This window comes from Microbispora sp. CL1-1, from assembly GCF_012034195.1.
Classification (GTDB): Bacteria; Actinomycetota; Actinomycetes; order Streptosporangiales; family Streptosporangiaceae; genus Microbispora.
In genome coordinates, this window is sequence record NZ_JAATEK010000006.1 from 52,570 (window position 1) to 106,934 (window position 54,365).

The window sequence follows — 54,365 nt, forward strand, 5'->3', positions numbered from 1 at the left end:
ATCATCCGCTGCACCTCGACCACCCGGCCCCCGCAGCCGGCCGAGGGCTGGCACATCTACGAGACCGACACCCAGCGCCTGAAGATTTACCAGGGCGGGCAGTGGGTCGACGACATCGGGGCCGGTCAGGACCTCGTCGCTGTCAAAAGCTCCGACCAGTCCTTCTCCAGCACTTCAGACTCCGGAATCTCCGACCTGTCTGTGCCGGTCGCGGCGAACAGCCAGTACGTGCTGGAGTGCTTCTTGGGCGCCACCTGCGCCAACAGCGGGTCGTTCCTGGACTTCGACTTCGTCATCCCGTCCAACGCGAACGTCTACTTGGTGACGAATCACTCCGCGAGCGATGAGGGCCCAGTCAACAAGGCTGCGAGGCAGACCGGTGCGATCGCCATGTCGGCCTGGGTCCAGTCCAGCGGGTCCGTGGTTCAGATCCGCGGGTTTCTCCAAGTCGGGGCGAATTCGGGCAACTTCTCGGTGAACGTCCGTACGAACACTTCGGGGCAGACCATCACGATCAAGGCGTTGTCCGCGATCCGCCTGCGCAAGGTCATCTGACCGCCGCTCCGCGGAGCGTGCCGCCCACAACACAACTGAAGAGGCCCCGATGCGCCGTTTCCTGCCGCTCGCCGACCACCCGTTCGAGCTGCTGTTCGGCGTCATCGCCCTGCTCGGGGGTGTGGCGCTGGTCGCCGCGGGGGCGGCCCCGGCCAGCATCAACGCCACCCTGCCCGTGCTCGTGGTCAAGGCGTGGGGGCTCGTCCAGGCAGGCGCGGGGGCGCTCATCGTCTCCGGGATCATCACCCGGTATTGGCGCCCGGCCCTGCTGCTGGTCGGGCTGCGCCTGGAACGGGCCGGGCTGTGGCCCCTCGCCGCGGCGTGCGCCGTGTACGGGGTGGTCGCGGTCGTCCACGCTGGGCCGAGAGCCATGTACCCGGGGGGTGTCCTGATGGTGATCGCCGCGGCGTGTGTGGCCCGCGCCCGAGCTGTCTCCCGGCTGGAGGCGACGATCCGTAAATACGTGGGGGGGTCGGGTGGCGAGTGAGTGGCTGACGCCGGCGGTTGTGGCGTTGCTCGCGGGCGGGGTGGGGTCCGCGGTGACGACTGTCGTGCGGGCGCGTGTGGACTGGCGCAGGTCCCGGCTTGAGGAGGAGCGTGCCCCGGTCGAGTTGGAGAGCGTCTTCATTGGCGGCGCCGAGAAGGCCGTGCAGGCGCTGCAGGTGGCGTTGGACCGGGCGGAGTCCACGATCAGCCGGTTGGAGCGGTCGCTGTCGGAGCGTGACGAGAAGCTGCAGGAACGCGACCGGAAGATCGCCGAACTGGAGCAGGACCTGACGAACACTCTGGCCCGTCTCGCGAGGTTGCAGGAGCGGTGCGAGCAGTTAACGGCCAGGCTCGCCGACCTACGAGCCGACGACAGACCAATGTAGGGGGACCGTTGAAGGACATCCGAGCCGCGAAGCACGGCGGCACACAGAACAGCGTGACCCGCATCGTCATCCACGGCACCGTGTCCCCCTGCCAGCGGGGCGGCGCCGTCAACGTGGCCCATTACTTCCAGACCCCCGGTGCCGGGGGTTCCGCCCACTACGTGGTGGACCCCGGCGAGGTCGTCCGCTGCCTGGCTGAGACCACAGTCGCGTATCACGCCCCCCCGAACACCGGGACGATCGGTGTGGAGCTGTGCGACCCGCAGAAGGGTGCCGCCTCCCGGTGGGGAGACGACGACCATGAGGCGATGCTGCGCCTCGCCGCGGACCTCGTACGGCGCATCGCCCAACGCTGGGACGTGCCCCTGCGCCGCCTCACGGTGGCGGACGTCAAGGCCGGCAAGCGCGGCATCTGCGGCCACGTGGACGTGAGCAAGGCGTTCCACCAGTCCGACCACACCGACCCCGGGGACGCCTTCCCGTGGGGGCACTTCATGGCCCTGGTGTGCGGCGAAACCCCTAAGGCCGCCAAGCCCGCCCCGACACCCGCGAAGAGCGAACCGGAGGAGACCATGCCCGAGATCGTGTCCCTGGGCCTCGAAGACCACATCGTCGTGCCCGCGGGGGTGGACTACCAGCCGTGGTGGACCGCCGAGTGGAAGGACACCGCCGGGTGGCATCCCGCCGGCGGGCAGTCGATCGCGCCCACCGTGGATGTGTGGGCGGACCTGACCGCGCACGTCACTCTGACGGGGCTGGTGCCGGGGGAGGCGGTCCGTGTGGGGCTGACCCGGCACCTCGCGGACGGCACGGTGGTGGACATCGCCTGGCCGAACGGGCAGCTCTCGGTGGTGCATGCGGACGCTGACGGCCGGGCCGAGGTCGACCTGAACGGGCACGTCAAGCTGTCCGCAACGACCCGGGGCCGGGTCACGGTCCGGCACGACTCGGTGAACGAGGTCACGCTGGACCAGTCGAGCCTGTTCAAGGGCATCCTGCACCGCTACCAGTGACCGGAGCCGATCCGGCCAGGGGCGCCTTCGGGTGCCCTTTCTCATGTCCCCCTGACCGAGGAACCAACGTGAAACGACTCGCTCTGATCGCCGCCGCCCTGCTGGCCGGCGTGCTCGGCTTCGCCGGGGTGGCGAACGCCGCCAACGAGCTGGAAATCACCCGCGTCAACTACAACGCGATGGGCGCCGACACCCTCGCCAACAGGTGGCAGGAAGCCATCTACCTGGAGAACCCCGCCACCACGGGCGACCCGCTGGACATCTCTGGGTGGACCGTCCACGACACGTACAAGAACGCCGAAGGCCAGTGGGGCAACGCCTACACCTTCCCCGCGGGTACCAAGGTCGCGCCGGGGGCGCTGGTCATCGTCACCCCGTCGAACGGCGTCGACAAGACCGCCCAGAACGCGACGCAGGTCTACTACATGGACTTCAAGCGGGGCTACAACGGCCACTTCCTGAACAACGGCGGCGACACCGTCTACGTCGACAACGCGAGCGGGGCGAACGTCACCTCGTTCACGTACGACTTCGACAACGGCTACTACGTCCGCTGACCCCTGGTCTTCCCGCCACCGGAGCGGGTGTCCCTCAAGGAGAAACCCATGCCCACCACCCGCGCGAAGTTCCGCTGCGTCTCCGTCGAGACCTTCCACGCCAACGACCCCGACGGGCAGCGCAACTACCGCTTCAGCGCCGAGTACGACACGACCATCCCCGAAGACCAGCGGTACGCGAAGTACACGCCCATGGGCAACCTGTCGATCACCGTCACCAACCCGAACGTCAGCTTCGAGCCCGGCCAGTCGTACTACCTCGACTTCACCCCGGTCGACGCGGCCTGACCCCTGAGCCTCCCGCCACCGGGGCGGGACCGTCCCCCAAGGAGGGGCACCATATGAAGATCTTCAATCGCGAACCGGCGGTCTGGGTGTACGCGGTGAACAGCCTCGTCGCCCTGCTCGTGGCGTTCGGCCTCAACCTGTCGCAGGAGCAGACCGGCGCCATCACCACGATCGCGACCGGCGTCCTGGCCGCTGTCGTGGCGGTGCTGACGCGGCCGTTCGTCGTGTCCGCCCTGACCGGCGCCGTCGGCACGGTCCTGACGGCCGTCGCCGCGTTCGGGCTGGAGCTGTCGTCCGACCAGATCGGCGCGTTCGTCACCGCACTGGGTGTGGTGCTGTCGCTGGTCCTGCGGATGAACGTCACACCGGCGGCGGACCCGGCGCCGGGCCGGGTGTGAGACGGGGCTCCTGTCATCCAACGGTAGGACCCTGCGTCTTTCCCCGGTGGCGCGGGAATGCGGGTTCGAGTCCCGCCAGGAGCCACCTCAACGTGACGAGCGCCCGTCCTTCCCCCGAGCGGGGAGGGGCGGGCGCTCCTTTGTCGTTTCTGTCGGTGCCGCCGCCTATGCTCCCCACCGAGGGTCCTGCTCGGTCCCACCGGAAGCGTCGTCTCCCGTCGCGCGAGGCGGTGAGGCGGCGCTTTCCTCATGCCCCCAATCGCGGCGCCGGCGTTGCGCGCGGGCCACGCGGACGAGCAGGTCGTACATGCGGTAGTCGGCGCTCAACGTCATACCCGCCATGGTGGCTCCCCACGGTGGGGGCACGCCACCCGGTCACAGCAGAACGCCCCACTCCCTGACGGGGGTGGGACGCTCTCGTCGTGTCTGGGGTCAGAAGGCCGGCGACTCGAGTAGGTCCTTCGTCCAGTACGGCTCGAGGTTCACGAACAGGGTGAGCCAGTCGGCGTCGTACGGCCAGCGCGCCACGGCGCCATCCTCGACGAGATGAAGCAAGGTCCGGGACGGCGGACTCGAACCGATCTCGAGCGGGACCGACCATGGGTCAAGGGTCACCGGGAGCATGACCGGCTTCATCCCAGCCCGAGAGCACGGGGCGAGGAGCGAGACGCCAGAGGCCCGCTCCACACGTATCGGCTCATGCCAGGAGAGCGTGCCGTCGTCGTCGGCCTGGTTCTGCTCGAGGTCGACAGCCGCGCGGAACGGCCCGTACAGCTCAGACAGCCGTGATGCGTTGCGCTCGCGGTCCGCATCACGGCCAGGCCCGCCATCGAGGCTGGGCCCGCCGACGCGAATCATGGCAAAGACGCCGGCCACCAAACCCGCATGCACTCGAGCGAGGGCGGCGACCTGCTCCATCGGCCACTGCCGCGGCGGGGACATGTGGACTTGGCCGATCGCGTCGATGTACCACCGCTCGAGGTCGCGGGGATCGTCTGGACTCGAGATCCAGTCCTGCACCTCCGCCAGGGTGGCGGTCGCGGCGACGTCGCGGATGATGCGCTTGAGGGCGTCGCGGGCGAGGGATTCGTGTACTGACATGAGGGCTCCGTCAGGTGCGCTGAAGCGCTCGGTAGATGGCGGGCCGGCTCACGCCGAAGGTGTCGGCGATCTCCCGCACGGTGTGCAGCCGCTTCCCGTCGTCGCCTCGAGCTTCGTACATCATCCGGGCCTGGGCGGTACGGGTCGGGGTCATCTTGGTTCGTCGGCCGCCGACGCGTCCTCGAGCTCGAGCGGCCTCGAGCCCGTCGAGTGTGCGTTCCACGATCATGTCGTGCTCGAACTCGGCGTAGGCGGCGATGATCCGGAAGAACAGCCGGCCCGCTGGGGTGGAGGTGTCGATGCCCTGGTCGATTACCCGGAAGTGAACGTCTCGGGCCTTGAGGACCTCGAGCACGATTTCGTGGAGTTGCTTCGCGGATCGGGCCAACCGGTCCAGCTTCGTGATGACGAACGTGTCGCCGGGGCGAAGCACGAGAAGCGCGGTGTCCAACTCGGGCCGGCGCTCGAGCTTGCCCGACATCTTGTCGATGAAGATCTGCTCGCATCCGATGGCGGCGAGTGCGTCCCGTTGGGCCTCCGGGTGTTGATCCCGTCGAGAGACGCGGCCGTACCCGATCAGTGCCATGTGTCCACCCGGTGATTGTGTATCGGAAACGTTGCTGGTGTTACGTAGTTTTCGTTCACGGGTTTCGTTACAGGTCGCTCCTGGGGGTTCGCCCTCGCGACTGTGCCGTCTCAGATTCGATCGTTTCCGTACGGCGCATGTAGCGGTCAGACGTCGCCGGCGTCCCCGACCCGATCGCGTCCCGCAGTTGGGCGATCGGCGCGACATTCTCCTCGGCCAGAGCCGCAGTGGTCTGCCGTAGCGACTGCGGCGTCACGCGCTCAGGCTGCTCGAGACCGGCCTCCCGGGCGATCCGCTGAACCAGGCCGAAGAGATAGCGCCGATCCACCCGGCGCCCGGTCGCCGTGGCGAACAGCGGACCCTCGAGCTCTGCAACCGGCACGCCGGCATCCCGGGCCCGATCCTCGAGATAGCGGTCAACCGCGGCGGCTGTGGCGGCAGGTAGCCTGCGTGCCCGCCCTCGCCGGTTCTGCGCTGTGAGCCGCACAACGCGGAACCCTCGCTCCGTCTCGAGCGAGGACACATCGAGATCGGGCACATCCGACACTCGAGGGCCGACGGTCAACGCGAGCCGGATTACAGCGGATGTCCGCAGGGCTGCCCGTCCATAGTCGGCGTCCGCCCAAGCGACCATTGCTCGAGCCTCATCCGCGTTCAGGCAGGCTGTCTCGAGGTAGGTACCGCCGCGGCGAGGGCGGTCGGTCGCGGCAAAGCTCGAGGTCGGGATCGCGCCCTTACTGGCCAGGTAGGCGTACCAGTTGGAGACGGCAGCGAGCTTCGCGGCCACGGTCGCGGGCTTGCTGTTGCGCGGCGGCATCTCGAGCCGCCGCGCCCACAGGTTGCCATCCCCTCGAGTCGCGGTCAGCGGATCAATCCCCGCGCCAGCCGCGAAGTCCAGCCACTGGGCGAGGTGCACCCGATACGCCCGCCGGGTCGCGGGGGAACCGAATGACCACACCCACTCGAGCGTGAGCCGCTGGATCTCGTCCGGCAGCGGCGAAGGCAGCTCGAGATCCCCGGCGGTCGCGCGCTCGAGAGTGTGGGTCACAGTGCTCCTTCTTGGTCGTGGGAATCGGCATTCTCGTAGCCCAGCCGGTCACCCATCACGGGCTCGTGAAGTGACTTCACCAACAGGTCTCCAAACGAAGCGTCCCGTCCGCCACGGTGGGCGGGACGCAAGGACGGGGTCAGCGGGCCATCGTCCACCAGTCCCGCGCGTTGGCCTCATGCACCCGGCGGTCCGCCTCGTGCTGCCTCAGCATGTACCGGTCGGCGTGCCGGTCCTCACTCGTACCGGAGGCCAGACGGCGGCGGCACTCGTCCGCCTTCCGCCCCGATTCACGCGCCTGCGCTGCGGCCTCTCGGGCTCGCTGCGCCCACGCGTCGGCCTGCGGGTTCTTCTTGCTGAACAGTCCCATCACGGGCTCCTTCGGTTTTCTTGGGTTGGAGATGGTGTCCCGCCTGTCAGAGCGGACGGGACGCGGTGGGTCACGCGGTCGGCTTCTCGGTGGGTGGCTCGGCATGGACCGTCTCGACTTCCCACGGCTCGACCTGCCAGCCTGCGGCGCGGAATGCCTGCCGGTACTGCTTGAGTTGCTCGTACCAGTAGTCGCCGCTTGGGGTCTTGAAGCTGCCGTTGACGACGTGCCGAATAGTCACGGGGCCAGTCCTGCCGGGGCGGTTAGGGATGTACCAGCCGTTGGCGTCGGTGCACCGGTGGACTGCATCGCCGTAGATCATGGCTGGGGCGAACCCGGCGTCGGTGAGGACCTTGGCAGCGGCAACGGCGATCGGGTCGTTCAGGCTTCTGGGCCACATGCCGGGCGTGGCGTCGGGCATGGACGTTGCTGCCTCGGTCGCGGCCTGCTTGCGGTGAGCGTCAGTGATCACTGGATGGTCCTCTCACGCAGGGGCGTCCCGCCCACCGTGGCGGACGGGACGCGAGGGGTGAGGGCTACTTGCCGCAGCGGTGGGTCAAGACGTTGCCCGTCCGGTTGCAGTTCGGGCACCGCCACGTGATGCGGATGGGCAGGATCGGGCTGTTCGGGTTGCGCTTCACGATCGTTCTCCTTCGATCTCGTGGGGGGGTGTCCCGCCCCGGGGAAGGTGAGGCGGGACACCAAGGGGGATGGTCAGGCGGCGACCGTCACGCGACCGCCCTCGGCCACCGTCGCCTTGAACTCGATGCCGGGCTTGAACGCCGGCACGTTCTTCGCCTCGATCCGGATCGGCTCCCCCGTGGACGGGTTGCGGCCGTCCCGGGCGGGCTTGTGGACCTGCTCGAACGAACCGAACCCGGTGAGCTGGACCTTGTCCCCGTTCGCGACGGCGGACGTGATGGCGTCGAGGATCGCGGTCGTCACGGCGTTGACGGCGTTCTGCGGCAGACCGGTGACGGTGGCGGCCTCGGCGACGAGCTGCTTGCGGTTCATGTGCTTCTCCTCGTGTGTCGGAGGTGGGGGTGGAGCCTGAGCGCTCCGGGCACCCGCCACAACCCGCAGGCTGTGGCAGGCACCCGCAACAGTCGGCCCTATTCGAGGCGGCTGTACACCCGCGTGAAAATGTCCCAGGCCTCGATCATCGGCTTGATGACCTCGGCAGGCGCGCCGTGATTCATGGCCAGATTGAGGATCTCCAGCATGGTCTCGTCGTCGTGGTCGTAACCGTGGTCGGCCACGAGTCCCCAGATGGCCTGCAGCGCAACGCCCGGCGCGAACAGGATCGGCATCTGCTCGTAGCAGGTCGCGATCAGGGCAGCGGCATGGGCCGCCGCTTCGTTGAGGTCCTTGCTCATGGGTTCTCCCTGGTCGTGGTGGAGGGGTGGAGCTGACTGCTCCGGCAGTCCCCGCCCGGCGAGCGGGCGGGAACCCGCAACCGTCAGCTACTTCTTCTTGCCGCCCTTGGCGACGTAGCCCTCGCCGTGACGCTCGCTGATGACGGCACCGCCCGGCACCCGCACAGCGCTCTTGCCAGTCGTCGAGTCCCTGTGAACGACGTGCTTGCCGCTCTTGTCGCAGTCGACGGAATCCTTGCCGTCGCTGCTGGTGAACTTCGCGTCACACTTGCCCATCTCGATCTCCTTCGTGGGGGCGGGGTGGAGCGGTCTGCTCCGGAAGCGCGACCACCCGGGAGCGGTCGCGCAACCGCAACGACCGCTCAGCCGAGCAGGCGGCCGAGGCCCTTCGGACGGGCCCCCGCCTGACGCAGCGCGTCCTCCTGCAGCTTGTTCGCCTTGCGTGAGCCGACCTGCTGCTCCAGCACCGCCCGCGCCTTGCGCTTCTCGACGGACGTCACGCCGTGTCCGTTCGCCGCGATCGCGAGGGTCCGCAGGTCATTCGCCGACGCGGACTTGCCCTGCAGCTTCGCCTTCTCGGCGTCGCTCATCTTGCTGCTGAAAAGCCCCATGATGGGTGTGCTCCTTCGTTGGGTTGAGGGGGTGGCGTCCCGTCCGTTGCCGCGGGCGGGACGCACAAGGTTGGGTTGAGGTCAGGAGTGGATCCACCACATGCCGGACTCGCGCGCCTTCACCGCAGCGGCGGCCTGCTGCTCCTGGTGGAACTTGGCCTTCTTCTGGTCACCGCGGGCGGCGGCCTTCACCGCAGCGGCGGCGTGACCGTCGCGGACCAGCGCCCAGTTCGTCGTCTGCGGGGCTGGCTCGGGCTTCTTGCTGCTGAGCAGACCCATCGGGGGTCCCTCCTTCTGGTGGTGGTGGTGGGGCGGGTACCGGTCGGAGCCCGCCGGGGTCAGTTGGGGTTGGCGATGTACCGGGTCACTGCGAAGCCACCGAGGACTACCGCGAGCACGAGCACGCCCATGTCGTCAGCGGCGTACGCCCACAGGCCAGCCGCCGCGAACAGGCCAAGGGTGATCAGCTTGAACGTGGCCGGGCCGACCAGCTTGAGGACGATCACCCCGACCGCCACGGACACGACGGCCTTGACGAGCAGCGGCGTCATCGGGCACCCCCGGTGATGGCGCGTTCCGCCTGAGACCGACGCACACCCAGGACCGGGCGGCCGTGCGTGGCGACCGGCCCCACACGGACCCGCAGCGCCTGCAGGTTGGTCGCGAGGTCCTCCGGCGTCCAGTCGTCGTACGCCCCGGGCCGCACCTTCGTGAGGCGGGTCAACAGCTCCGGCAGGGGCAGCGACGGCGCGGGGCCGAACGCAGCGAGCACGTCCACCCCCAGCCGGTCACCGGCCACAGGCGCGCGCCGCCCCCGCAGCACGGTCTTGGGGAGATTCATCGATCGGTTCCTTCCGGTGGTCAGTCGTCTTTGCGGCCGAGCGGCCCGCGAATCTCGCCCCGGCGTCCGCAGCGGGGGCAGGGCCGGTACCGGCCGGGGATGATGGCGCTGCGGATCTTCCCGGTCCCCTCGCACTTCGGGCACTCACGGAGCGGGTTCCGAGCGAGGCTCACCCACACCGCGACGATCGCCACGATGACGATCAGGACCGGGAGAACATGATCCATAAGGGGCTCCTTTCAAGAGCCGGAGGTGGGGTCGGGACCCCTAACCGGGGTTAGTGATCCCACCGCTGGGTTAGGCCACCCGGATTTCGGGACTGACCTGCGGAAAGTGGGCTGGGTTAGCTGGGTTAGGTCGGTTAGTTCCAGGCCTTCCAGACCCCTCCAGAAGGGGTTTCGCGGGGTGCGGCACCACCTCACTCACCCGCCTCTCGGGACGCCTTCACGCTCCGCACCTCGGCCGGGTCGAGCCACAGGATGTTGGCCTTGTTCGTGACCCGCACCCCGTACTCCCGCGTCAGGATGTCCCGCAGATCCGTGCCACGAAGGGACTCGTACGGGCGCCAGCTCGGGGCGAGCTCCCGCAGCCTCGGAGGGATGTCAGCCACGCGCACCCGATCGGCGCCGAGGACCTCGTCCAGGTCATCGAGAAGGTCCCGGCCCGGGGTCGGTGCGGGCCTGCCGCTCGGGCCGATGCCGGCCTTCTCCCGGATCCGCATCGCCCGCTCGACCACCGGCCCGGCCTGCGCCTGCGACACGAAATGACCGCGCAGCAGGCCAGGCTTCGGGGTGAACCCACGGGCCATGAACGTGCCGACGTCGCCAGGCCCTTCGTCGGTCTTCGGCTCCAGCCCCACGGCGGAGATACCCGCCTTGTAGGAGCCGGTGCCCAGCACCGCGTCGTTGGACAGCTGGTCACCGATGGCGAAGCACGCCCGGTTCGACGTCACCGCGATCAGACGCCGCGGCAGGGAGTCCGACGACGGTTCCGGCGTCGCGTACACCAGCGTGATGGCGTACTTGCGGGCGGCGTTCTCCAGCTTCACGCACGTCTCGATGGCCTCCTTGCGGAGGGTTTCGTGCAGGAACAGCGCCTGGCACTCATCGATGACGGCGATCCGCGGGCGGAGCCGGGCGTCCTTCTCGGCGAGCTCCCGAGTCACCGCACGGGCGCCGTGCTCCTTCAACGCCTTACCGCGGACGGTCAGGTCGGCGTACAGGTCCCGCAGGTTGTTCAGGCACGCCTCCGCCACGTCGTCCCCGGCTCCGGTCATGAGCGTCCGCAAGCGGGGCCGCATCGGGTCGTAGTCGGCGTTGTCCGCCATGACGAACACGTCGATGTCGACCAGCGGGTCGAGCATCGCCCCGAGCAGCAGCGTGATGATGAGGGACGACTTGCCGGAGCCCATCATTCCGGCGATGACGTAGTTCGCCTCGAACAGCCGCCCGTTGACCCGCCGGCCGCGGATGTCCACTGCGACGGGGACGCCCTTGAAGTAGTCGGCGGTGCCGTCGTTGAGCAGCGGCCACGGCTCGACCGGGCCGGATAGGGATCCCTGGTCGGCGACCCACAGGTCCAGCACACCGGGCAGGTCGCGGGGTTCGGTGGCCCACACCTCGACGGGGAACCGGACGAGGTTGTGCGCGAGGAGCTTCTTCTTGTCGTTGATCATCTCGACGGTCACGGCCGGGGGCAGCTCCAACTGCGTGTGGTAGCCCTTGCCGTCCCGCTCGGTCGGCAGGACGAACCGGGGCCGCCACCCCTCCTTGAAAGCGCGGTCGAGCTTGGAAATCCCCAGCTCACGCAGCGCGTTGAGGATGGCCCCTTCGTCGGGGATGAGATCGCGGTCCTTGACTTCGTCCTTGTCGGCGATCAGCCAGCCCACGGGGGTTCCGCGGCGCTTACCCTCCCGGAACGCGGACACCACGAGCGCCACCGGCAGGACCGGCCACAGCCACTTGACCAGCGTCAACAGGGCCTTGATGACGTTGCCGGCGATGTGCCACACAGTCGGGAAGTCGCCGACACCGGTCGCCCACACGGCGGTGGACAGGGCGAGCAGCAGCATCAGCGCGCCGATGATGCTGATCCCGAGGACCTTCGCGATGTTCATGGCGAGGATCGGCAGCTCCATCAGCCGGTCGTGCCGCTGGTGCTTGGCCTTCTCCATCCGGTCGACCCACTCCGCGAGTGCCTCGCGGTCGCCGATCGCTTCGGCCTGGCGGATCGCCCGCCGGTACACACCCAACGTGAGGCCGTCCCAGGCGCGGACCTGCCACGAGTGCCAGCCCTGACCTGCGGTAACGGCCACGTGGGCGGTCACGCGGGCGGCCTTCACCGTCCCGGGGGAGGGGCGGACGGCGATGACCTTCCCGCGGATCGGCGCCGGGAGCATCCGCACAGGCGGGGTGTTCGGTTCGTCTACGACCTCGCCCTCGTAGACGTACTGCTCCACCTCGTCGCGCTCGTCGTCGGGGACGGGCAGCGGCGGGGCGTCCTCCGGCCGGCGAACAGGCAGCCGCTGCGCCTCCTCTTCGGTGAGCTCGTCGTCGTCCTCTTCGGGGAGGAGTTCGACCTTCGGGCGCTCCTCGCCGCCGGGGATCAACCGGAACGGCCTGGTCATCGGATACCTCCCAGAGAGCCGACGTGGGCGGTGACGGCGAGCAGGATCGACGTGGTGATGAGCAGGGCCACCATGACCGCGCCCCATCCGAGGGCGGCTGTGGTGCGGAGGAACCCGGCGCGGCGGGCGGCGGCGACCATCTCGGCGGGGGTGCGGGCGTTGTCCTCGACCTCGTGCAGGGAGCACACCGCGAGCAGCAGCACCACGAGGATCGGGGCCAGGTAGGAGAGCATCAGGACACCTCCGTCAGGTCGAGGTCGTCAGCGAGCGGGGTGTGGTGCCCGTTCACGGGCTCCTGGAAGGTCGCTGACGGCGCCTTCGGGGCGTCGTGGCGCACCGCGGGCGGCCAGATCCGGACGAGGTCTTCGAGGTACGACTGGATACGGTCCGCCTTCGGCTGACCGACCCGGAGGTCGGCCTTGATGCGCTTCACGCCGGGCACGCGGCCCTCGGAAAGCTCGTCGGCGTACCTGTTCGCAGCGACCGGGTACAGCGGGTCGGGTACGGGTCCGTTGGGCAGCGAAGGCGCAGGCTGCTCCGCGGGTACCCCGGGTACCTCGGCCTCGTCGGTGGGGTCGTCGCCGGGGGTGGGGGTACCCAGGCGGGTACCGGTACCCGCCGCGGCGGTGAGCGGGTGGTCGAGGGCCGCCCAGGGGGCGACCGCGGGCATGGTACGGAGGTCGCCGGCGGAGAACACGGCGCCGATCTGGTCGAGCATCTGCCGCATCCTGGCTTCGTCGGAGGCGAGGGCGGCGTGTTCGACGGCACGCTCGACGGCCCGGTCCAACCGGGCGAGGGCGCGGGTCAGCTTGCCCTTGCGGGCGCCGGACTGCTCCAGCATTCGGGCGCGCTTGGCGGCCTTCGCGACCCTTGTGAGGCGGCGGTGCGCGTCGACGTCGGACGCGGTGCGGTCGGACGACTCGGCCAGGCCCAGCCGGACGAGGATTCGTTCGGGGGTGATGCGCCAGTTGATGCGCTTCTTCCCGGTGAGGCGGCGCCGCTCGATGCTCATGCCGCGTTCCCACAGCCACGCCGCCACCAAGGGGGCGGTGAGGCGGAACACGAACTCGGCGAGCGACTCGGCTTCCAGACTCGACAGGACCGCCGACAGGGAGGTGAGGACCCACACGGCGGTGCCGTCGATGCCGGCGGAGTGGTGGTCCCGCATGTTGCGTCGGGCCCGGACCGCGGACGCCAATACGGCGATCTCGATGAACGCGAACAGCGCGACCCGGAACTCGACGGTGACGGCGGGGAACACCTTCTCGAAGAAGTGCCACATGCCGGACATGGACACGCCGGTCGCGATGCCCGCGGCGAGGTAGGTCAACAGGTCGGCGGGGTTCGCAGTCCGCAGGGACCGTATGGCGGGGCGGAGGATCGCGAGGATCAGTCCTGCGGCGAGGACAGCGCCTCCGGTCCACCATGCGAAAGTGGGGACGATGGTCAGCAGATTGAGCAGGGTGTCCATCACGCCACCTCCTGGCGGGCGTGCCGGCGGATGGTCCGCAGCTTCTGGTACCGCTGCCAGGGGGCGAGACCGCCACGCACGCCGTGGATCCACGAGCGGGGCAGGTCGACCTCCTCGTCCAGGGCCAAGGTGAGGCACTCGGTCTTGACGGGGCATTCGGCGCACAGGTCCGCCGCGACGTACTCGTATGCCGCCTTGCGGGTCTCGTACGCCTCCTGCGATTCGGCGCCGCCCTTGCGGGGCTCGTCGGGGTGCCAGGCGTCCGGGTCGGGCGCGTCCACGCAGTCGCCGAACCAGATGAGGAGCCACCTGAGGTCGGCGGCTTCGGTCGGGGTAAGCATTGGTGTCACTCCTGATCAAGTTGGTCGGGCGTTACGTGTCCGTCCGGTGTTCGCATCCCGGGCCCCGGCTGGCGTCACCGCCTCCGGTCGGACTGGGTGGGTCACTTGACGACGGCGCTCACGAACGTCGCCGCGCGCTCCGCACCGGTCTGCACCGTGCCGACCGCGCCACGAACGGCGTCAGCGGCGTTGGTGGGGCGGGTGAACAGGTAGAACGCGGCGAACGCGATCGCCGCCCACTTGATCCAGCGCATGTACTGCATCTCGGTCTCCTTCTGGGTGGTCAGGTGTTGTGATGAGGGGTGGTTCTCGGGCCGGGGATCCGGGACCCCGGCCCGAGGACCGTCAACAAGTGAGGGCCTCGCCCCGTACTCCGCCCGCCCACAACCGGTGCAGGCGGCGGATCGCCGCGATGTCAGCGATGTCCTTGGGGCGGCGGGCGGCTTCCTTCCACGCCAGGACGTCACCCAGGCGCATGAACGGGATGCCGTCGATCCGGTCGGCGGTGTCGATGAGGTGGTCGGTACACCAGCCGGGGGTCCACCGGTCGACGAACTCGATTGCGTGAGTGGGGTGGTTGACCCGCCAGCCGTGCCCTGACAGGGCCGGTTCCGGCATGGCCAACGAGATGGCGACCTTCCAGGCGGCGCCGCGGGTGAGGACGTCGAGGTCGCCCATGCGGGTGCGCAACCCGCGAACGTACAGGGCGGCGGAGCCGCACACCACGTAGTTCCCGTTGGGGAGGTTCAGGCGGGCGAGCTCGGCGAACAGGCCTGCGGGGTCGGTGATGGTGACGGTCATAGTGGGCACCTCCTTCGCTCGGTTAGAGGGTGATGATCAGTGCGGTGATGAACAGCCAGCCCACGTGCCAGGACTGGTCGAGGGCGTGCGCGCCGGACCCGAGGTGGCCGGCACCGAGGCGGTAGAACTCGGCCTTGCCCAACCGGTCGGCGAGCCGCTGCAGGGTGACCCTGCGGTCGGCCCAGTAGTGCGAGGCGGCGTCCATGGCCAGCCCGGCGAGCAGCGGCAGCAGGTGCAGGGTCAGCCCGGCCGCGATGACAACCAGGGCCAGGGAGGCGGTTTTGGTCAGGGTCAGCGTGGCGACGTGCCGGGCGCAGGCGGCCCGCCCCTCCCAGCCCGGGTTGCCCTTCGCGCAGGCGTCGGCGTGGGTCTGCACCCAGATGTCACCCACCGAGTGGGCGGCGTACAGGGCCGCGAACACGGCGGCGAACGTCGCGGGGGCGGTCACCTGTCTACCTCCATCCCTGGTCACGCATTCGCCGTTCGAACCTCGCCGCCTCGCGCTGCTCCCGCTCGACCCGGCGGGCGAGGGTGGGGCATGTCGTCTCGTGCTGGGACTCGTCGGCGGGGTTGCAGACGCCGCAGCCGCGGCAGTGCGCCCCGTCTCCGCGTCCGCAGCCTTCGCACCTCATCGGGTCTCCTCGGTGCTGTCGTCGTCCACGTCGTCCCAGAGGGCGTCCAGCAGGCCGGGCACGGCGTCGTCGCCGAAGTTCTGCCGGAGCGCCTCGACCAGGTCGGGGAGGGCGCAGTCGTGGTCGTCGGAGCGGCTCATCGGGTCCTCACTTCGGGTCGCGGCAGACGTGGGAGTCGCCGGAGTACACGGCGCCGCACTTCGGGCGGTTGCAGGTGTTCATGGGCTTGCCGGGCTTCTGCTTGCTGGCGCCGGCCGGCCACTGGTTGGCGGTCTTCATCGGGTCACCGCCGGGCGCTCGGTCGGGAGGTCAGCGGCGTACACGCTGCTGCCGGTCTCGGGGCACCACCAGAGGACAGGGCCACCAGCGAGGGGCAGGCTGTGGCAGGAGCATGTGTGCTGCGTCACGACGCCGCCCCCATCTCGTCGTCCTGGTCCAGGGCGATCTCCCGGCAGGCCAGGAACAGGGAGAACTCGGGGGAGCGGAAGAACGCGAGCTGCGCCCGCTCCTCGCCCTCGGTGAGGTTGTTCAGGAACTCCGCCACGTAGGCGGCGGGCGTGGCGTCCTCGGTGAGGACAAGCGTCTCCGTACGGAAAGCGCGGGCGTTACTCTGGGACATCAGATCGTTCTCCTGTCGCTAGCAGGGCGGGCGGTTCAGAGGGTCTGTTGGTGGTGGCTCACCGGCAGGCCCTCGCTGCGTTTCAGGCGGTCTGGCTCGTGGCCGTGGCGGACATCAGCGTCTCCACGTCCGAAGGCCGGAACCGGTACTCGCGGCCACCCGGCGTCTTCAGAGCCGGGATCTTGCCGGTGCGCGCCCACTCCACGACGGTCGAGACCTCGACGTCGAACAGGTGCGCCACCTCGCGGGCCTTCAGCAGGCGCTTGGACGGGGGCACGGGCATACCTCCAAAACGGACATACGACGGGCTAGGGCGGGCCGCGCTGTGCTTGGCTCGTATGTGATGACTGTAGCGCCTTATCGGAATCCCGACAAGGCTTTCTGTGAGGGGGTGAAGATCTGGCCTTGGTGCTTGCCGGATAAGGTGCCTGAGTGAACCGCCGATAAGGAGCGCCATGGAAGACGTCCCCGCCCACCTGCTCATCGCAGCCGAGCTGCGCGCTCAGATCATGGCTGGCAACCTCGAACCAGGCGCACAACTGCCGAGCACTGCTCAGCTCATGGATCAGTTCGGTGCGGCTACCTCGACTGTCCAGGCCGCGCTAAGAGCGTTGAAGAAAGAAGGCTTCCTGGACAGCCATCGAGGTAAGGGCGTGTTCGTTAAGGCGAGCCCTCTTGCGGTCGTGGACGTTGCCGCCTATTACGACCCGGCATCCCGCGGCGTCACGTACAAGCTGCTCGACGTTGCCGAGGTTCGACCTCCGGCTGATGTGGCGAGGGCGCTTGGTGAGGACCTGGCCGTCCTGCGTTATCGGCGGACTGATCGTGATGGCACGCCCGTCGAGCTGTCCTGGTCGTACTACCCGCTGAGCCTGGTGGCGGGTACGGCATTGACCGGGCGCACCAAGATTCGAGGGGGTGCGCCGGCAGTCCTCGCCGAACTCGGGTATCCCGAGCGCGAGTTCACCGATCGCATCTCGACGCGGGCGGCGACGGCTGAGGAGATCGAACGTCTCAACATTCCGCCGGGTGTCCCTGTGCTTCGACAGTTCCGGGTCATCTACTCGGACGATGCGCGACCGGTCGAGGTGAGCGTCATCGTCAAGGCTGGCAACCGTTTCGAGCTGACGTACCGGCAGGTCATACCGACCGAAGAGGCCTGATCGCTACCGATCGCTACACGGGTTCGATACTCTAGTTCGCATGGAACCTTCGAGTGACCTTCTCGCCGCGATCGATGAAAGCACCCGGCGCTACCGCGAGACCGAGAAAGCCCACGAGGCATCACGACAGGCCGTCATCGCCTGCGTCATCGCCGCGCTGAAGGGCGGGGAGCGGCCCACCGACGTGGTCCGGCACTCGCCCTTCACCGACGCCTATGTGCGCCGTATCGCCCGCCGTAAGGGTGTCGCACCCGCCCCTAGGGGAGGCGGCCCGCGCTCTGATGAAGTCGTCCGCGAGTTCGATGGGTTCGTGTACGGCAGTTCGCCGTTGACCGAACTGCCGTAGCAAATTGCCATCCGCTTGCTACCGGCTCCCTAGCAAGTTGCTACGGCTTTGCTGTGCATCGCACCGCCGATCGGTGGTGCGAGCCGGATGCGATCGGACAGCCGATCGGAGGACTGAGTTGCCCCCAGAAAAGGACAAAGCCCGCCCCGGCCAGGGGGCGGGCTTCCAGGTCCAAGACCGCAGCACATCAACGATACGACACGGAGGACTCCGTGAGGAATCAGTGAGCCCTCCAGGAGTCCTCACGAACGCCTCCGGAGGATGTCCTGAACCTCTCCGGAGGCTTGCATGATCCCGAGGGAAGAGCCTCCCGCCAAGGCGCTATACGCCGTGCGCACATCCTTCGAGTGGCTCAACACCTGGCGGTACGTCCTGGTGCAGCCTTCGGTGAAGCATGTGGGATTCGCGGCGGCCACTTTCAGCAACAGGCGCGGGCACCGCGTGTTCCCCGGCGTGAAGCGCCTGATGGTCATCACCGGTAACTCCAAGCCCAGCGTGATCAACGCTCTGGCAACCCTCCGCTGGCTGGGGTTCCTGTTCCGGGTCGAGAGCTCGTACGGCTCCGAGGGCAGGAAGGCGGACAAGTACCAGCTCAGCGTTCCGAGGTCCCTCGCGCACCTGCCGATGGCCGACTCGAAGTCGGGGGAGCCGCCATCCATCGATGATCTCGGAGAGGTGGCCCGGCATGTGGCGGTGAGACTCGGCGTCGTGAACCGTCTCCGCCTCCCGGTGGGTCAAATGACACAACCAGTTGGTCAACTCATTGAACCCACAGAGGTTAAGTCATTTGACCAATGGTGGTTGTCTCACTTAACCCCAACAACACAGAGAACCAACACAGGTTTTAACCACACAGATCACCAACATTCCGATCGACACGATCGGCGCGATTCTGGCGAATCGCGGCGCAAGTACGACTTCACCAACGAGGACGATTGCTTCGACTACGTCTACGACGCCTTCGGTGACGATCTCGACCCCTTCGAAGCGTCCATGGCGGACGGCATGCTTGCGCAGGACTATCACCCGAAGGCCATCGTCAACACGATCCGGCGGAGGCGAGAGGACGCCTGACCGAGGGACCGGAAGCACACTTCCGGGCGGAACCCTGCTTCCGGCCCTTCGGGCGGAACTGTGCTTCCGGGCGGAAGTCCACTTCCGGTCCCTCGGAGTCCGGGCGGATTCCACCCGGACTCCGCCCGGATCTTCTGCCAAGCTGGTCGGCATGGCCTACATCGAGGACCGCGTCTCCACCGTCGAGACGGACATCCGCGAGATCCGCGAGGACATCGGCGTCATCAAGGCCGGGCAGACCAACCTGGAACGGTCGTTCGCGTTGATGCGGGACGACGTGGCGGAGTTGAAGGCCGGGCAGATCGAGATCCGGAACTTGCTCGCCCGGATCGTGGCGAAGCTCGACGGCGTCGCCCAGTAGCGGAACACCCAGAGGGCCGCCTCGCCGTAGCGGGGCGGCCCTACTGCTATCCGCCAGCCGGGAGCGTGCACAACGTCCCGGACGGGCTGGACCCCGACTCCTCCCGCACCACCTGCCCGTCAACCTTGATGCGGCAGATCATCTCCGCGGCGGCGCCGTCGTTGAACACCGTGAACGTCACCTTGGGCACCTCGCCGTCGATCGACAGGGTCTCGGTGAACGGCAACGCTGTGCGGTCTTTCCGCTGGTGCCGGAACGGCGAGGTCGGGGTGGACGCCACGCTGTAGATCACGGTCCCCAGGGAGGAAGCCCCATCGCGGCTTTCGGCCTCGAACGTGATGGTGTGGTCGGCGGCCGGCTGGGTGACGGTGAGACGGGTCCGCTCGGTGGCAGGGTCTGCCTGCTCGCTGGTGCAGGCGGCGGCGGTGAGCGCAAGCAGGGCGGCGGCGAGGGGGCGGCGCATCAGGTCTCCGGGTGCTCGGGGGTGTTCGGTAGACGGATCATGTCCCCGCAGGGGTTTACGCTGGTAGACCCGTGTGACCTGATCGTTAACGACTGGTGTGTCTAACGGACGATGACCAGCCAGATCGTGGGAACGCCCGCCTACATGGCGCCCGAGCAGCTCGCGGCGGGCGAGCTCGGCTTCGCCCTCGACGTGTTCGCCTGGGCGTCCACGATCGCGTTCGCCGCCATGGGCCGTCCGCCGTTCGGCGCCGACGCCATCCCCGCCATCATCAACCGGATCCTCAACCAGGAGCCCGACCTGGAGGGGATCGAGTCGCCGCTGCGCGACCTGCTCACGGCCTGTCTCGCCAAGGACCCGGCACGGCGGCCGACGGCGCGGGAGATCGTCGACCGCCTCGTCCGCCCACGCCACGACGCCCCGGCCGTGCCGGTGGCGCCCGGGGTTCCGGGGGCACCCGCCGCGCCGGCCGGATCGGGCACGCCGGTCTCGCCCGCCGGGGGCGGTGCGCCGTACGCGCCGGGTACGCCGGGCGCGCCAGGTGTCCCGCCCGCGCCCGGCGCGCACGCCGGGCCGGGCACGCCGATGCCGCCTGCCACGGGCGACGCGCAGTCCGGGCCGATCACGGGACCTGCCACGGGACCTGCCACGGGACCTGCCACGGTGCCGGGAAGCAACAGTCGTGGGCGGGTGCGGGCCGTCGTCGCCGCCGTGGCCGTGGCGGTGGCGGCCACGGTGGCCGCCACCGTCGCGCTGCTGCCGTCCCTGCATCTGCCGTTCACCGGGACTGGCGTCTCCGCGACGGAGCGAGCGGCGGCGGTCGGCACGCCCCCGCCCGCGTCGGCGGACACCGGCGGCGGCCCGTCCCCGTCCGCGCTCGCGGTTCCGTCGCCCGTCGCCGTCTCGCGATCCGCGTCGCCCGCCGCCTCACACCCGCCGCGGGTGAGCCGGTCCACGGCCAGGCCGGCCACCACCCGGCCGGTCCCGACGCGTACGGTCACCGCACGGCCGACAGTACGCCGGTCGAAGACGACCGCGCCGGTCCCCGCGGAGTCCCCGGTGGAGAAGAAGCAGGCGAAGCCCTCGCCCACGCCCGCCCAGCGGGTAGTGGAGCTGGGACCCGGCCGGTTCACCGACTACTGCGTGAGCCTCGGCTGGGAGTGGGTCGAGTATCGGGAGACGCCCACGCCCGGCGCGTACTGCGTCAAGCGCAAGGGCGACACCATGTATCTCTCCCAGAGCCAGCGCGACGCGGGCTGCCGCTGGCGCTACCACGACCCGAAGGCGTTCCACCGGTTCAAGGGCAAGTCGAACTACTGCTACACCTACCGCTGAGAGGGGGCGGCGGGCGCCTGGCAGGTCGTGCTCTCCCAGGACCTGGCCGGCGTGGGCCCGGCCCACGTCAACGCCACCACGAGGCCGCCTGCACACCGCCTGGACCCCGGTCTTCGGCGCCACCCCCGGACACCCGGGGGAGCCAGGCCCCGCCGCGGAGGCCAAGCCGTTCGTGCTCGGCGCGCCCGCCGAGGTGCGCGCCGTGCTGCCGGACGGCTGGACCAGCGGGCGGCTGCACATCGCCCTGGTCGGCGACGGGGGCGTGATCGCCCGCACCGCCCTCGACGTGGACACCCATACCGCCCACGTCATCGGCGACGACCCGCGGGCCCGCGCCTGAGGCGGCACGAGGCGGGCCGCCGGCCTCGTCTCACCGGTCCGCGCCGGGTGCTCCGTTCGCGGCGCCCAGCGGGATGCGCGGGGAGACGGTGCCGCGCAGGCCGTGTCCGGGCTGCGGACCAGTCGCAGCACGACCTCCTCGCAGCCCGCGCTGCGGGCCATCAGGTGGTCGGACGTAGATCGTGTGCGGCTCCGGGCGCGGCGAACTCCAGAAGCCGGGCGCCTTCCGCCTCGACCTCGGCGCGTTCGGCGGCGGACAGCGGCAGGAAAGAGTCGATTTCCAGAGTCGCCGACGTCCTGTCCGCGTCGAGCTTCCACGCACCTCTCACTTGGCCGTCCACGAGGAAGGTCGCGCGCATGCCGTTGCGGGTCGTCACGCGCCGGCGGGCTTCGTCCGAGATCACGCGGGTGCGGTCGGCATGGGAGGCCAGCAGGTTGTCATACTCGGGCAGGAAGCGAACCGGCGCGAGGGCGTCGGCGCCGGGGCGCGGCGCGTCCGGCAGGTCGAACAGCTCCACCCCATGCTCGTCGCGGAAGACCGCCAGCCGTGGCCGCAGCCGCTCCATGACGGCGTGCAGCCGGGTCAGACCCGCCCATGTCTGCACGTCCTTGACCGACGCCGGGCCGAACGCGGCGAGGTAACGCAGCACGATCCGTTCGGGGTCCGGCACCGGTGCGGGCGCGGCTCCCGTCCAGGTCGCCGCCGTGGCGTACCGTGCGGCACCGCCTACGCCCCAGACAGCGCGCGGCGGCACCTGAACCAGGGGCACCAGGTTTCGCACCACTGTGGCGAGCGCGCGGGGCTCGCGGCCGGGCCACCGCTCGCTCAGCGCCTGCCCGAGTTCTCCGGGAGTGAGGGGCCGCTCGCCGAGCAGGACGCGCCCCGCCTCCGCCACGGCCGCGCGGTCCAGACCGGCCAGGGCCTTCTTGAACGCGGTGTCCAGCTCCCGGTCGAGCGCAGGCTGGACCCATGTCCGCAACGAGCGGTAGTCCGCCGCCGTGACCAGATGGACGGTGCTGCGCATCAGCGCGACCCGCACCAGCCGGCGCCCTGTCAGCGCGTCCGCCAGGTCATCGGTGCCGAACCTCTTCAACCTGGTCCAGAGCCCGAAGTAAGGCGCGTACGGAGCCTGGGCCTGCATTCCGGCCAGCCGCGCGATCGCCTCCTCGGCCGTCGCGTCGGCCCGTTCCAGCAGCATCTGGCGGGCCAGCAGCGCTCGTCCCAGTTCGCGTCGCTCCAGCACCGGCGGCATCGTGGCCCCTTTCGGTTCTCGGGGGCAGGGAGGCGGCGGTTCTCCGTCCCCCTGCCCTGGTCGGTCAGCCGCCGAAGTCGGCCTTGTGATCTGTGGTCCACTCGGCGTAGGTGCGCGCGGGGTGCCCGGTGATCTGCTCGATGACTTCGTTGACCGGCGCCGGCTTCCCGACAGCCCGAGCCATGAGACCGAACAGCGCCGCCAGGAAGTCGGCGTCCATGAACTGACTCATCTGCGCTCGCACGGGCTCGGGATCGAGGTCCTCGACGGTCAGCGGGCGTCCCAGCGTTTCGCCCAGGATGCGTACCTGCTGTGCCTGGGTCAGCGACTCGGGGCCGGTCAGGTCGTAGATCCGGCCCGCGTGCCCGCCGCCGGTCAGGATCCGTACGGCCACCTCGGCGACGTCCCGCTCGTGCACGGCGCTGAAGGCGGCCTCGGTGTACGGCGCGCGGATGATATCGCCGCCCTGCAGTTGCATCCCGAACGTCAGCGAGTTGATGGCGGGGAACAGCAGCCGGAGGAACGTCCACTCGATTCCGGAGGTCTCGATGGCCTGCTCGACGTCACGGTGATATCGGGCGATCACATCGGGCTGCCGCTCGGCCCCGTCGTCGACGGCCCCCGACGACAGGAACACCACCCGCCGCACTCCTGCCTCGCGCGCTGCCTCCAGAAGCGGAGCGATGTCCGCTCCATACTGCAGGACCAGGAAGGCGGCCTCGACACCCCGCACGACGGCCGGCAACGTCTCGGGCTTGGTCAGATCACCCCGGACGACCTCGACGCCCTCTGGCAGCCCGGCCTTCTCCGGGGTCCGGGTCAGCGCACGCACCGGAGCCCCAGTGGAGACGAGCTCCTCGACCGCCTGACGTCCGAAGTGAGCCGTGGCACCAACGACCAGATACATGGGGTTTCCCCTTCATTCGATGACAGTCCTGACATAACGACCTGGAATGCTCTGCTTGCCGCAGGGCCTCGCCGTCATGGGGGCGGCGTCCTCCGTGATGCCGCCCCCGCTGTTCGTCATGGCCGTCACGCTAGATTCCAATTAGGTAAGATTCGTTCCTAATTGGCTGGCAGACTTCGGGGAATGTTGGAAACCTCGGCGCGGCTGCTGCGCCTGCTCTCCCTGCTGCAGACACCCCGCGAGTGGACCGGCGCCGAGCTGGCCGAGCGGCTGTCGGTCAGCACCCGGACCGTCCGCAACGACGTGGATCGCCTGCGGAACCTCGGCTATCCGGTGCACGCCGGCCGGGGCGCCGCGGGCGGCTACCGGCTCGGCGCCGGCGCCACCCTGCCGCCGCTGCTGCTCGACGACGAGGAGGCGGTCGCCGTCGCGATCGGGCTTCGGACCGCCGCGGGCACCATCACGGGGGTCGAGGAGACCTCCCTGCGCGCGCTCGCCAAGCTGGAGCAGGTGTTGCCGTCCCGGCTCAGGCGCCGGGTCGGCACCCTCCAGCAGTACGCCGTCGCGGTGCCCAGGGACGAGCCCGGCCCGCGGGTCGACGCGGACACGCTGACCGCCATCGCCACCGCCTGCCGGGACCGTGAGCGGCTGCGGTTCGACTACCGCAGTCACGACGGCTCGGCCGGCCGCCGAGACGTCGAGCCCTACCGGCTGGTCAACTGGGGGCGGCGGTGGTACCTCATCGGCTTCGACGTCGCGCGGGCCGACTGGCGGACGTACCGGGTCGACCGCATGAGCCCACGCACCCCGGCAGGTCCCCGGTTCGCCCCGCGCGAGCTGCCGGAGGACCCCGTCGACCAGGTGCGGCGGGGAGTGTCGTCGGCAGCCTGGCGGTATCGGGCCCAGGTCACCCTGCACGCCCCGGCCGAGCTGGTCGCCGAACGGATCAACGCTGCCATCGGCACTGTCACGCCGGTCGACGACACGCGGTGCCTGCTGGACACCGGTGCCGACAGTGTCGAGGCACTCGCCGTCAACCTCGGCCTGCTGGGCATGGACTTCACCGTGACAGAGCCGCCGGAACTGGTCGAACTCGTACGTGCCCTCGCCGGCCGCTACCACCGCGCCGTCATGTGCTGATCGCCCGCAGGACGCGAACGAGGCCCTCGTACGAGGCCCCCGGCAGGCGGAGTGGCAGGCCCGGCCGTCCGGGCCGTCGGGCAACCGGTCCGGCAGGCGCTGCCGGGAACCGTGTTTGCGCTGCTCATAGTGGGGTATTCGGTTGCGCGACCCGGGAGGCGAGGCTCATGAATGATCGCCTGTTTTCGGATCGCCGGGAGGCGGGCCGGGTGCTCGCGGGACTCCTCGGCCACTACCGCGGGCTGCCCGACGTCGTCGTCCTCGGCCTGGCGCGCGGCGGCGTCCCGGTGGCGTACGAGGTGGCGACCGCCCTGGGCCACCCGCTCGACCTGCTCCTGGTGCGAAAGCTCGGCACGCCCGGCTGCGAGGAGCTGGCCATGGGGGCGATCGCCGTGGGCGGGGTGATCGTGCTCGACGAGGACGTCGTCCGCGGGCTCGGCCTCCGGCCCGACACCATCCGGCAGGTCGCCGAGCGGGAGTCCCGCGAGCTGGCGCGGCGGGAGCGGGCCTACCGGAGCGATACGCCCGCCGCGGAGCTGCGCGGCAAGACCGTCATCCTGGTCGACGACGGGCTCGCGGCCGGGGTGGGCATGCGCGCGGCCGTCCGCGCGGTGCGGCAGCGGGGGCCGGCCGGGATCGTGGTCGCCATGCCCGCCGCGGCCGAGTCCACCTGCGAGGAGCTGGCCGCCCTGGTGGACGACGTCGTCTGCGCGACCACGCCCATGCCTTTCCTCTCCGTGGGGGAGTCGTACTGGAACTTCACCCAGACCGGCGACGACGAGGCCCGCAGGCTGCTGCGCGCGGCGGCCTCGGCGCGGGCCGGGGCCACGCTCGTCCGCACCGACCTCGCGACGCTGCGCTCGGAGCTCGTGCCGGTGCGGGACGGGGTCCCCTCGGACGAGGTGCTGTTCGACATCGTCGGCGACGCGCGGTTCGTGCTGATCGGCGAGGCGTCGCACGGCACCCACGAGTTCTACGCCGCGCGCGCCCAGATGACACGGCGGCTGATCGAGGAGAAGGGCTTCATCGCCGTGGCGGTGGAGGCCGACTGGCCCGACGCGTACCGGGTGAACCGGTATGTCCGGGGGCGCGGTGACGACGCGACCGCCGAGGAGGCGCTGCGCGGCTTCGAGCGCTTCCCGGCGTGGATGTGGCGGAACGCGGACGTGCTGGAGTTCGTCGGCTGGCTGCGCGAGCACAACGACCGGCTCGGCAAGCGGGAGCGGGCCGGGTTCTACGGGCTCGACCTCTACAGCATGCACCGGTCCGCCGACGAGGTCGTCGCCTACCTGGAGAAGGTGGACCCGGCCGCGGCGGCGCGGGCCCGCGAACGCTACTCCTGCTTCGACCACAACGACGGCGACGACGGTCAGGCGTACGGCTTCGCCGCCGCCTTCGGCGCGGGGGAGTCGTGCGAGCGGCAGGTGATCGAGCAGCTCGTGGACCTCCAGCGCAACGCGCTGCGCTACCAGCGGGCGCAGGGGCTGCTCGGCGAGGACGAGTTCTTCCACGCCGAGCGCAATGCCGTGGTGGTGGCAGCGGCGGAGCGGTACTACCGCACGATGTTCGGCGGCCGGGTGTCCTCGTGGAACCTGCGTGACCGGCACATGGCCGACACCCTGTTCGCGCTGGCCGAGCACCTCGGCTGGCAGCGCGGCGAGCCGGCGAAGATCGTGGTGTGGGCGCACAACTCCCACCTCGGCGACGCGCGGGCCACGGAGATGGGCGCGCGCGGCGAGCTCAACCTCGGGCAGCTGGTGCGCGAGCACAGCCTCGCGGACTGCCGGCTGATCGGCTTCACCACCTACACCGGCACGGTCACGGCGGCCGACGACTGGGGTGGCCCGGCCGAGCGGAAGAACGTGCGCCCGGCGCTGCCCGGCTCGGTCGAGGAGCTGTTCCACGAGGTCGGGCACAAGGAGTTCCTGGTCGGCTTCGGGCGTTCGGCCGGCGCGGCGGACCTGCTGCGCAGGGCGCTGCTCGAACGCGCCATCGGCGTCGTCTATCGCCCGCGCACCGAACGGCAGAGCCACTACTTCCAGGCCCGCCTGTCCGACCAGTTCGACGCGGTGATCCACATCGACGAGACCGGCGCGCTGGAGCCCCTGGAGCGTACGGCCGCCTGGGAGCGCGGAGAGCCTCCGGAGACCTACCCGGTGGCGGTCTGAGCCCTGGGCGATCGCCCGGACAAAGCGGAACGTCCGGGCCGGCGCCCGTGTGGGCCGGCCCGGACGTCAGGTCAGGCTCAGACCAGGTCGAACCGGTCGAGGTTCATGACCTTGTCCCACGCCCGGACGAAGTCCGTGACGAACTTCTCCTTGGCGTCGTCGCTCGCGTAGACCTCCGCGACCGCGCGCAGCTCGGAGTTGGCCCCGAAGACGAGGTCGGCCCGGGTGCCGGTCCACTTGACCTCGCCGGTGGCGGTGTCGCGAGCCTCGAACGTGGTCTGGTCCTCCGAGATCGACTTCCACTCCGTGCCCAGGTCGAGCAGGTTGACGAAGAAGTCGTTGGTCAGGACCCCCGGCGTCTCGGTGAAGACGCCGTGCTTGGACTGCTGGTGGTTGGCGCCCAGGACGCGCAGGCCGCCGACGAGGACGGTCATCTCGGGGGCACTGAGGTTCAGCAGGTTGGCCCGGTCGATCAGCAGGTATTCGGCCGGCAGGCGGTTGCCCTTGCCGTAGTAGTTGCGGAACCCGTCGGCGGTCGGCTCGAGCGCGGCGAACGACTCGACGTCCGTCTGCTCCTGCGACGCGTCCACGCGGCCCGGCGTGAAGGGAACCTCGACGTCGAAACCGGCGTCCTTGGCGGCCTTCTCGACGGCGGCGCACCCGGCGAGCACGATCACGTCGGCGAGGGAGACCTGCTTGCCGCCGGTCTGCGCGGCGTTGAACGACTGCTGGACGCCCTCCAGGGCGCGCAGCACGGTCGCGAGCTGGTCGGGGTCGTTGACCTCCCAGCCGATCTGCGGCTGCAGGCGGACGCGCGCGCCGTTGGCGCCGCCGCGCTTGTCGCTGCCGCGGAAGGACGCGGCCGACGCCCACGCGGTGGACACGAGCTGGGAGACCGACAGGCCCGTGGCGAGGATCTGCTCCTTGAGGGCCGCGATGTCGGCGGCGTCGACGAGCTCGTACGTCCGCTCCGGCAGCGGGTCCTGCCACAGCAGCACCTCGCTCGGGACCTCCGGGCCGAGGTAGCGGGTGACCGGGCCCAGGTCGCGGTGGGTCAGCTTGAACCACGCGCGGGCGAAGGCGTCCGCGAACTCGTCGGGGTTCTCGTAGAAGCGCCGCGAGATCTGCTCGTAGATCGGGTCGAACCGGAGCGCGAGGTCGGTCGTCAGCATGCCCGGGGCGTGCCGCTTCGACGGGTCGTGGGCGTCGGGAACCGAGCCCTCACCGGCGCCGTTCTTCGGCTTCCACTGCCACGCGCCGGCCGGGCTCTTGGTCAGCTCCCACTCGTAGCCGAACAGGTTCCAGAAGAAGTTGTTGGACCACCGGGTCGGGGTCGAGGTCCAGGTGACCTCGAGACCGCTGGTGATCGTGTCGCCGCCCTTGCCGGTGCCGTAGCTGTTCTTCCAGCCGAGGCCCTGCTGCTCGATCGGGGCGGCCTCGGGGTCGGGGCCGACGTTGTCGGCCGGGCCCGCGCCATGGGTCTTGCCGAAGGTGTGACCACCGGCGATGAGGGCGACCGTCTCCTCGTCGTTCATCGCCATCCGGCGGAACGTCTCACGGATGTCGCGGGCCGCGGCGATCGGGTCGGGCCTGCCGTTCGGGCCCTCCGGGTTGACGTAGATGAGGCCCATCTGGACCGCGGCGAGCGGGTTCTCCAGCTCACGGTCGCCGCTGTAGCGCTCGTCGCCGAGCCAGGTGGTCTCGGGGCCCCAGTAGACGTCGTCGTCGGGCTCCCAGGCGTCCACGCGGCCGCCGGCGTAGCCGAAGGTCTTGAAGCCCATCGACTCGAGGGCGACGTTGCCGGCGAGGATCAGCAGGTCGGCCCAGGAGATCTTCTTGCCGTACTTCTTCTTGACCGGCCACAGCAGGCGGCGCGCCTTGTCGAGGTTGCCGTTGTCCGGCCAGCTGTTCAGCGGGGCGAAGCGCTGCTGGCCCGAGCCGGCGCCGCCGCGGCCGTCGCTGATGCGGTAGGTGCCCGCGCTGTGCCACGCCATACGGATCATGAGCGGGCCGTAGTGGCCGAAGTCGGCCGGCCACCAGTCCTGCGAGGTCGTCAGCACCTCGGCGATGTCCCGCTTGACCTCCGCGAGGTCGAGGGACTTGAACGCCTCGGCGTAGTCGAAGTCCTCGCCGAGCGGGTTGGCCACGGCCGGGTTCTTGGCAAGGATCTTCAGGTTGAGGCGCTCCGGCCACCACTGGTGGTTGGCGTTGCCCTGCGTCGGGTGCGGGGCGCGCGTGTGCGCGACCGGGCAGCCGCCTTCACCCTCCGCTTTCGGATCGGTGACGATTGCGTCGTGGTTCTCGGTCAAGGGAATCCTCTGGAACTAGTCGATCATGGGGCTCAGGAAGCGCGAGCGCTGGAACAGCCGGGGCACAGGCCCCAGTAGATGACGTCGGCCTCGTCGATGGTGAAGCCGTGGTCGTCGGACGCGTTCAGGCACGGCGCCTCGCCGGTAGCGCAGTCGACGTCGGCGACGACGCCGCACGACCGGCACACGACGTGGTGATGGTTGTCGCCGACGCGACCCTCGTACCGGGCCGGGCTGCCGGCCGGTTCGATGCGACGGACGAGTCCCGCTGCGGTCAGGGCATGAAGGGCCTCGTACACGGCCTGAAGGGAGACGTGGCCCACGCGATCGCGGACCCCGGAGGCGATCGCCTCGACGTCGAGGTGGTCACCGCTGCGGACGGTCTCCAGCAGCGCGACACGAGCGGCCGTCACCCGCAGGCCGGCCCCCCGCAGGTCCTCGGCGGTGGTCGGAGTCCCAGGCGCGATCATGTCACTAACTTATCGCACTAAACACGAAGAGTTCAAGAGAGCGAATCGTCCAAGGATATGTGGCTCTAAGGTGATTTCTGTCTCAGGTCGCACCCAGGGAAGTCCCCGGGCAGGCCGTCGCGGAGACGGCACGTGGCCCAAACGGGAGTAGAGGCTCGCTTCGGCTTGCGCAAAAGCCGGTCGGGGCGCTGCCTCCCGCGGACGTGCGGGGGTACCTACGCAACCAGTCCGCGGGTTCACGGAGAGGGGGAATCCCCCCATGAGCACAATGACCGAGCATCGGCAGCACGCGGCACACGAGCACCGGCACGGCGCCGGGTGCGGCCACGTCGCGGTGCCGCACGGCGACCACGTGGACTACGTCCACGACGGCCACCTGCACCGGGTGCACGAGAACCACGTCGACGAGTGCGAGGCGAGCGGGCACGCCGTGCACGACGCGCACGACCACGAGCACGGGCCGGAATGCGGGCACGTGGCCGTGCCGCACGGCGACCACGTCGACTACATCCACGACGGGCACCGCCACGTCCGCCACGACGGTCACTGGGATGACCACTGACCTCGGCCCCGGCCGGGGCTTCCCGGCGGGGAGCGGGCGGTGCGGCCGGCCCTCGCGGCGACGCTGATCGCCGCTGCGGGCCCGGCGGGCGGGGCCGACCTGGCCGCTGCGCGGACGCAGATGGCGCTGTCCCTCGGGTGGCACATCATCGTCGCGTGCCTGGGAGTGGGCATGCCCGCCTTGCTCCTGTTCACCGAATGGCGGGGGCTGCGCAGGGGCGACGACGACTACCTGCGCCTCGCCCGGCGCTGGGCCAGGACGGTGGCCGTCCTGTTCGCCGTCGGGGCCGTGTCGGGCACGATCCTCAGCTTCGAGATGGGCCTGCTGTGGCCGGGCCTCATGGGCGCGTACGGCCAGGTGATCGGGCTTCCGTTCGCGCTGGAGGGCATCGCGTTCTTCCTTGAGGCGATCTTCATCGGGATCTACCTCTACGCGTGGGACCGGCTCTCGCCCCGAGCCCACCTGCTGGCCGGGGTGCCGGTGATGATCGCCGGTGTGGCCTCGGCGTTCTTCGTCGTCTCGGCCAACGCGTGGATGAACCAGCCGCGCGGCTTCCGCCTGGAGGGCGGCCGGGTCACGGACGTGTCGCCCTGGGCGGCCATGTTCAACCCCGCCACCCCGCCGCAGACGATCCACATGATCGTCGCCGCGTTCATGGTGTCGGGCTTCGCCACCGCGTCCGTCTATGCCGTGGCCCTGCTGCGCGGGCGGTGGGACCGCTACCACCGCCTCGGCTTCCTGGTGCCCTTCACCCTCGCGGGAGCGCTGACGCCCGTCCAGATCGTGGTGGGCGACTACGCGGCGCGGTTCCTCGCCGATTATCAGCCCACCAAGCTCGCCGCCATGGAAGGGCTGACCAGCACCGGGCCCAACGCGCCGCTGAGCCTCGGCGGGATCTTCGTGGACGACCGCATGCGCTACGCGCTGGAGATCCCCAGCGGACTGTCGCTGCTGGTCGGCTACAGCCCGGACACCGTCGTCCAGGGGCTCGACCGCACGCCGCCCGCCGACCGGCCGCCGGTCACGCCGGTCCACCTGTGCTTCGACGCCATGGTCGGCATCGGCGTCCTGCTCCTGCTGCTGTCGGCCTGGCTCGCCTTCAGCTGGTGGCGGCGGCGCGAGATCCCGCGCTCCCGGCTGTTCCTGTGGCCGGCGGCCGCTTCCGGCGTGCTCGCCGTCGTCGCCGTCGAGGCGGGCTGGGTGGTGACCGAGCTCGGCCGTCAGCCCTGGGTCGTGTACGGCAGGCTGCGCACCGCCGACGCGGTCAACCCCGCGCCCAACCTGTGGGCGGGGCTCCTGCTGCTGGTCGTCGTCTACACGGTTCTCACGGTCTCGACCGTGTATGTGCTGCGGCTCATGCTCCGCGCCCGGCCGGTGGCCGCGCCGCAGGAACGGGAGACGCTCTGATGGAGCCGGCACAGGTCCTGCTCGGCGTCATGTGGCTCGGCCTGATCCTGTACGCGCTGCTCGGCGGCGCCGACTTCGGCGGCGGCCTGTGGGACCTGCTGGCCGGGGGCAGCCGGGCCGGCATGCCCCAGCGGCGGCTCATCGAGCACTCGCTCGGCCCGGTCTGGGAGGCCAACCACGTCTGGCTGATCTTCGTGCTCGTGATGCTGTGGACCGGTTTCCCGGCGGTCTTCGCCGCGGTGATGTCCACGCTCTACATCCCCCTTACGCTGGCCGCCTTCGGGATCATCGGCAGGGGAGCCGCGTTCGCGTTCCGCAAGAGCAGCACCGAGCTGTGGCAGCAGCGCCTGTTCGGCGCGGCCTTCGCACTGTCGTCGGTGCTCACGCCGTTCTTCCTCGGCACGGTGGCCGGGGCCGTCGCGTCCGGCCGGGTGCCGCCCGGCCTGGCGAGGGGCGACCTGGTGGGCGCGTGGGTCAACCCGACCTCGATGCTGGGGGGCGTCCTCGCGGTGGCCGTCTGCGCCTATCTCGCCGCGGTCTACCTGTGCGACGACGCCGTGCGGTCCCGCCTGCCCGGCATGGCCGAGGTCTTCCGGCGCAGGGCGCTGGCCGCGGCCGCCGTCACCGGCGTGGTCGCCCTCGGCGGCATCGGGGTGCTGCACGCCGACGCCCCCCGGCTCTCCACCGGCCTCACCCACGGCGTGCTGCCGTTCGTGCTGGCCAGCGCCGTGCTCGGCGTCGCCTCCATCGCGCTGCTGTGGCTGCGGCGCTACCTGCTCGTACGCGGCGCCGCGGCACTGGCCGTGACCGCCGTGCTGTGCGGATGGGCGGTGGCGCAGTATCCGCTCATGCTGCCGCCGGCCGTGTCCTTCCGGCAGGCGGCGGCCGAACCGGCGGTGATCTCGGCGGTTCTCGTCGTCGCAGGAGCGGGCGCGCTGCTGGTGCTGCCGTCGATCGCGTGGCTGCTCGCCGTCCAGCACCGCCTGCCGTTCGAGCACGGCGGCCCCGGGTGAGCGGCCCGGCCCGTACGCCGTCCGGGCGGGGTGGTCCCGGCTGAGCCGCCGGGCCCGCCTGGCGGGACGGAGCCGTCCGACCTGCGGGGATAGGCTGGAAGGCAGGGGTCGGAGCATGCGTGATCTGCTGAGGGAGTCGCGCCGCCCCCACCGCGTGCGCGAGCACCCGTACGCCCCCTGGTTCGCCGTGGGAGCCGTGTGCATCGGCGCGTTCATGGGACAACTGGACGCGAGCATCGTCACCCTGGCCTTCCCGGCGATGCAGCGGGAGTTCGGCGCCTCGCTGGCGGCCGTGCAATGGGTGTCCCTGGGCTACCTGCTGGTGCTGGTCGCGTTGCTGGCCGGGGCGGGACGCCTCGCCGACGTCGCGGGCCGCAAGCTGGTCTATCTCTACGGCTTCGTCGTGTTCACCGCCGCCTCGGCCGCCTGCGGGCTGGCGCCGTCCCTGGCGGTGCTGGTGGCCTGCCGGCTGGTACAGGCGGCGGGCGCGGCGATGCTCCAGGCCAACAGCGTGGCCCTGGTCGTGTCGAGCGTCCCCCGGGAACGGATGCGGACCGGGCTGGGCATGCAGGCGGCGGCCCAGGCGCTCGGCCTGGCCCTCGGGCCGGTCGCCGGCGGTGTGCTGGTCGCCACGGCGGGATGGCGGTGGGTGTTCTGGATCAACGTGCCGGTCGGCTGCGTGGCCGTGATCGCCGGGCGCTACCTGCTGCCGCGCACGCGGCACCGGGGGAGGGGCGGCCGCTTCGACTGGCCGGGGCTGGTCCTGCTGGGGGCCTCCACCAGCGCCCTGCTGCTCGCCGCCTCCGTGGTCTCGGGCCTGGACCTGCCGTCGTGGTCGGTGCCCGTCCTGCTCGCCGTCGCCGCCGGGGCCGCGATCGGCTTCTGGCGATGGGAGGCGCGGGTGCCGTCCGCGCTGATCGACACCGCCCTGCTCCGCAGCCGGGTCGTCACGGCCGGGCTCGCGGGAGCGCTGGGCGGCTACCTGGTGCTGTTCGGTCCGCTGGTGTCGATCCCGCAGGTCCTCGTGGCGGGCAGCGGCGAACTGGTCGCAGGCCTGGTCCTGACCGCGCTGCCCGGTGGTTTCGCGGTGAGCGCCCTCGTGGGCGACCATCTGCTGCCCCGCGCCTGGGGCGACCGGCGCAGGTGCGTCGCCGGTGCCGTGGCGGCGGCCGCCGGCTGTGCGCTGGCGGCGGCGGATCCCGCCGCCGAGGGCTGGGCCGGGGCCTGCCTGGCGCTGACCGGCGCCGGGCTCGGCCTGTTCGTGCCCGCCAACAACGCCGTCGTCATGGCCGCCGTCCCCGAACGGACGGCCGCCACGGCCGGTGGCATGGTCGGCATGGCGCGCGGCATCGGCACGGCGCTCGGCATCGCCGTGGTGACCCTGGCCCTGCATCTCGGTGGGCATCCCCACGAGGCGGGCGCCCGCGCCGCCTCGGCCGTCCTGGCGGCCGTGGCGCTGCTGGCGGCCCTCACCGCCGCGGGCCGGGTGCGCGACCCGGTGTCGTGAGCGGGTGTCGTGACCGCGTGCCGTGAGCGGGTGTCGTGACCGCGTGCCGTGAGCGGGTGTCGTGACCGCGTGCCGTGAGCGGGGTGGTGCGGCCCGGGGCGTGACGGGGCGATGCGGTCGGGTGGCGCGGCCGGGTGGCGCGGTCGGGTGGTGCGGTCGGGTGGTGCGGTCGGGTGGTGCGGTCGGGTGGTGCGGTCGGGTGGTGCGGCCTGAGGCCCGCCCCTACCCTGGTCGGTCATGACGACCGTGCGAGGGGGCGAGCCGCGTGAGCGATGAGGATGTGGCGTCCCGGCTCAGGGAGATCTGCCTGGCCCTGCCGGAGGCCGTGGAGAAGCCGTTCGGGGGTCACACCGCTCCCACCTATCGGGTCGGCGACAAGATGTTCGCGATGACCAGTGAGGACGGGCGGTCGCTGACGTTCAAGGGCGGGCCGGGGGTGCAGGACGCCCTCGTGGGCTCGGACCCGGAGCGCTTCTTCGTCCCGCCGTACGTCGGGCGCAACGGCTGGGTGGGCGTGCGCCTCGACGTCGAGCAGGACTGGGACGAGATCGCCGGGCTGATCGAGGACAGCTATCGGCTGATCGCGCCGAAACGCCTGGTCCGGCTTCTCGACGAGCGGCCGATCGTGTAATCCGGGGGCCTGATCTGGCCGCTCGGCCCGGCCGCCTGGTCCGGCGGCTCAGTCCGGCCGCCTGGTCCGGTGTATCAGCCCGGCGGCTCAGTCCGGCCGCTTGGCCGGGCCGGGTGCCTCACAGCGGCGGGTAGGCGTTGGCGAGGAGCTCCTGGAACTGCTGCCCGAACCACTGCCCCGCCGCCGGGGCGTACGGCAGCGCCCCGCTGGGCACGGTCCCCTGAACGTAGGTCGGATCGCACATCGGGTCGGGCTGGAGGCCGTCGGGGCCCGGGACGTTCATGCTCGTTCCGTCGGAGACGCCCGGCGGCTTGATCCACGCGTACGCGTCGATGCCGGAGGCGGGGGTGGCCGTGGGCCGCGCGCCGAGCCCGGCCCCGGCCTGGTTGCACCAGTTGCCGACGCTGTGGCGGCGATCCGTCCGCGACTCGTCGACGAACCGGTTCACGTCAGTGGAGGTGCTGGTGCGGACCGGGCGATAGGGGCCGCCCCAGCCGCTGCGCGAGGTGTCGATCACCATGCCGATGCCGGGCCCGAAGCCGGCCGCGATGAGCCGCTGACGGAACGCCTGGGCGAACGACAGCTCGTCCACGTAGTCGTTCCCGGCCACCCACCGCGAGTTCTTCACCGGCAGGCCCATGTGGGTGTTGAAGTAGGGCTCGACCAGGGCGCCGTAGCCCGCGACGTTCACCGTGAAGCCGTGCACGGGCGAAGGCTGCCCACCGGTCGCGCCCGCGATGCTCGCGAGCAGATCGGCGGCCCGGCCGAAGTTGTCCGGATGACCGACGACGCCGTGATGGGAGGCGTCGAGGTAGACGTACACGTTGGGGATGGCGTGCAGCCGGGTGATCGCGTACCGCAGCGCCGTGGGATAGGCCCCGCTCGCCTGTACGGTGGCGCAGCGGGAGGTGGCGGCGGGCAGGAGCAGCCCGGGCAGGAAGTCGGGCTCGACGATCGCCACGATGCGCAACCGCTGGTAGGCCGGGTCGGCCAGGATCTCGGCGATCGGATCGACATACTCGGTCCGATAGCGGTTCAGGCCGTCGGCGGTCACGCTGAAGTCCCCGTTGGAGACCGCGTGGGTGCAGTTGCGATCGGGCAGGTCGTTCAGCACGATCTGGATCGTGAGCGGGGCCGAGCCGTAGGAGTCCTGCACGACGGCCTCGTCCAGATGCGCGCGCAGCCCGGGGAAGGAGGAGGTGCCCTCGATGTGGGCGACGCTGTCGAGCCAGATGCCGGTCGGCTCGATGGCCACCGCCGCGCCGCCGGGCTCGGACACGGCCGACGCGTACCACCAGGGATCGACGTAGCGCTCCGAGGCGATGTACGGGTTGTCGACACGGGTGTCCGCGGCGGCGGGGGTGCCCATGAGGACCGTCGCCACGGGGAGGAGGATCGTCGCCGCGATCGCCGCCATGAGACGCGCTCCCAGCCGCACCGCCATGCCGTGCCTCCTCATCGCGCGAGACCGTCGTCACCATGCACGATTCATCGGCTGGTCGGGCGCGTACAGGGCTCGATCGCACCCGCCGCCGTACGCGCGTGGGGTCCGGGGGAGATCACCCGCCCTCAGCTCGGCGAACGCCGCGTCGCGCGAGGTCGCCCGGTGCCGCCGCGCGCCGGATGGCCTGAAAGCTTCAGCCGGCCCGGGCGGCAGCAGAGCGGACGGCAGCAGAGCGGAGGGCGGCGGCGCAGGAGGGCAGCCGGCCCGGACGGCAGCAGAGCGGAGGCGGAGGGCGGAGGGCGCGGCGGCCTGGACCCCAGCGGCGCGGAGGATGGCGATGCGGAGGCTTCTGGCGGGACGTCCCGGAAGCCCGCCGTCAGCGCGCCGGGGTGGTCGGCTCCGTGACGCGGGCGCCGGTCACGACGAGGCCCAGGCAGACCAGGGCCGCTGCCGCCACCGCCGCCAGCATGACGGGGTAGGAGAGCCACGACGACAAACCGGCCAGCACGGTCGGGAGGAGGAAGCCCGCGTAGGCGAGCATGTAGTAGACGCCGGTCAGTCCGGCCAGATCATCAGGGCCGGCCATGCGCTGGATCTCCAGCAGCCCGGAGACCACCGCGATGCCATAACCGGCGCCCAGGGCGGCCGCGGTGACGGCCGCGAGCCACGGCGAGAGCAGCACCGCGTTCGCCGCGCACAGCGCCGCGCCGAGGAGCATCACCGCCATGGCCGCAATCGGAGCCCGTCCGGTCCGGCTTCCCGCAGCGCGGTCGCCCGCCGCGCCGTTTCTCTTCCCGCTGTGCAGCCACCTGGCCACGGGCTGCACCGCCACGCCCGTGCCCAGGGTCAGCACGGTCAGCCCGGTCGCGTACGCCAGCCCCCAGTCGCCGACGCGGAAGCCGACAAGCTGGGGCGTGACCGCGTACGCCAGCCCGGCCGCGCCGAACACCCACGGCGCCATCGGCAGCACCACGAGCCGGAACCGCCTGCGGGCCGGCGCGGGGACGCGCAGATCGTCCGCCAGCGCCCCGAGGAGCTCGCGCACCGAGCCTCCCGCCCGAGCGGGCCGCGTCTCGGGCACCCGCAGGAGCAGCACGGGTATCGCCGCGGTGAGGAGGATGTGGACGGCGTACGGGCTCACCATGGGCCATGGTCCCCACTGGGCGAGCACGCCCGCGATCCCGGCGCCGAGGCCGAATCCCGCCGTCTGGCACAGCGCTGCCCGGCGTGCGGCGAGCCCGCCGTCCGTCCCGCTCGACAGCTCCTTCACCCAGCTGCTGCCCACCGACATGGCGATGCCGACGGCGAAGCCGGTGATCAGCCGTCCCGCGTAGATGGGCCAGGCGCTGTGGCCGCCGAAGCAGAGCACCAGGCTCGCGACGGCCGAGGCGACGGTGCCGGCCACCAGCACGGGACGCCGCCCGCGCCGGTCGGACACGGGCCCGGCGAGCAGCAGCCCCGGCACGAGCCCGACGACGTACGCGCCGAGGAAGGCGTCGACGCTGAGCGCGGAGTAGCCGCCCAGCCGGCGATACATCAGCAGCAACGGGGTGAACTGGTTGCCGCCCCAGCCGGCGGCGAACATCGCCGCGGCGACGGCCCGCCAGGCGCCGGGGCTGAGCGTGACGGGGCTGAGCGTGACGGGACTGAGCGCGCCGGGGCTGTGTGCGGCAGGGCTGAGGGTGACGGCAGGTTTGGGGGCGGCCTGCCGGGGTTCCGGCATCCGCTGGGTTTCCGGCATGGGGACGTCGAACCTTCGAGACAAGTGGAGGCGGATCAGCGGTCGGCGGGGTAGGGCGAGCCGTGCGTCGCGGTGAGGTGATCGAGCAGGGCCGAGGCGAAGGCCGCGCTGTCCCCGGCGAGGAGGTGGCCGAGGAGGGCCTCGTGCTCGTCGGCCAGCACGGACAGCCGCTCCGGCCGCGGGCGCAGGGCGGTGATGCTCATCCGCCGCTGCCGGTCGCCGAGCGTGGCGTAAAACCGGCCGGCCAGCCGGTTGCCCGACGCTTCGACGATGCACCGATGGAACGCCTCGTCCGCCTCGGCGAACCGGCCGACGTCCGCGGCCTCGGCGAGGGCGTGCTGCTGGCGCAGCAGGTCGCGCATCCTCTCATGATGATCGTCGCGCAGTCCGGTCCTGGCGATGCGCTCGGCCGCGGACCGTTCGAGGGCCAGCCGCAGCTCCAGGACGTCCGCGGCCTCTCCGGGCGGCACCGGCACCACCACCGCGCCGCGCTTGGGGTGCAGCGCCAGCAGTTCCTCCGACTCCAGCCGCAGGAACGCCTCCCGGACGGGCGTCCTGCTCACGCGTACGCGTTCGGCGATCTCACCCTCGCTGATGAGGCTTCCTCCCGGCAGCTCGCCGGAGAGGATCAGCTCCTTGGTCACGGCGTACGCGGTGTGGGCGGCGGACGGGCGCTTCGCGGGATCGGCCATGCGAAGGAGCGTAGCAGGCATAGATACAAGTTGTATCTATGGGCGCATCCCGTGATCGGACATCACGGTCAGGAAGCTCATATGGGACTTCTGGGGCGATTGAGGCTTCACTGGCTCAGGAGAACGTGATACGGATCACATTGAAACACCGGAATTTACTGCCGGTTGAGGAGGTTTTCTCGCGCTATGAGATCAATCCCGGTGTCCGTGCTGCTCGTCAAGCGGCTGCACGTCGACCTGTGCCGGTTGAGCAGTCGTCTCTGTCACTGAACGCAGTCACCACTCCTTCCCCCCTCTCCACTCGCATGCCGCCTCGGCGTGAGCATGCCTTCCTGCCGGAGTCTCGTTCGTGAAGAAACTCTCTTTTTCCCTGCAGTTGCTGCTCGGCCTGGTGATCGGCGCGGCCCTCGGGTTCGTCGCCCGCGCCGGTGACGTCGCCTGGCTCACCGCAACCCTCACCGAAGTCGGCAAGATCTTCGTCCAGCTCCTCAAGCTCGCGGTCGCGCCGCTGGTGTTCACCGCGGTCGTCGTCAGCGTGGCCAACCTGCGCAACGTCAGCGGCGCCGCCAGGCTCGCGGGCAAGACGCTGCTGTGGTTCCTGATCACCTCGCTGATCGCGGTGGTCTTCGGCATCGGCCTCGGTCTGATCCTCAACCCCGGCCTGGGCGTCACCATCTCCACTTCCGGGGCGAAGGCCGTCGACCTGGACGGCGCAGGCACCTGGCTGGACTTCCTGACCGGCATCATCCCGACGAACATCGTCACCGCGTTCACCGAGCTCAACGTCCTCCAGATCGTCTTCCTGGGTGTCGTCCTCGGCGCCGCCGCCCTGGCGGTCGGCGAGAAGGCGGAGCCGTTCCTCGGCTTCAGCCGGTCGGTCCTCGACCTGGTCCAGAAGGCTCTGTGGTGGGTCATCAGGCTGGCCCCGATCGGCACCGCCGGTCTGATCGGCAAGTCGGTGGCCAGCTACGGCTGGGACCTGCTCGCCCCGCTCGCGAAGCTCAGCGCGGGCGTCTACATCGGCTGCCTGCTGGTGCTCCTGGTGAGCTACCCGCTGCTGCTCGCCTTCGTGGGCAAGGTCAGCCCGCTCACCTTCTATCGCAACGCCTGGCCCGCGATCGAGCTGGCCTTCGTCTCCCGTTCCTCGGTCGGGACCATGCCGCTCACCCAGCGGGTCACCACCGAGCGCCTGGGCGTGGACCGCGACTACGCCTCCTTCGCGGTGCCGTTCGGGGCCACTACCAAGATGGACGGCTGCGCCGCCATCTATCCCGCGCTCGCGGCGATCTTCGTGGCCCAGGTCTTCGGCGTCCACCTGCACGTGGGCCACTACCTGCTGATCGCGTTCGTCTCCGTGGTCGGCTCGGCCGCGACCGCCGGTCTGACCGGCGCGATCGTGATGCTCACCCTGACCCTGAGCACGCTGGGCCTGCCCCTGGAGGGCGTCGGGCTGCTCCTGGCGATCGACCCGATCCTCGACATGATCCGCACCGCGACCAACGTCACGGGACAGATGGTGGTGCCCGTCCTGGTCGCACGTTCCGAGGGCCGTCTCGACGAGGAGGTGTTCAGCGCCCCGCCGCAGCCTCTGGACGAGGCCCCCGCCGCGGTTCGTCCCGCGTCGGGTCCCGAGCCTGCGCTCGCCTGATCCTCCCTCCCTCCCGTCCGGCCCCGCCCACGACGTCGCGTCGTGGGCGGGGCCGTTCCCGGCGGGCGGCCGTGCACGGTGATACATGCCTGAGCGGTCGCTGATACACGGTCTAGGCGGTGCCGACACATGCCCCACCCACGATGGGCGGAGTGCGCGCACCCAGCGCGTCTTCTTCCCGAAGGTGGTCATCGATGTCCTCTGCCCGCATGTCCGGCCCGCGACCGCGGCCCAGCACCACAGGCAGCCCCCAGTCGCCCGCGCCCCAGCCGCCCCGGCGCCGTACGCGGGGATCGCTCGCCGCGCTGGCGACGACGGGCGCGCTGACGCTGGCGGTCTCCGCGTGCGGCGCGGCGGCCCAGGCCGGGGACGCCGCCACGGCCGTCAAGGGTGACGTCCGCGCCGGCGCGTCCTCGCCGGACGTACGGACGCCCCGGCCCGGCGCTCACAGCGCCGGTGACCCGCTCTTCACCTACCTCGGCAACGGCGGGTACGACGTCGCCTCCTACGACATCCGGTACGACTACCGTCCCGGCACGACGAAGATGAACTCCTCCGTGCGCATCACGGCCACGGCGAAGCAGGCTCTGTCCAGCTTCAGCCTGGACTCGAAGGTGGACCGCATCACCTCGGTCTCCGTGCAGGGCGAGCCGGCCGCGTTCACGGCGTCCGGCGAGAAGCTCGTGATCACGCCGCGGCGTCCCCTGCGCGAAGGCGAGTCGTTCCGCGTCGACGTCTCCTATCGCGTCGACCGCGCGGACGACACGCCGTCGCCCTCCTACCCGGCTGGAGCGCATCACCTGATGGCCTGGGTCGAGAAGGACGACGGCTTCGCTCTCATGGGCCAGCCGGACCGCGCCCACATGTTCTTCCCCGGCAACGACCACCCCAGCGACAGGGCCCGCTTCACCTTCCGCGTCACCACGCCGAAGAACCTCCAGGCGGTGGCGAGCGGGACGCTGCGGTCGCGCAGGACGACCGGGGGCCGCACCACGTACACCTACACCACCCGCGACGCCATCCCGACCGACGTCGCCCAGGTGGCAGTCGGCCGCTTCACGAAGGTGACGGCGCGCGGGCCGCACGGCCTGCCGATCCGCAGCTACGTCGCGACCGGCCGCTACAAGGCGGTGAAGCCCCGGGTGGACGACATCCCCGAGCAGGTCGCCTGGGTGGAGAAGGAGCTGGGCCGTAAATATCCCTTCGAGACCTACGGGGTGCTGGGCGTGCAGGGCGGCTACGACGGCGTCGCCCTGGAGTCGGCGACGCTCTCCACGTTCAGCGCCGACGGGCTGGCGCTCCCGGCCGCGGAGATCGCGCCCACCATGATCCACGAGTTGGTCCACCAGTATTTCGGCGACGCCGTCTCCGTACGCACCTGGAACGACATGTGGATCAGCGAGGGCCACGCCGAGTACTACCAGCTGCTCTATTCCGTGGCGAAGGGGTATCGGAAGCTCGACGACGTCCTGAAGCAGCGCTACGAGTTCGAGTTCGACAAGCGGGTCGAATCCGGGCCTCCCGCGCGGCTCAAGACGGCGCAGGACGTGCTGACCGGCGGGAACAACGGCGGACTGCTGATGCTCGCGGGCCTGCGCCGGCAGGTCGGCGACTCCGTCTTCAAGAAGATCGAGCAGACGTTCTACGACCGATACCTGGGCAGGTCCGCGACCACGAAGGACTACATCGACGTGGCCAACCGCGTCAGCGGGCGCGACCTCACCTCCTACATCGAAGGCTGGCTCTACGGGGCCAAGGTCCCCCCGATGCCGGGCCACCCGGACTGGAAGCCGCCGGCGGCCCCGGCCTCCTGACGCTTCCCGCCGTACGCCACTGAGAGGGGAGCACCGGATGCGTCCTTATAAGCTCGCAAGCGCGCAATCAGCCGCCTTCGGGGAGATATTTCGGGTTTGGACATCAAGGGCGGGCCGCAGGCCCCTGTCACCGTGCTGCTCGTCGAGGACGACGAGGTGATCCGCAAGACGGTCGGGATGGCTCTGGAACGCTACGGCTACGCGGTGTCCACGGCCGGCGACGGCCTCACCGGCCTGGAGCTCGCCCGGGAGGGGCGGCACGACCTGCTGTTGCTGGACGTGATGCTGCCGGGCCTGGACGGCATCGGCCTGTGCCGCGCGGTCAGGGAGACCAGCCTGGTCCCGATCCTGATGATGTCCGCGCGCGGTGACTCGCTCGACGTGGTGTCGGGCCTGGAGGCGGGGGCGGACGACTACGTCGTCAAGCCGGTCGACACCGGCGTGCTGGTGGCCCGGATCCGCTCGTTGCTGCGCCGGGCCACGTTCACCCCCGATCGTGCCCTCGATCACGGGCCCGGTCGAGCGTTCGATCATGGGCCCGATCGCGCTCCCGATCGTGCTGGTGATCGAGGGGCCGGTCGCGGTCTCGGTCGCGGCTTTGGCGGCGAGCCCGAGCGCGGGCCCTCTTCCGGGCCCTCCGCCGAGCCTTCTGCCGGGCATGGGCCGGATGATCCCCCGCGGTCCGCGTCCGGCGGGGCAGGCGACCTCGTCTTCGGCGACCTGACCATCGATACCGACGGCCTCGAAGTGCGCCTGGCCGGCGAGCCGGTCGCGCTCGCCCCCACCGAGCTGCGGCTGCTGCTGGAGTTCGCGGCGCATCCGGGGATCGTGCTGGACCGCCAGACGCTGCTGCGCAACGTCTGGGACTACGGCTGGGACGGCGACAGCCGCGTCGTGGACCTGTGCGTGCAGCGGCTGCGCAAGAAGATCGGCGCCGACAGGATCGAGACCGTTCGCGGTTTCGGCTACAAGCTGCGGCGCTGATGTGAGCACCGATCCCATCAAACCCACCAAGATCTCCCGACCGACCGGGTCCGCCGGGCGCACCGAGGCCGCCGCCGAATCCGCCGAGTCCGCGGAGCCCTCCGCGCCCGCCGCCCCTGTCACGCACGCCGAGGCCACTCGCTCCGCGGAGCCCGCCGCGCCGGCCGAGCCCACCGAGTCCGTCGCGCCCGCCGAGCCCACTCGCTCCGCGGAGCCCGCCGACATCCCTGCGCCCGCCAGGTCCACCCGGTTCGGAGGGCCGGCCGATTCCGCCGTGCTCGCGGGAGCACGCCGTACGGCGCGGAAGGGGCGGCGGATGTCGCCGGACACCCAGCACACCCCGTCGGAGCCCAGACGCACGCCGCGCATCCGGGCGTCACTGCACCTCCTGTCGCTCCTGGACCCCCGGTCGCTCCGCTGGAAGATCGCCGCGCTGGCGGCCGTGGCCTCCTGCGCGGTCGCCGTGGCGGTCGGGGTTCTGGTGCACACCACGACGTACGAATGGTCGCTGAACACGGGCAGGTCCGAGGCGTTCCAGGCTGTCATCCGCACGGCGAGCGGCACCCCTGGCGAGGACCCGCCGGACAGCGCGATCGAGGACCCGGCCGAGCTTCCGCCGGAACTGCTGCGGCAGGTGACACCCCGGAAACCCGCCACCTGGCATGACGACTCGGAAGTCGCCACCTGGTATGACGACACGAAACCCGACGAGCCATGGATGTGGGCGGCCGTCCGCAAAGGCGGCCGCGTGCTGGCCGTCAAGGTGGACATGGGCGCCGAGCGGCGCAGCCTCCAGGCCCTCGACCGGCACATCGTCATGGCCACGCTGGCAGTGCTCGCGATCGTGGTGCCCCTCACGGCGCTGATCGCCGAGCTGCCGAACCGGCGTCTGCGGCGCGTGGCGGGAACGGCCCGGCGCATCGCGGGCGGAGACCTCGACGCCAGGATCGGGGCGGAGGGCCGGACCCGCGACGAGATCGGCGAGATCTCGGCGGCGGTCGACTCGATGGCGAGCGCGCTGCAGGAGCGGTTGCTCGCCGAGCAGCGCTTCACCGCGGATGTGGCCCACGAGCTGCGCACCCCGCTGATGGGTCTGATCACCTCGGCGGAGCTGCTCCCGGAGGGGGAGATCACCGAGCTGGTACGCGACCGGGTCGGGGTGCTGCGCGGGCTCGTCGAGGACCTGCTGGAGATCTCGCGCCTGGACGCGGGCGCGGAGCGGGCCGACCACGTGCCGGTGCCGCTGGGCGGGGTCGTCGAGGAGTCCGTACGCCGGACCGGGCTCCCGGCCCAGGTGGAGGTGATCGGCGATCCCGTGGCCGACACCGACCCGCGCCGTCTCGACAGGATCATCGCCAACCTGGTCGTCAACGCGCACCGCCACGGGCGGGCTCCGGTCGAGGTCACCGTGCGCGGCACGACGATCGTCGTACGCGACCACGGGCCGGGGTTCCCCGGCACGCTGCTGGCGGAAGGGCCGCGGCGCTTCCGTACGGGCGCGGCGGAACGCGGCAGGGGCCACGGCCTCGGTCTGACCATCGCCCTCGGCCAGGCCCAGGTGATCGGCGCGGCCCTCGACTTCGCCAACGCCCCGGACGGCGGCGCGGTCGCCACCATTCGCCTCGACGCCGGCACCCACGACTGACACGCGGGCCGCTGAGGCGTTCCGGGGACGCACAGCCCATCGGAGCCGGAAGGTCACCAACCACCTCGACGCATGCATCCGTAGCTGGGACGTGCGCGGCTGGCGCATGTGCGGTTGAGGTCTTCGGGGGCGTGCAGCTCGTGGGCAGGAAGGCCGCTGTCCGTCTCGACGTCGGCATGCGCGGCTGAGACGCGGGCGGCTGGGGCATCCGGGCGCGCGCGGCCCGGCGGTGCGGTCGACACCGTCCGTCTCGATGCCGGCATGCGCGGCTGAGACGCGGGCGGCTGGCGCATGTGCGGCTGAGGTATTCGGTGGCGCGCATCCGGCGGGAGCCGGAAGGCCACCAGCAGGTGCCGGTGCGGGGACGAGGAGCAGCCGATACACGGCGGATACACAGCCGCGGGAGATTCGAGCGGTCGCTGACTTCTCGCTGCGGCGGCGTGGAAATTCGCCCGGCACAAGGTGGGTGACGTGCGCAAACGCGTACCGACCGCCCGGAGGTGCCCTTCATGCTCCCAACCCGCCCGCCCGCCGTGTCCACGATTCCCACCGCTCCCGCCGTGGTTCCCGCCGCTCCTGCCGTACCCACCGCTCGGGCCGTACCCGCCGCTCGGGCCGTTCGCGGCGGGGAGCGGCCGGGCGACCACCCGGTCCTGCCGGTCCGCCGCCGTCGCTCCCTCCGCCTCGCGGCCATGATGTGGGCCGTCGTCCTCATCGCGTCTGCCGTCGGTGGTTGCTTCGGATCTCCCATGGGCGAAGCGAACACGACGGACGGGGGCCTCGCGGCCGGGATCGACCTGCCGTGGCCCGAGGACGGCCAGACGAGCGTCATGGTCGAGGGCCTCGGTGATCTCGGCGGCAAGGGGGAGCGGGAGCCGGTGCCGATCGCGAGCGTCACCAAGGTGATGACGGCGTACGTGATCCTCAAGGAGCATCCGCTGAAGGGCGCCGCCACCGGGCCGGTCATCGAGGTCGACAGGCAGGCCGCGGACGAGTCGTCGTCCCGGGAGGAGTCGAGCGCGCCGGTCAGGGAAGGCCAGAGGTTCAGCGAACGTCAGATGCTCGAACTGATGCTGATCCCTTCGGGCAACAACATCGCCCGCCTGCTCGCCCGATGGGACGCCGGGAGTCAGGAGGCGTTCGTGGTGAAGATGAACCGGGCCGCCGCCCGGCTCGGCATGACCCACACCACCTACACCGGCGCCAGCGGCATCGAGCCGACGACCGTGAGCACCGCCGCGGACCAGCTCAGGCTGGCCCGGCAGGTGATGAAGAACCCGGTGCTCCGCTCGATCGTCGCCAAGCGCGAGGTCACGATCCCCGGGGTGCCCGGCACGATCGTCAACACCAACACGCTGCTGGGCAGGTCGGGCGTGATCGGCCTCAAGACCGGTTCCACCACGCCGGCCGGGGGTGCGCTGATGTGGGCGGCCGAGGCCGAGGCCGCCGGCCGTACGTGGCTGGTCCTCGGCGTCGTCCTGCACCAGAGCGCCGGCTCGCCTCCCGCGACCGGCCTGCAGGCCGCACTCGACCGCAGCCGGACACTGATCGACGGGGTCCGCGCGTCGCTCGATTCGCTGATCGCGGCGCGGGCCGCGAACGAGCAGGACAGATGACATCGGACGCGCGGCGGAGGCGGGCGTTTTTGTCGGAGCCGCTTGGCACGATGACCGCATGACTGAAGCGCCCCCGATCGACGCGATCCCCGACGAGGTCGCCTACGCCGAGGCGGTACGGCTGGCGGCCGACGCGGCAGCGGCCTACTACGGCGACGGAACCTCCTCGTTGGACGACGACGCCTACGACAGGCTCGTCCGCGGCATCGCCGCCTACGAGAGGGCCCACCCCGATCAGGTGCTGGAGGAGTCGCCGACGGGCAAGGTCGCCGGAGTCGTGGGCGATGTCCCGCACATCGTGCCCATGCTCAGCCTCGACAACGTGTTCGGGCCGGAGGAGCTCGCGAGCTGGGCGGCCTCGCTGGAGCGCCGGCTGGGCCGTCCGGTGACCGCGTGGTCGGTGGAGCCGAAGCTGGACGGGCTGGCGATCGCCGCCCGTTATCGTGACGGCCGCCTCGTCCAGCTGGTCACCCGCGGCGACGGGAGCGCGGGCGAGGACGTCTCCCACGCGATCGGCACGATCGTCGGCCTGCCCGGGCGGCTGGCCGACCCGGTCACGGTGGAGCTGCGCGGCGAGGTGATGATGACCGCGCGGCAGTTCGAGGAGGCGTGCGCGAAACGGCAGGCGCACGACGGGACGACGTTCGCGAACCCGCGCAGCGCCGCCGCGGGCACGCTGCGGGCGCAGGACCGGCCGTACGTATGCGAGCTGACGTTCTTCGGGTATGGGGCGCTGCCGCTGCCCGACGACACCTCCGGCCTCGCGACGCGGCTGCGGGAGTCGCCGCACAGCCAGGTGATGGACTGGGTCGCCGGTCAGGGGGTGCAGACCACGGCCGAGACCGCGGTCGCCGGGATCGTCGCGACGAGTGTGGAGCAGGTGCAGCGGCGGGTCGAGGAGATCGCGGCCGCGCGGCCGGAGCTGCCGTTCGGGATCGACGGCATCGTGATCAAGGCGGATGACGCGGCCGACCAGGCGCAGGCCGGGTCCGGCTCGCGGGCGCCGCGGTGGGCGATCGCCTACAAGCTGCCCGCCGTGCAGAAGATCACGAAGCTGCTCGGCGTGGAGTGGAACACCGGGCGCACCGGTGTGATCGCCCCGCGCGCGGTTCTGGAGCCGGTGGAGCTGGACGGCTCCGTCGTGACGTACGCGACGCTGCACAACCCCGCGGACATCGGGCGGCGTGGGCTGATGCTGGGGGACAGCGTGGTCGTCTACAAGGCGGGCGACGTGATCCCGAGAGTGGAGTCCCCGGTGGTGCACCTGCGCACCGGCGACGAGCAGCCCATCGTGTTCCCCGAGGTGTGCCCGGCCTGCGAAGGCGAGATCGACACCTCCCAGGAGCGGTGGAGATGCGTGCGAGGCCGCGACTGCCGTGCGATCGCCTCGATCCGATACGCGGTCGGCCGCGACCAGCTCGACGTGGAGGGGCTGGCCGACAACCGCATCCAGCAGATGCTGGACGCCGCCTTGATCGCCGACTTCGGCGACCTGTTCTTCCTCACCCGCGAGCAGCTGCTTGACCTGGAGCGGATGGGGGAGGTGTCCACCGACAACCTCCTGGCCGCCATCGACAGGGCCAGGACGAGGCCGCTGAGCCGGGTGTTCTGCGCGCTCGGGGTCAGGGGGACGGGGCGCTCGATGAGCCGCCGCATCGCCCGGCACTTCGGCACGATGGAGGCCATCCGCGCGGCCGACGCCGAGGCGCTCCAGCAGGTGGACGGCATCGGCCCGGAGAAGGCGCCCGTGATCGTCGCCGAGCTGGCCGAGCTGGGCGACCTCATCGACAAGCTCGTCCGTGCCGGGGTGAACATGGTCGAGCCCGGTGTGGCGGCGGTGGCCGGTGACGTGGGCGGCACGACCATCCCGGCTCCGGATGATCAGGAGCAGGGTGCGCTGCCGCTGACCGGGATGACGGTCGTGGTCACCGGCGCGATGAGCGGGCGCCTGGCGGCGTTGTCCCGCAACGAGATGAACGAGCTCGTCGAACGGGCCGGAGGCCGGGCCTCGTCCAGCGTTTCCGCGAAGACCTCGTTGGTCGTCGCGGGAGACAACGCGGGATCCAAGCGGGCCAAGGCCGAGTCCCTGGGCGTGCGGATCGTCGCCCCCGAGGAGTTCGCCGAGATGGTCGCGCACCTGTTGTAGGCGACCTTGTCCGCTCGCGCGAGCCCACGTGCGACGGACGAGACGAGCGGCTCAGGCGGCGTCCGGCAATCGCTGCCGGCGGTGGCCCGTGCGGGATCCATCGTGGGCGGGCGAGAACGCGGTGAGGCGCCGCCGCGTGGGCCGCGCACGGCTCACGCGCTCTCGCCGTCCGCAGCCTCGTCGGCGTCGGCAGGGTCGTAGGCAAGGTCGTCGGCCGCCTGAGCGCCGGCGGGGTGGAAGGGGATGCGCGCCACCAGCATGAAGCCGCCGTCAGGCGTCCCCTTTCTCTCCAACCGGCCGTCCAGAATGGCGATGCGCTCTTCGAGCCCGGCCAGGCCGAACCCCGATGGGGGAAGCAGGCGCTGGAGGGACATCCTCGCCCGGCCTTCATCCCTGCCGTTCACGACCGAGACGGTCACGACGCCGTCGCGGGCCTCGCAGGTGACGCGCACCAGGGACCCGGGAGCGTGCTTCCTGACATTGCTCAGCCCTTCCTGCACGACCCGGTAGCAGGCGAGCCCGATCTGGGCGGGCAGGCCGATATCCGGCAGGTGGTAGTCGAGACTGACCCGCGTGCCTGTGGCGGCCGCCTCTTCCACGAGGGAAGGGATCGCCTTGGCCCCCGCCGTCATCCGGGACCCGTCCTCGCGCCGGAGCACCGCGAGCAGCTCGCGCAGCTCGGCGAGGGCCTGCACGCCCTTGTCCTCGATGGTCGTGGCGATCCTGCCGGTCTCGGGGTCCGCGTCGTCGCGGATGATCCCCGCGTTGAGGACCATCACGGTGACCGCGTGCGTCACGGTGTCGTGCAGTTCTCGTGCGATCTTGCGGCGCTCCCGGACTGCCGCCTGCTCTTCGCGGTCCCGCACCTCGGCCCGCAACTCCGAGATCATGCCGCGGTAGCCGCGCACCCACGTGCCGACCAGTGCGGGCATGAAGATGAACACCAGCGCGCGCACCACGCAGAGGTAGAGGACGTCGTCCGTCTTGGGGTCCACGTAGTCGACGGCTGCGGCGGTCATGATCAGAGGCAGGGTCACCAGCTGCCACTTGCGGATCTTGCTGTCGGCCGTCATCGAGTATGCGGCGAAGGCCATGGGCACGATCTGTCCGGTGGTCACTGCGCAGAGAGCCGAAGTGACGATCATGGGCAGTCCGGTGCGCCGGCGTATCAGCAAGGCGCCCGCGGTGATGACCTCGATGACGATCTCGATCCATTGCGGGACCGGGCCCCACGGGGAGAAGGACAGACCCAGGAGCGTCGGCGGGATGGTGAAACAGAGGATCGATATGGCCAGCAGCGCGTCGACGATCCGCCGGCGGTGCGCTTCGGTGAATTCGGCCAGCGCCAAGGGGACGCAGACAGGATTCAGGGTGTTTCGCACGAGAGGGCTCTTTCCGGGAGGCAGCCCGGGCTCCCCGCTCTCGGAACGCACCCTGATTGATCCTTCGGAGGTCGGAGGAGATCCCATGTTGCAGCGGGGAGCCGTAGTTCCATGCACGTGGCCATCGTCTGCCAGGGTGGTCCACATCACATGGATAAGGCTGTGGTCTTCCTAAATGTGTTCATCCTGGGTGTGGCACAACCACCCAAAGTCGATCGCCCTGGTGGGCCGGGGCGAGCGCTCCGTTTATCCGAACGTGATCTGTCGGACGATCGGTGACAGGCTCAACACTACCCCAATTGGGGACAAATTTCCTAAAAACTCATCATAAGTGACGTACGGTGAAAAAGTGGACCGTAAGCGACTTCTGGGAGACTTCCTCCGGGCTCGCCGCGAGGCCGTCAGCCTGGAGGACGCCGGGCTGGTGCGAATGGGCCGCCGCCGTACCCCCGGACTGCGCAGGGAAGAGGTGGCCATGCTCGCCGGCGTCAGCAACGACTACTACGCGCGGCTGGAGCAGGGCAGGGAACGCCGTCCGTCCGAGCAGGTCCTCAACGCGCTCGCCCGGGCGCTGCGCCTCGACGACGCCGCCACCGAGCACCTCTACGAGCTCGCCTACCCGAGGCCCCGGCCCCGGCCGCCCTGCCGGGAGGAGCAGGTCAGCCGCCGCCTGCTGCACCTGCTCCGGATGTGCGACGCCGCCCCGGCGTTCATCCTCGGCCGCTGGATGGACGTGCTCGCGACCAACCGGCTGGCCGACACCCTCTGCCAGGGTCTCGACCACAACGACAACTTCCTGCGCATGTGTCTCCTCAGCCCGCAGGCACGCGCCTTCTTCGTGGAATGGGAGGCGGCGGCGACGACGAAGGTGGCGCAACTGCGCGCCATCGCCGGCGCCGACCCCGAGGACCCGTTCCTGCCCCTGCTGGTGGACGAGCTGTCCGACCAGAGCAGGGATTTCGTACGGATGTGGGCTCGCCACGACGTCCTGCCCCGGGACGTGGACCGTAAGCACTACTATCACCCGCTGGTCGGCGAGTTGACGTTCTCCTACGAGATGTTCACGGCCAACAGCGCCCCGGGCCAGCAGCTCGTCGTCTGCCAGGCCGAACCGGGAAGCGCGTCGGAGGACGCGCTCGGCATCCTCGCGCGCCTCCGGCCCGCCGTCACCCCTCCATGAGCCGGGACAGCCGGACGATCACGCCGGCCGCGAGGTCGATGATCACCGGGCCGTTCGGCGACGGCCGTACGGTGCCGTCGTCCCGCGTGAGCGTGACGGACACGGCGACCTTCCGGTCGAACGTCGCACGGTCGGCGACCAGCGGCTGCACCAGGGTGACCTCGAGCGTGGGCGCGTCCGCGGGCAGGACGGCCCGCGCCACCTCGATGCCGGACACCGCGAAGACCAGCCCCACGCCGGAGATGCCCGCGGCCCGCAGGTCCACGTCCCGGCGGATCAGCACGGCCGTGTGCAGGTTCTCCAGGTAGACGTTGCGGACGACCAGATGGGCGGGGTCCGCGGGGTCGAGCAGCGCCTGCGGCGCGACCGCCCCGTCCCGGACGGCGGCGGGCAGCACGACGTCCCCGTGCGCGGGGACCTGCACCGGTGGGTCGAGCGGGACCCGCTCCCAGCCCCCGACTACCCGCCGCACCCAGAGGGCCGTGACCGTGGCCGCCGTGTCGGCGTCGTTGCGCAGTCCGGTCGCGGTGACCCGTACGGGCCCGGCCGGGTATGGGCCGGCCAGCTCGTCCACGTCCAGGTGCACGGTGGTCGCGATCGAGGTGGAGGAGTCGCCGGTGTCGAAGACGATCTGCGAGACCGCTTCGCCGCCGCGCAACTGGGTGACCACCACGACCGCGTCGTCGTAGTCCACCTGCAGCGCCAGCCGGATCGCGTCGTCGTCCAGGACGGCGCGCAGGCCGCCCTCCAGCGTGCTCGACCGCACCGACACCCCGGTGGACCCCACCGAGGGGGACGTCGGAAGCAGCATGCGGACGTCGCGCCCGCCGGCGTCCGCACGCAGCAGCGACTCCAGCTCGGCGAGCTCGGCCGCCGACAGATCGGGCACGCACCGGGCCTGCAGCCGGCACGGCAGGCCCGCGTCCACGGTGGCGTCGAACACCTGCAGCCATTCCAGCTGGGGACGGCCGACCACGTCGCGGGCCACCCGATAGTGGGAGGGCACGACGAGGTAGGTGGCCGGCTGCTGGAGCGACTCCCACACCGAGTATCGGTGGTCGCGGTCCAGGCGCGGAGCCGGCGCGAACCGCCGGGCCGGGGCGCGGCCGAGCTGGAAGGCGTCCTGGCAGCCGACGATCACGGGCTCGCCGCTTCCGACGTCCTGCCGGTAGAGGCCGGGGTCGTCCCGGCACGGCACCAGCAGCGGCAGGCGGTGCGAGCGGGTCACGGTCACGCCCATGTCCATGGTGAACGACGGGGGGTACGTTGGGATCACGCCCGTTCCCACGGGGCCGGTGGAGATTCCGCCGAGGAGCCGTCCGCCCGGCCACCCGCGGAGGAGGCGTCCGTCGAGTCGTCCCTTGAGGTCGTCGCGGAGCACCAGGCGCCGGCCGGTGGGCGGCAGGGGGAGCGGCATCCGGGCGAGGGCCGACAGGGCCGGCAGATCCTCCGCCGTCGCCTCCGCCGGGGCCTCCGCCGTCGCCTCGACCGGGGCCTCCGCCAGGGACTCCACGGGGATCTCCGCCAAGGGCTCCAGCGACGCCTCCTCGGCCGGCGAGGCCGCCAGGAAGGCCCGCCCCGCCACCGCCGTGTCCGCGAGCGCGGAATCAGTGATCGCCGAATCCCTGAGCACCGACTCCCTGAGCACCGACTCCGTGAGCAGCGGCGACACCTCGGCCGGCCGGATGGCGCCCCGCCCGGCGATCATGACCTCGCCGGGGACGCGAACCTCGGTGATCACCACGTCCGACCAGTTCGGATGCTCCTCGGGGATCGGGTGCTCCTCGCGGGGCGGATCCTCGATCGGCCATCCCTGGACCGGCACGATCTCCAGACGCTCCGGCTCGGCGTGGACCATCGTGGAGACGGCCCACGCCGCGAGCGTCTCCTGCACGCCGACGAAGCTCGTGCTGACGATCAGCCCCGCCCCGTCGCCCGGCTGGAAGCCCGGCGTGCTCAGCGCGCCGTACGCGGCCCTGGCCACGGCTCCGCTGATCTCGGCCCGGCAGTGGACGACGTCGTCGCGCACGTCAACGTCGATCGGGAGCTCGGTGGAGGCAGGCCGGCCGGTGTCGGCGTCAACGAACGGGATGCGCAGCCGTACGCTCACGTCCGTCCACGGGACGGTCCGGGCACCGGCGGGCGGCGGGGGGAAGCGCAGCACGGTGGTGACCGTCGCGCTGAGGACGGGCGATCCCTCGTCGTCGTGACCGGTGACGCGGAACAGGAACCGGAACGTGCCCGCGGAGGCGGGCACGAGCTCCGGAGCGGGCGCCCACCAGGGCGGGCCCAGTTGCGAGTCGGGCAGCAGGGGCTCACCCCCGTCGGCCGCCCTGATGCGGGGACCCGGCTCGTCGGCCGGGAATCCTGGTGTGTTCATCGCGGTCAGACCTGGCTCACGACGGTGACGCCCGGAGCGGTCTTCTTCGGCACCCGTACGGGCAGGTCGCCGCTGCCCTCGCCGTCTGTCCAGGGCCCGATCCACTCCTCCCCGTCCTCGAACAGCGTGCCCTTGATGATCACGCGCGCCCGGTAGCGGTATCCCGGCGGCCGTCCCGGCTGCCCCGTGTAGAGCGCGAACCGGCGCTCCTTGTAGTGCTCCCCGGTGTCGGCCATGGTGAAGGTGAACGTCACGATCGGGCGTTCGCCGCCGTCGGGGCTCTCGCCCTTGGCCTGCACCTGCACCTCGACGATCTGGTTGCTCGCCGTCAGATCGATGTTGATCGTGATCGGGGTGAGCACGAGCACGCCGGCGTTGTCGGCTCGCACGGCCACGTTCAGGCTGTCGGTGAGGGTGCCGAACGGGCCCGGGTCGAGATTCACCTCGTTGGCCTCGACCATGATCCGGGTGAACCGGTCGTCGAGGGCGGACGGCGCCTCGTCGAACTGGATGGTGCGCCGGACGAACACCTTGTCCGGACGCCACCCCTCCGGCGCGCCGGTGACCTCCTCCGCCTTCTTCTGGGTCTGCCGGGCGAAGAACACCTCGCTGGTCGAGCCGCTTGCGTAGACGAGGGTCGGCGAGGAGGCGGGGGCGAGCGGGGTGGTCTCCCCGACGGGGGCGCCCTCGCCCTGCACGCTGGTCGTCGCGTCGACCTCCTGCGGGCGCCGCGGCGGCAGGAAGTCGTGGGCCGACCACGCGATCTCGCCGTTCACACTGGGGTAGCCGATCTGGACGCTCGCGAACTTCACCGGGTCGCCGCTCACGCCGTGGTCCGGGTCGGGCCACTTGATCACGGGCCGGCAGACCGTGGTGATCTTGCGGTCCCAGTTGTCCAGGTAGAGCGTGCGCAGGTAGCGGCTCTTGAGCTCCGGGTGGGCGGCCAGCAGGTCGGCCACGCCGTCCACATTGCCGCCCATCGTGCTCGGCTGCGCGTACATCTCGTCGACCTCGAACGTGAAGGAGTTGGCGATCTCCACCCGGTCACGGCGGAAGTTGAGGCTGAACCCCGCGCCGAAGCCCCAGCCGAAGAGATTGAGCAGCCCGCCGGGCTTGGGCGGGCCCGGGTCCTGGACCTC

Annotated in this window: 63 protein-coding genes and 1 tRNA gene (2 of these 64 only partly in view); 28 read left to right on the forward strand and 36 right to left on the reverse strand. The window is 70.8% G+C overall.

The features are described from left to right. The 8 genes from HCK04_RS09635 to HCK04_RS09670 all read left to right on the forward strand — a co-directional run. Positions 1–555 carry the 3' portion of a hypothetical protein gene (locus tag HCK04_RS09635; RefSeq protein WP_142646832.1) on the forward strand. The gene continues 75 nt to the left of window position 1, outside the view, so only the last 555 of its 630 coding nucleotides appear in the window; its start codon lies beyond the left edge, outside the window; the stop codon is at positions 553–555. A gap of 49 nt (positions 556–604) precedes the next feature. After that, a complete protein-coding gene (locus HCK04_RS09640) occupies positions 605–1,042 on the forward strand; it encodes a hypothetical protein (protein ID WP_142646833.1) in 438 nt (145 codons plus the stop codon). A gap of 52 nt (positions 1,043–1,094) precedes the next feature. Further along, entirely contained in the window at positions 1,095–1,427 is a 333-nt protein-coding gene (locus tag HCK04_RS09645) for a hypothetical protein (RefSeq protein ID WP_142646834.1), read from the forward strand. A 53-nt stretch (positions 1,428–1,480) separates the two neighbouring features. Continuing rightward, positions 1,481–2,440 carry a peptidoglycan recognition family protein gene (locus HCK04_RS09650; RefSeq protein ID WP_168065780.1) on the forward strand — a complete coding sequence of 320 codons (960 nt, stop codon included), beginning with the start codon at positions 1,481–1,483 and terminating at the stop codon, positions 2,438–2,440. A gap of 68 nt (positions 2,441–2,508) precedes the next feature. Next, positions 2,509–2,997: a lamin tail domain-containing protein gene (locus HCK04_RS09655; protein WP_142646836.1), complete on the forward strand. Its 489-nt coding sequence runs from the start codon at positions 2,509–2,511 to the stop codon at positions 2,995–2,997. 48 nt (positions 2,998–3,045) lie between these two features. Then, positions 3,046–3,285 carry a hypothetical protein gene (locus HCK04_RS09660; protein WP_142646837.1) on the forward strand — a complete coding sequence of 80 codons (240 nt, stop codon included), beginning with the start codon at positions 3,046–3,048 and terminating at the stop codon, positions 3,283–3,285. Between the two features lie 53 nt (positions 3,286–3,338). Beyond that, positions 3,339–3,683: a hypothetical protein gene (locus tag HCK04_RS09665; RefSeq protein WP_142646838.1), complete on the forward strand. Its 345-nt coding sequence runs from the start codon at positions 3,339–3,341 to the stop codon at positions 3,681–3,683. 6 nt (positions 3,684–3,689) lie between these two features. Further along, positions 3,690–3,767 (forward strand) — tRNA-OTHER (locus tag HCK04_RS09670). A gap of 348 nt (positions 3,768–4,115) precedes the next feature. On the opposite strand, the gene HCK04_RS09675 is transcribed toward HCK04_RS09670, so the two are convergent. The 25 genes from HCK04_RS09675 to HCK04_RS09790 form a co-directional block, all read right to left on the reverse strand. Then, complete coding sequence (locus tag HCK04_RS09675) at positions 4,116–4,784, reverse strand: hypothetical protein (protein WP_142646839.1); 669 nt, start codon at positions 4,782–4,784, stop codon at positions 4,116–4,118. A 10-nt stretch (positions 4,785–4,794) separates the two neighbouring features. Further along, positions 4,795–5,370 (reverse strand): recombinase family protein, encoded by a 576-nt coding sequence (locus tag HCK04_RS09680; RefSeq protein WP_142646840.1) that lies wholly within the window; start codon positions 5,368–5,370, stop codon positions 4,795–4,797. 67 nt (positions 5,371–5,437) lie between these two features. Next, a complete protein-coding gene (locus tag HCK04_RS09685; protein WP_142646841.1) occupies positions 5,438–6,418 on the reverse strand; it encodes a tyrosine-type recombinase/integrase in 981 nt (326 codons plus the stop codon). Positions 6,419–6,557: 139 nt separating this feature from the next. Beyond that, entirely contained in the window at positions 6,558–6,788 is a 231-nt protein-coding gene (locus HCK04_RS09690) for a hypothetical protein (protein ID WP_142646842.1), read from the reverse strand. A gap of 70 nt (positions 6,789–6,858) precedes the next feature. Then, the gene (locus HCK04_RS09695; protein ID WP_142646843.1) at positions 6,859–7,260 is read right to left on the reverse strand and encodes a hypothetical protein; all 402 of its coding nucleotides are present in this window, start codon (positions 7,258–7,260) and stop codon (positions 6,859–6,861) included. 242 nt (positions 7,261–7,502) lie between these two features. Next, positions 7,503–7,862: an HU family DNA-binding protein gene (locus tag HCK04_RS09700; protein ID WP_260617177.1), complete on the reverse strand. Its 360-nt coding sequence runs from the start codon at positions 7,860–7,862 to the stop codon at positions 7,503–7,505. Between the two features lie 38 nt (positions 7,863–7,900). Then, entirely contained in the window at positions 7,901–8,164 is a 264-nt protein-coding gene (locus HCK04_RS09705) for a hypothetical protein (protein WP_142646845.1), read from the reverse strand. 87 nt (positions 8,165–8,251) lie between these two features. Continuing rightward, positions 8,252–8,440 carry a hypothetical protein gene (locus HCK04_RS09710; RefSeq protein WP_142646846.1) on the reverse strand — a complete coding sequence of 63 codons (189 nt, stop codon included), beginning with the start codon at positions 8,438–8,440 and terminating at the stop codon, positions 8,252–8,254. Positions 8,441–8,526: 86 nt separating this feature from the next. After that, positions 8,527–8,775 (reverse strand): hypothetical protein, encoded by a 249-nt coding sequence (locus HCK04_RS09715; protein ID WP_142646847.1) that lies wholly within the window; start codon positions 8,773–8,775, stop codon positions 8,527–8,529. Between the two features lie 81 nt (positions 8,776–8,856). Then, on the reverse strand, positions 8,857–9,054 hold the full coding sequence (locus tag HCK04_RS09720) for a hypothetical protein (RefSeq protein ID WP_142646848.1): 198 nt from the start codon (positions 9,052–9,054) through the stop codon (positions 8,857–8,859). Between the two features lie 59 nt (positions 9,055–9,113). Next, positions 9,114–9,326, reverse strand: a complete 213-nt coding sequence (locus HCK04_RS09725) for a hypothetical protein (protein WP_142646849.1) — start codon at positions 9,324–9,326, stop codon at positions 9,114–9,116. Continuing rightward, a complete protein-coding gene (locus HCK04_RS09730) occupies positions 9,323–9,616 on the reverse strand; it encodes a hypothetical protein (RefSeq protein ID WP_142646850.1) in 294 nt (97 codons plus the stop codon). The genes HCK04_RS09725 and HCK04_RS09730 overlap by 4 nt, the downstream gene beginning before the upstream one ends. A gap of 20 nt (positions 9,617–9,636) precedes the next feature. Continuing rightward, positions 9,637–9,843, reverse strand: coding sequence for a hypothetical protein (locus HCK04_RS09735; protein WP_142646851.1), 207 nt, complete (start codon positions 9,841–9,843; stop codon positions 9,637–9,639). 191 nt (positions 9,844–10,034) lie between these two features. Beyond that, the gene (locus HCK04_RS09740; protein ID WP_142646852.1) at positions 10,035–12,242 is read right to left on the reverse strand and encodes a hypothetical protein; all 2,208 of its coding nucleotides are present in this window, start codon (positions 12,240–12,242) and stop codon (positions 10,035–10,037) included. Next, complete coding sequence (locus HCK04_RS09745; protein ID WP_142646853.1) at positions 12,239–12,475, reverse strand: hypothetical protein; 237 nt, start codon at positions 12,473–12,475, stop codon at positions 12,239–12,241. The genes HCK04_RS09740 and HCK04_RS09745 overlap by 4 nt, the downstream gene beginning before the upstream one ends. Further along, positions 12,475–13,713 (reverse strand): hypothetical protein, encoded by a 1,239-nt coding sequence (locus tag HCK04_RS09750; protein ID WP_142646854.1) that lies wholly within the window; start codon positions 13,711–13,713, stop codon positions 12,475–12,477. The genes HCK04_RS09745 and HCK04_RS09750 overlap by 1 nt, the downstream gene beginning before the upstream one ends. Beyond that, positions 13,713–14,054: a WhiB family transcriptional regulator gene (locus HCK04_RS09755; protein ID WP_142646855.1), complete on the reverse strand. Its 342-nt coding sequence runs from the start codon at positions 14,052–14,054 to the stop codon at positions 13,713–13,715. Before HCK04_RS09755 ends, HCK04_RS09750 begins: the two co-directional genes overlap by 1 nt. A 101-nt stretch (positions 14,055–14,155) precedes the next feature. Then, complete coding sequence (locus HCK04_RS09760) at positions 14,156–14,317, reverse strand: hypothetical protein (protein ID WP_168065782.1); 162 nt, start codon at positions 14,315–14,317, stop codon at positions 14,156–14,158. A gap of 82 nt (positions 14,318–14,399) precedes the next feature. Continuing rightward, positions 14,400–14,855, reverse strand: a complete 456-nt coding sequence (locus HCK04_RS09765; RefSeq protein WP_142646856.1) for a hypothetical protein — start codon at positions 14,853–14,855, stop codon at positions 14,400–14,402. Positions 14,856–14,877: 22 nt separating this feature from the next. Continuing rightward, entirely contained in the window at positions 14,878–15,303 is a 426-nt protein-coding gene (locus HCK04_RS09770) for a transcriptional regulator (protein WP_142646857.1), read from the reverse strand. Positions 15,304–15,307: 4 nt separating this feature from the next. Then, positions 15,308–15,487, reverse strand: coding sequence for a hypothetical protein (locus HCK04_RS09775; protein ID WP_142646858.1), 180 nt, complete (start codon positions 15,485–15,487; stop codon positions 15,308–15,310). Then, complete coding sequence (locus tag HCK04_RS09780) at positions 15,484–15,627, reverse strand: hypothetical protein (RefSeq protein ID WP_168065784.1); 144 nt, start codon at positions 15,625–15,627, stop codon at positions 15,484–15,486. The genes HCK04_RS09775 and HCK04_RS09780 overlap by 4 nt, the downstream gene beginning before the upstream one ends. A gap of 7 nt (positions 15,628–15,634) precedes the next feature. Then, positions 15,635–15,766, reverse strand: a complete 132-nt coding sequence (locus tag HCK04_RS43475; protein ID WP_260617178.1) for a hypothetical protein — start codon at positions 15,764–15,766, stop codon at positions 15,635–15,637. A 124-nt stretch (positions 15,767–15,890) separates the two neighbouring features. Next, positions 15,891–16,106 carry a hypothetical protein gene (locus HCK04_RS09785; protein ID WP_142646859.1) on the reverse strand — a complete coding sequence of 72 codons (216 nt, stop codon included), beginning with the start codon at positions 16,104–16,106 and terminating at the stop codon, positions 15,891–15,893. Between the two features lie 82 nt (positions 16,107–16,188). Continuing rightward, on the reverse strand, positions 16,189–16,383 hold the full coding sequence (locus HCK04_RS09790) for a helix-turn-helix domain-containing protein (RefSeq protein WP_260617179.1): 195 nt from the start codon (positions 16,381–16,383) through the stop codon (positions 16,189–16,191). 178 nt (positions 16,384–16,561) lie between these two features. On the opposite strand from HCK04_RS09790, the gene HCK04_RS09795 reads away from it, so the two are divergent. The 4 genes from HCK04_RS09795 (at position 16,562) to HCK04_RS09810 (ending at position 19,050) form a co-directional block, all read left to right on the forward strand. Then, the gene (locus HCK04_RS09795; protein ID WP_142646861.1) at positions 16,562–17,269 is read left to right on the forward strand and encodes a GntR family transcriptional regulator; all 708 of its coding nucleotides are present in this window, start codon (positions 16,562–16,564) and stop codon (positions 17,267–17,269) included. A 40-nt stretch (positions 17,270–17,309) separates the two neighbouring features. Further along, positions 17,310–17,615, forward strand: coding sequence for a hypothetical protein (locus tag HCK04_RS09800; RefSeq protein ID WP_142646862.1), 306 nt, complete (start codon positions 17,310–17,312; stop codon positions 17,613–17,615). Between the two features lie 288 nt (positions 17,616–17,903). Continuing rightward, entirely contained in the window at positions 17,904–18,689 is a 786-nt protein-coding gene (locus HCK04_RS09805; protein WP_142646863.1) for a hypothetical protein, read from the forward strand. Positions 18,690–18,840: 151 nt separating this feature from the next. Then, positions 18,841–19,050 carry a hypothetical protein gene (locus tag HCK04_RS09810; RefSeq protein ID WP_142646864.1) on the forward strand — a complete coding sequence of 70 codons (210 nt, stop codon included), beginning with the start codon at positions 18,841–18,843 and terminating at the stop codon, positions 19,048–19,050. Between the two features lie 46 nt (positions 19,051–19,096). On the opposite strand, the gene HCK04_RS09815 is transcribed toward HCK04_RS09810, so the two are convergent. After that, positions 19,097–19,513 (reverse strand): hypothetical protein, encoded by a 417-nt coding sequence (locus HCK04_RS09815; protein ID WP_142646865.1) that lies wholly within the window; start codon positions 19,511–19,513, stop codon positions 19,097–19,099. 111 nt (positions 19,514–19,624) lie between these two features. On the opposite strand from HCK04_RS09815, the gene HCK04_RS09820 reads away from it, so the two are divergent. Both HCK04_RS09820 and HCK04_RS09825 read left to right on the forward strand, forming a co-directional pair. Beyond that, on the forward strand, positions 19,625–20,848 hold the full coding sequence (locus HCK04_RS09820) for a hypothetical protein (protein ID WP_142646866.1): 1,224 nt from the start codon (positions 19,625–19,627) through the stop codon (positions 20,846–20,848). A gap of 172 nt (positions 20,849–21,020) precedes the next feature. Then, entirely contained in the window at positions 21,021–21,188 is a 168-nt protein-coding gene (locus tag HCK04_RS09825) for a hypothetical protein (RefSeq protein WP_185948948.1), read from the forward strand. Between the two features lie 160 nt (positions 21,189–21,348). On the opposite strand, the gene HCK04_RS09830 is transcribed toward HCK04_RS09825, so the two are convergent. Next, positions 21,349–22,440: a winged helix DNA-binding domain-containing protein gene (locus tag HCK04_RS09830; RefSeq protein ID WP_142646867.1), complete on the reverse strand. Its 1,092-nt coding sequence runs from the start codon at positions 22,438–22,440 to the stop codon at positions 21,349–21,351. A 64-nt stretch (positions 22,441–22,504) separates the two neighbouring features. Further along, a complete protein-coding gene (locus HCK04_RS09835) occupies positions 22,505–23,347 on the reverse strand; it encodes an NAD(P)H-binding protein (RefSeq protein WP_142646868.1) in 843 nt (280 codons plus the stop codon). 183 nt (positions 23,348–23,530) lie between these two features. Here HCK04_RS09835 and HCK04_RS09840 point away from each other — a divergent pair, with 183 nt between their 5' ends. Both HCK04_RS09840 and HCK04_RS09845 read left to right on the forward strand, forming a co-directional pair. Next, positions 23,531–24,487, forward strand: coding sequence for a WYL domain-containing protein (locus HCK04_RS09840; protein WP_142646869.1), 957 nt, complete (start codon positions 23,531–23,533; stop codon positions 24,485–24,487). A gap of 167 nt (positions 24,488–24,654) precedes the next feature. Next, entirely contained in the window at positions 24,655–26,655 is a 2,001-nt protein-coding gene (locus HCK04_RS09845) for an erythromycin esterase family protein (RefSeq protein WP_142646870.1), read from the forward strand. A gap of 77 nt (positions 26,656–26,732) precedes the next feature. Here HCK04_RS09845 and katG read toward each other — a convergent pair whose 3' ends face one another. After that, positions 26,733–28,964 (reverse strand): catalase/peroxidase HPI, encoded by a 2,232-nt coding sequence (gene katG / locus HCK04_RS09850; protein WP_142646871.1) that lies wholly within the window; start codon positions 28,962–28,964, stop codon positions 26,733–26,735. 32 nt (positions 28,965–28,996) lie between these two features. Continuing rightward, complete coding sequence (locus HCK04_RS09855) at positions 28,997–29,434, reverse strand: Fur family transcriptional regulator (protein ID WP_142646872.1); 438 nt, start codon at positions 29,432–29,434, stop codon at positions 28,997–28,999. Between the two features lie 259 nt (positions 29,435–29,693). Between HCK04_RS09855 and HCK04_RS09860 the strand changes: the two genes are divergently transcribed. The 5 genes from HCK04_RS09860 (at position 29,694) to HCK04_RS09880 (ending at position 34,554) form a co-directional block, all read left to right on the forward strand. Next, the gene (locus HCK04_RS09860; protein WP_142646873.1) at positions 29,694–29,996 is read left to right on the forward strand and encodes a hypothetical protein; all 303 of its coding nucleotides are present in this window, start codon (positions 29,694–29,696) and stop codon (positions 29,994–29,996) included. 39 nt (positions 29,997–30,035) lie between these two features. After that, the gene (locus HCK04_RS09865; protein WP_260617180.1) at positions 30,036–31,403 is read left to right on the forward strand and encodes a cytochrome ubiquinol oxidase subunit I; all 1,368 of its coding nucleotides are present in this window, start codon (positions 30,036–30,038) and stop codon (positions 31,401–31,403) included. Then, complete coding sequence (locus HCK04_RS09870; RefSeq protein ID WP_142646874.1) at positions 31,403–32,416, forward strand: cytochrome d ubiquinol oxidase subunit II; 1,014 nt, start codon at positions 31,403–31,405, stop codon at positions 32,414–32,416. The genes HCK04_RS09865 and HCK04_RS09870 overlap by 1 nt, the downstream gene beginning before the upstream one ends. 115 nt (positions 32,417–32,531) lie before the next feature. Continuing rightward, on the forward strand, positions 32,532–33,923 hold the full coding sequence (locus HCK04_RS09875) for an MFS transporter (RefSeq protein ID WP_142646875.1): 1,392 nt from the start codon (positions 32,532–32,534) through the stop codon (positions 33,921–33,923). 265 nt (positions 33,924–34,188) lie between these two features. After that, positions 34,189–34,554, forward strand: coding sequence for an MmcQ/YjbR family DNA-binding protein (locus tag HCK04_RS09880; RefSeq protein WP_142646876.1), 366 nt, complete (start codon positions 34,189–34,191; stop codon positions 34,552–34,554). Positions 34,555–34,672: 118 nt separating this feature from the next. Here the strand turns inward: HCK04_RS09880 and HCK04_RS09885 are convergent, their stop codons facing one another. From HCK04_RS09885 to HCK04_RS09895, 3 genes are all read right to left on the reverse strand, one after another. Next, positions 34,673–35,998: a glycoside hydrolase family 6 protein gene (locus HCK04_RS09885; protein WP_142646877.1), complete on the reverse strand. Its 1,326-nt coding sequence runs from the start codon at positions 35,996–35,998 to the stop codon at positions 34,673–34,675. A 376-nt stretch (positions 35,999–36,374) separates the two neighbouring features. After that, positions 36,375–37,739: an MFS transporter gene (locus HCK04_RS09890; protein ID WP_221889891.1), complete on the reverse strand. Its 1,365-nt coding sequence runs from the start codon at positions 37,737–37,739 to the stop codon at positions 36,375–36,377. A 35-nt stretch (positions 37,740–37,774) separates the two neighbouring features. After that, positions 37,775–38,431 (reverse strand): GntR family transcriptional regulator, encoded by a 657-nt coding sequence (locus HCK04_RS09895; protein WP_142646878.1) that lies wholly within the window; start codon positions 38,429–38,431, stop codon positions 37,775–37,777. 349 nt (positions 38,432–38,780) lie between these two features. Between HCK04_RS09895 and HCK04_RS09900 the strand changes: the two genes are divergently transcribed. The 6 genes from HCK04_RS09900 to ligA all read left to right on the forward strand — a co-directional run bounded on the left by HCK04_RS09900 (position 38,781) and on the right by ligA (position 48,284). After that, entirely contained in the window at positions 38,781–40,079 is a 1,299-nt protein-coding gene (locus HCK04_RS09900) for a dicarboxylate/amino acid:cation symporter (protein ID WP_142646879.1), read from the forward strand. A gap of 194 nt (positions 40,080–40,273) precedes the next feature. Next, a complete protein-coding gene (locus HCK04_RS09905) occupies positions 40,274–41,893 on the forward strand; it encodes a M1 family metallopeptidase (protein ID WP_205830053.1) in 1,620 nt (539 codons plus the stop codon). Positions 41,894–41,989: 96 nt separating this feature from the next. Beyond that, positions 41,990–42,877 (forward strand): response regulator transcription factor, encoded by an 888-nt coding sequence (locus HCK04_RS43480; protein ID WP_277351425.1) that lies wholly within the window; start codon positions 41,990–41,992, stop codon positions 42,875–42,877. A 1-nt stretch (position 42,878) separates the two neighbouring features. Beyond that, positions 42,879–44,522, forward strand: a complete 1,644-nt coding sequence (locus HCK04_RS44125; protein ID WP_260617181.1) for a HAMP domain-containing sensor histidine kinase — start codon at positions 42,879–42,881, stop codon at positions 44,520–44,522. Between the two features lie 509 nt (positions 44,523–45,031). After that, complete coding sequence (locus HCK04_RS09920; protein ID WP_205830054.1) at positions 45,032–46,138, forward strand: D-alanyl-D-alanine carboxypeptidase; 1,107 nt, start codon at positions 45,032–45,034, stop codon at positions 46,136–46,138. A gap of 58 nt (positions 46,139–46,196) precedes the next feature. Further along, positions 46,197–48,284, forward strand: coding sequence for an NAD-dependent DNA ligase LigA (gene ligA, locus HCK04_RS09925; protein ID WP_142646880.1), 2,088 nt, complete (start codon positions 46,197–46,199; stop codon positions 48,282–48,284). Between the two features lie 152 nt (positions 48,285–48,436). Here ligA and HCK04_RS09930 read toward each other — a convergent pair whose 3' ends face one another. After that, positions 48,437–49,813 carry a histidine kinase gene (locus tag HCK04_RS09930; protein ID WP_240971260.1) on the reverse strand — a complete coding sequence of 459 codons (1,377 nt, stop codon included), beginning with the start codon at positions 49,811–49,813 and terminating at the stop codon, positions 48,437–48,439. Between the two features lie 202 nt (positions 49,814–50,015). Between HCK04_RS09930 and HCK04_RS09935 the strand changes: the two genes are divergently transcribed. Then, entirely contained in the window at positions 50,016–50,846 is an 831-nt protein-coding gene (locus HCK04_RS09935) for a helix-turn-helix transcriptional regulator (protein WP_142646882.1), read from the forward strand. Here the strand turns inward: HCK04_RS09935 and HCK04_RS09940 are convergent. Continuing rightward, complete coding sequence (locus HCK04_RS09940) at positions 50,833–53,226, reverse strand: hypothetical protein (RefSeq protein ID WP_142646883.1); 2,394 nt, start codon at positions 53,224–53,226, stop codon at positions 50,833–50,835. The genes HCK04_RS09935 and HCK04_RS09940 overlap by 14 nt on opposite strands. A 5-nt stretch (positions 53,227–53,231) precedes the next feature. Then, positions 53,232–54,365, reverse strand: partial view of a hypothetical protein gene (locus tag HCK04_RS09945; RefSeq protein ID WP_142646884.1) — the 3' portion only. Its footprint extends 954 nt past the window's final position; the window shows 1,134 of its 2,088 coding nt (coding positions 955–2,088); its start codon lies off the right edge, out of view; it ends in the stop codon at positions 53,232–53,234.

What these genes read in the sequence shown, in the direction of transcription:
- HCK04_RS09940 (WP_142646883.1), bottom strand. Translation starts at nt 53,226, where the DNA reads ATGAACACACCAGGATTCCCGGCCGACGAGCCGGGTCCCCGCATCAGG.
- HCK04_RS09755 (WP_142646855.1), bottom strand. Translation starts at nt 14,054, where the DNA reads ATGCTTACCCCGACCGAAGCCGCCGACCTCAGGTGGCTCCTCATCTGG.
- HCK04_RS09680 (WP_142646840.1), bottom strand. Translation starts at nt 5,370, where the DNA reads ATGGCACTGATCGGGTACGGCCGCGTCTCTCGACGGGATCAACACCCG.
- HCK04_RS09745 (WP_142646853.1), bottom strand. Translation starts at nt 12,475, where the DNA reads ATGCTCTCCTACCTGGCCCCGATCCTCGTGGTGCTGCTGCTCGCGGTG.
- HCK04_RS09665 (WP_142646838.1), top strand. Translation starts at nt 3,339, where the DNA reads ATGAAGATCTTCAATCGCGAACCGGCGGTCTGGGTGTACGCGGTGAAC.
- HCK04_RS09725 (WP_142646849.1), bottom strand. Translation starts at nt 9,326, where the DNA reads ATGACGCCGCTGCTCGTCAAGGCCGTCGTGTCCGTGGCGGTCGGGGTG.
- HCK04_RS09855 (WP_142646872.1), bottom strand. Translation starts at nt 29,434, where the DNA reads ATGATCGCGCCTGGGACTCCGACCACCGCCGAGGACCTGCGGGGGGCC.
- HCK04_RS09710 (WP_142646846.1), bottom strand. Translation starts at nt 8,440, where the DNA reads ATGGGCAAGTGTGACGCGAAGTTCACCAGCAGCGACGGCAAGGATTCC.
- HCK04_RS09835 (WP_142646868.1), bottom strand. Translation starts at nt 23,347, where the DNA reads ATGTATCTGGTCGTTGGTGCCACGGCTCACTTCGGACGTCAGGCGGTC.
- HCK04_RS09735 (WP_142646851.1), bottom strand. Translation starts at nt 9,843, where the DNA reads ATGGATCATGTTCTCCCGGTCCTGATCGTCATCGTGGCGATCGTCGCG.
- HCK04_RS09760 (WP_168065782.1), bottom strand. Translation starts at nt 14,317, where the DNA reads ATGCAGTACATGCGCTGGATCAAGTGGGCGGCGATCGCGTTCGCCGCG.
- HCK04_RS09795 (WP_142646861.1), top strand. Translation starts at nt 16,562, where the DNA reads ATGGAAGACGTCCCCGCCCACCTGCTCATCGCAGCCGAGCTGCGCGCT.
- HCK04_RS09885 (WP_142646877.1), bottom strand. Translation starts at nt 35,998, where the DNA reads ATGGCGGTGCGGCTGGGAGCGCGTCTCATGGCGGCGATCGCGGCGACG.
- HCK04_RS09890 (WP_221889891.1), bottom strand. Translation starts at nt 37,739, where the DNA reads ATGCCGGAAACCCAGCGGATGCCGGAACCCCGGCAGGCCGCCCCCAAA.
- HCK04_RS09740 (WP_142646852.1), bottom strand. Translation starts at nt 12,242, where the DNA reads ATGACCAGGCCGTTCCGGTTGATCCCCGGCGGCGAGGAGCGCCCGAAG.
- HCK04_RS09920 (WP_205830054.1), top strand. Translation starts at nt 45,032, where the DNA reads ATGCTCCCAACCCGCCCGCCCGCCGTGTCCACGATTCCCACCGCTCCC.
- HCK04_RS09895 (WP_142646878.1), bottom strand. Translation starts at nt 38,431, where the DNA reads ATGGCCGATCCCGCGAAGCGCCCGTCCGCCGCCCACACCGCGTACGCC.
- HCK04_RS09870 (WP_142646874.1), top strand. Translation starts at nt 31,403, where the DNA reads ATGGAGCCGGCACAGGTCCTGCTCGGCGTCATGTGGCTCGGCCTGATC.
- HCK04_RS09730 (WP_142646850.1), bottom strand. Translation starts at nt 9,616, where the DNA reads ATGAATCTCCCCAAGACCGTGCTGCGGGGGCGGCGCGCGCCTGTGGCC.
- HCK04_RS09845 (WP_142646870.1), top strand. Translation starts at nt 24,655, where the DNA reads ATGAATGATCGCCTGTTTTCGGATCGCCGGGAGGCGGGCCGGGTGCTC.
- HCK04_RS09905 (WP_205830053.1), top strand. Translation starts at nt 40,274, where the DNA reads ATGTCCTCTGCCCGCATGTCCGGCCCGCGACCGCGGCCCAGCACCACA.
- HCK04_RS09800 (WP_142646862.1), top strand. Translation starts at nt 17,310, where the DNA reads ATGGAACCTTCGAGTGACCTTCTCGCCGCGATCGATGAAAGCACCCGG.
- HCK04_RS09810 (WP_142646864.1), top strand. Translation starts at nt 18,841, where the DNA reads ATGGCCTACATCGAGGACCGCGTCTCCACCGTCGAGACGGACATCCGC.
- HCK04_RS09875 (WP_142646875.1), top strand. Translation starts at nt 32,532, where the DNA reads ATGCGTGATCTGCTGAGGGAGTCGCGCCGCCCCCACCGCGTGCGCGAG.
- HCK04_RS09815 (WP_142646865.1), bottom strand. Translation starts at nt 19,513, where the DNA reads ATGCGCCGCCCCCTCGCCGCCGCCCTGCTTGCGCTCACCGCCGCCGCC.
- HCK04_RS09675 (WP_142646839.1), bottom strand. Translation starts at nt 4,784, where the DNA reads ATGTCAGTACACGAATCCCTCGCCCGCGACGCCCTCAAGCGCATCATC.
- HCK04_RS43475 (WP_260617178.1), bottom strand. Translation starts at nt 15,766, where the DNA reads ATGAAGACCGCCAACCAGTGGCCGGCCGGCGCCAGCAAGCAGAAGCCC.
- HCK04_RS09860 (WP_142646873.1), top strand. Translation starts at nt 29,694, where the DNA reads ATGAGCACAATGACCGAGCATCGGCAGCACGCGGCACACGAGCACCGG.
- HCK04_RS09780 (WP_168065784.1), bottom strand. Translation starts at nt 15,627, where the DNA reads ATGAGCCGCTCCGACGACCACGACTGCGCCCTCCCCGACCTGGTCGAG.
- HCK04_RS09775 (WP_142646858.1), bottom strand. Translation starts at nt 15,487, where the DNA reads ATGAGGTGCGAAGGCTGCGGACGCGGAGACGGGGCGCACTGCCGCGGC.
- HCK04_RS09805 (WP_142646863.1), top strand. Translation starts at nt 17,904, where the DNA reads ATGATCCCGAGGGAAGAGCCTCCCGCCAAGGCGCTATACGCCGTGCGC.
- ligA (WP_142646880.1), top strand. Translation starts at nt 46,197, where the DNA reads ATGACTGAAGCGCCCCCGATCGACGCGATCCCCGACGAGGTCGCCTAC.
- HCK04_RS09820 (WP_142646866.1), top strand. Translation starts at nt 19,625, where the DNA reads ATGACCAGCCAGATCGTGGGAACGCCCGCCTACATGGCGCCCGAGCAG.
- HCK04_RS09750 (WP_142646854.1), bottom strand. Translation starts at nt 13,713, where the DNA reads ATGGACACCCTGCTCAATCTGCTGACCATCGTCCCCACTTTCGCATGG.
- HCK04_RS09785 (WP_142646859.1), bottom strand. Translation starts at nt 16,106, where the DNA reads ATGTCCCAGAGTAACGCCCGCGCTTTCCGTACGGAGACGCTTGTCCTC.
- HCK04_RS09720 (WP_142646848.1), bottom strand. Translation starts at nt 9,054, where the DNA reads ATGGGTCTGCTCAGCAGCAAGAAGCCCGAGCCAGCCCCGCAGACGACG.
- HCK04_RS09840 (WP_142646869.1), top strand. Translation starts at nt 23,531, where the DNA reads ATGTTGGAAACCTCGGCGCGGCTGCTGCGCCTGCTCTCCCTGCTGCAG.
- HCK04_RS09830 (WP_142646867.1), bottom strand. Translation starts at nt 22,440, where the DNA reads ATGCCGCCGGTGCTGGAGCGACGCGAACTGGGACGAGCGCTGCTGGCC.
- HCK04_RS09930 (WP_240971260.1), bottom strand. Translation starts at nt 49,813, where the DNA reads ATGTGGACCACCCTGGCAGACGATGGCCACGTGCATGGAACTACGGCT.
- HCK04_RS09705 (WP_142646845.1), bottom strand. Translation starts at nt 8,164, where the DNA reads ATGAGCAAGGACCTCAACGAAGCGGCGGCCCATGCCGCTGCCCTGATC.
- HCK04_RS09715 (WP_142646847.1), bottom strand. Translation starts at nt 8,775, where the DNA reads ATGGGGCTTTTCAGCAGCAAGATGAGCGACGCCGAGAAGGCGAAGCTG.
- HCK04_RS09765 (WP_142646856.1), bottom strand. Translation starts at nt 14,855, where the DNA reads ATGACCGTCACCATCACCGACCCCGCAGGCCTGTTCGCCGAGCTCGCC.
- HCK04_RS09660 (WP_142646837.1), top strand. Translation starts at nt 3,046, where the DNA reads ATGCCCACCACCCGCGCGAAGTTCCGCTGCGTCTCCGTCGAGACCTTC.
- HCK04_RS09690 (WP_142646842.1), bottom strand. Translation starts at nt 6,788, where the DNA reads ATGGGACTGTTCAGCAAGAAGAACCCGCAGGCCGACGCGTGGGCGCAG.
- HCK04_RS09640 (WP_142646833.1), top strand. Translation starts at nt 605, where the DNA reads ATGCGCCGTTTCCTGCCGCTCGCCGACCACCCGTTCGAGCTGCTGTTC.